Raw genomic sequence first — 56056 nt, 5'->3', positions numbered from 1 at the left:
TGCTGTCGCGTACCGACTTGGATATGCAGATGGCCCGCCCCGAAGGCCTGCCTTCGGGATTAGGTTTGCAAAACGGCGGTTATTACCTAAGCGAATTGCAGGCTGATGCCATTTTGCGCATGAGCTTACGTAACCTGACCGGTCTCGACCAAGACACGATCGTCAATGATTACAAAACCATCATGGCTCAGATTATTGATTTCTTGGATATTTTGGCAAAACCCGAGCGAATCACCCAAATCATTCGCGAAGAATTGGAAGAAATCAAAACCCATTTCGGCGATGAGCGCCGCAGCGAAATCAATCCGTTTGGCGGCGACATTGCCGATGAAGATTTGATTCCGCCGCGTGAAATGGTCGTCACACTGACCCACGGCGGCTACATCAAAACCCAGCCGACTACCGATTATCAAGCGCAACGTCGCGGCGGCCGCGGCAAACAAGCAGCGGCTACCAAAGACGAAGACTTTATCGAAACCTTGTTTGTGGCCAATACGCACGATTATCTGATGTGCTTTACCAGCTTCGGCAAATGCCATTGGATCAAAGTGTACAAACTGCCCGAAGGCGGCCGCAACAGCCGAGGCCGTCCGATCAACAACGTGATTCAGCTTGACGAAGGAGAAAAAGTCAGCGCGATTTTGGCCGTGCGCGACTTCCCGGAAGATGAATACGTTTTCTTCGCCACCGCGCAAGGTATGGTGAAAAAAGTACAGCTTTCCGCCTTTAAAAACGTACGCGCACAAGGCATTAAAGCGATTGCACTCAAAGAAGGCGATTCATTGGTAGGTGTGGCTCGAACCTCCGGCTCCAGCGATATTATGCTGTTCTCCAACTTGGGTAAGGCCATCCGTTTTAATGAATACTACGAACAGCGCCACGGCGATGTCGATGAAGCGGAAAACGAAAACGAAGATTCAGACTGCCTCAACGAAGCGGAAGACAATAGCGAAGAAAACGGCGAAACACCGGCCTTAAAAGGCAACGGCGTGCGCCCGAGCGGTCGCGGAAGCGGCGGCTTGCGCGGTATGCGTCTGCCTTCAGACGGCCGCATTGTCAGCCTGATTACGTTCTCACCCGAATGCGAACAAGACGAAACCCTGCAAGTGCTTACCGCCACGGCCAACGGCTACGGCAAACGCACGCCGATTGGCGATTACAGCCGCAAAGGCAAAGGCGGTCAAGGTAACATCGCCATCAATACCGGCGAGCGTAACGGCGAATTGGTAGCGGCGACTTTAGTGGCAGAAACCGATGACTTGATGCTGATTACCAGCGGCGGCGTGTTGATTCGAACCAAAGTCGATCAAATCCGCGAAACCGGCCGTGCCGCGGCAGGTGTGAAATTGATCAACTTAGACGAAGGCGAAACACTTGTCAGCTTGGAGCGCGTAGCCGAGGAATCCGAGGAAGAAACGGATGCCGCTCAAGAAGCTCAAGATGAGGCAAACAACGGTGAAGCAAATGCTTCTTCAGATGTAGCAGCCGATTCTGAAAACAGCAGCGATGAAGCGGGCGAGTAATTAAACTAAGTATGAATAGAGGCCGTCTGAAAACTTTATTTTTTCAGACGGCCTCTACTGACTGAGGCAGAACAATGACAGAAAACGATACCAATCAATCTCATGAAGAGCTTGCTCCCGAGCAACACAAGCGCAGCATCCGCAGTTTTGTTTTGCGGCAGGGGCATATGACCGCAGCCCAACAGCGCGCCATCGATACCATGTGGCCGCAATTCGGCGTAGATTATCAAACGGCTGCCGTAGATTTGAATCAGGTTTTCGGGCGTGACAATCCGAAGGTACTGGAAATCGGCTTCGGCATGGGAACGGCTACGGTGGAAATCGCCAAAAGGCTGCCTGAAAAAGACTTTTTAGCCATCGACGTACACGGCCCGGGCGTGGGCAATATCCTGAAATTGATTGAAGAAGAGCAGGTGGGCAATATCAGAGTAATGCGCCATGATGCCGTGGAAGTGGTTGAGAATATGCTCGCTGATGATTCGTTGGACGGCATACATATTTTCTTCCCCGACCCGTGGCATAAAAAGCGCCACAATAAACGCCGTTTGGTTCAAACGCCTTTTGTTGCCAAGTTATTGCCTAAATTGAAAAAAGGCGGGTATATCCACATGGCGACCGACTGGGAAGAATACGCTGTACAAATGCTTGAGGTGTTGAGCGGTTTCGACAGTTTAAGCAACACCGCAGAAGATTATGCGCCCACACCGGAATACCGCCCTGAAACAAAATTTGAAGCGCGCGGAAAACGCTTGGGGCACGGGGTATGGGATTTGGTGTTTGTTAAACGCTGATCTTTTCCAAAGATTGAAATCCGGAAACCAAACTTAAATAAGCCTGAAAATTACGGCTAAGTTTGAGATTCAATCCCCATAAACTTAAAGCTGCCTGATTCAGGCAGCTTTATTAGTTTGTCGGCTTTAAAAGATAAGAGGCCGTCTGAAATATTCAACCGACGCGATAAAAGGCCAAGCTGCCTAAAAGGTTGGGCAAAATATTGATGCGTTTACCGGCGGTCATCACGGCGCGCTCCAAAACGCGGATATGGTTTTTCGCGCATAAACGGTCGAAGTCTTGCAGCGTACACCAATGAATATTGGGCGTGTTATACCATTGATAGGGCATGCGTTCGGATACTGGCATATGCCCGCACAATCCGATTTGCAGGCGGTTGCGCCAGTAGCCGAAGTTTGGAAAAGACACAATGGCTTGCTTGGCAACACGGGTAAGGTCTTGCAAAATGGTTTCGGTATTCTGCATCGCCTGTATGGTTTGGCTGAGTACGAGAATATCGAAGCTGTTATCCCCAAAATCTTGCAGCCCTTGCTCCAAATCCGCCTGAATCACGCTCACGCCGCGCTCTATCGAAGCGATAACGCCTTCCGTATCGATTTCTACACCGTAGCCGGTGCACTGTTTGCGTTGAATCAAGGCGGAAAGCAGTTCGCCGTTACCACAGCCCAAATCCAACACGCGGCTGCCTTCGGGAATCCAGTCGTAAATCAATTGCAAATCATCGCGTAATTCAGTCATGGGTGCATTCCTTGGCAACATTGTTCATATAGGCACGCACAGCGCGGATATAGGGTTCGTCGGCCATTAAAAAAGCATCATGACCGTGGTGCGATTCGACTTCGATATATTGGACATGCTTGCCCGCCTTTACCAAATGCTTCACCAATGCACGCGAGCGGGCGGGAGCAAAGCGCCAGTCGGTGCTGAAGCTGGCTACGAAAAACTTGGCTTGGGTGGTTTTCAAGGCGGCAACCAAATCGTTACCGAACTCGGCGGCAGGGGCAAAATAATCCAAAGCTTTGGTCATGCGCAAATAAGTATTGGCATCGAAGCGTTCGGCAAATTTATCGCCCTGATAGCGGAGGTAAGATTCCACTTCAAACTCAACATCATAGCCGTATTGATAGCCGTTGCTGTGCATATTGCGCCCGAATTTTTTTCCCAAACCTTGTTCGGCAAGATAAGTAATATGCCCCATCATGCGGGCGATACGCAGACCGCGGCGGGGGATGGTATTGTGGCGGCGGTAATGGCCGTCGTGAAAATCAGGGTCGGTAATAATTGCTTGTCGGGCAACGTCATTGAAAGCAATATTTTGAGCAGAGAGACGGGTAGAAGAGGCGATAACCAAAGCGTGCCTTACCCGTTCGGGAAAGTCTATTGCCCACTGTAATGCCTGCATACCGCCCAAGCTGCCGCCGATAATGGCAGCCCATTGTGTGATGTCGAAATGGTCGGCTAAGAGCGCTTGGCTTTTTACCCAGTCTTTTACAGTAACGACGGGAAAGTCCGCACCGTATTCTTCTCCGGTTTCGGGGTTGATGCTCAAAGGGCCGGTGCTGCCGTGGCATCCGCCGAGATTGTTTAAACCCACAACGAAAAAGCGGTTGGTATCGACCGGCTTACCCGGGCCGACCATGCTGTCCCACCAGCCGGGATATTTGTCTTCCGGGCTATATCTGCCGGCCACATGGTGGTTTCCGGAAAGTGCATGACAAATTAAGACGGCATTGGATTTATCGGCATTCAAGCTGCCGTAAGTTTCCACCATCAGATCGAAGCGCGGCAGCGTTTGGCCGTTTTGCAGGGCAAGCGGAACGTCAAACGGTATTTTTTGCGGCAGAGCAACCAACGCATCGGTATTGTGTGTCATAGCAGTCAGCAAAACTTGGTAAGGCGGGTATTATAGCCGTTTGATTATGATTTGTGCACAACCGCTGCAAAAGGTGCTTTGCCTCGAAGTTTTTCAGACGGCCTCAACTTTCATGCTGTAAATTTCTGTAAAGCAGGCTGGCTTTTGAGTGGAATTGCCCTATATCTTCGTTATTCATGCTTTGAAACGGTTTGCTTCGAAGCATGATTGGTTTTCTTGCAAGATACTTATAGTTTTTTATGATTAGCTTTATTTGAACTATAAATTATCTATCTTGGGAATATTGGTTAAAATAATCGGCCAATTTCTAGTTTCCCCTTAATCTAAACGTTTTAAACAGGAGTATCAAAATGGCTTTAGTAGATCGTACCGGTCAGCAAGTACCGAGCGTTGTATTCCACACCCGCGTCGGCGATTCTTGGAAAGATGTTTCTACCGATGATTTGTTCAAAGGCAAAAAAGTAGTGGTATTCTCTTTGCCGGGCGCATTTACCCCCACTTGTTCTTCTACCCACCTGCCTCGCTACAACGAGCTGGCCAAAGCGTTTAAAGAAAACGGCGTAGACAACATTTTGTGCGTATCTGTAAACGACACTTTCGTAATGAATGCTTGGGCTGCCGACGAAGAGTCTGACAACATCATCATGGTTCCGGACGGCAACGGTGAATTTACCGAAGGCATGGGCATGCTGGTTGACAAAGACAACTTGGGCTTCGGCAAACGCTCTTGGCGTTACTCTATGCTGGTAAACGACGGTAAAATCGAAAAAATGTTTATTGAGCCGGAAAAAGAAGGCGACCCCTTTGAAGTTTCCGATGCCGACACCATGCTGAAATACGTTGCTCCGAACTGGAAAGCTCAAGAGTCTGTGGCCATCTTCACCAAACCCGGTTGCCAATTCTGCGCCAAAGCTAAAAAAGCTCTGGACGACAAAGGCTTGGCTTACGAAGAGATCGTATTGGGCAAAGATGCCAGCATCGTTTCCGTACGCGCCATTACCGGTAAAGCAACTGCTCCTCAAGTATTTATCGGCGGTAAATACATCGGCGGCAGCGAAGATTTGGAAGCCTACTTGGCTAAAAACTAATTCGATTTAGTTCATTTATACACCGGGCCGTTTTAGCGAAGCTCACTCAAGTTCGCTTTCAGACGGCCCGTCTGAATAGCTTAAGGGTTATTCAGGCAGTCGCGGGCCGATGCGGACGATACTGCCTGAATAACTCTTAGTTTGGTTTTAGCGGCGGCAAACCGCCCATTAAAGGAAAAACAATATGAAACAGATTCAAGCTGACGTTGTGGTCATCGGCGGCGGTACTGCCGGTATGGGCGCATTCCGCAATGCGCGTTTGCATACCGACAATGTTTACCTGATCGAAAGCCATGCCTTCGGTACCACTTGCGCCCGCGTAGGCTGTATGCCGTCCAAACTGCTGATTGCCGCTGCCGAGGCACGCCATCATGCCTTGCATACCGATCCGTTCGGCGTTCATTTGGATAAAGAGAGCGTTACCGTAAACGGCGAAGAAGTGATGAACCGCGTGAAATCCGAGCGCGACCGTTTCGTCGGCTTCGTGGTGAGCGATGTGGAAGAATGGCCTGCCGACAAACGCATCATGGGTGCAGCTAAGTTTGTTGACGAGCATACCATTCAAATTGACGACCACACCCAAATCAAAGCCGACCGTATCGTGATTGCCACCGGTTCGCGTCCTGTCGTATTACCTCAATGGCAGACTTTGGGCGACAAAGTGATCATCAACGACGATGTGTTCTCATGGAACACCTTGCCTAAACGCGTGGCCGTATTCGGCCCCGGCGTAATCGGTTTGGAACTTGGTCAGGCTTTGCACCGCTTGGGTGTTGAAGTGCAAATCTTCGGTGTCAGCGGCTCGCTTGGCGGCATTTCCGATCCGGTTGTCTTGGAAGAAGCGAAAACCGTATTCGGTGAAGAATTGGTATTGCATTTGGACGCACAAACCGAAGCCAAGTTAAACGATCGAGGCGAAGTGGAAATCAGCTGGTCTGAAAACGGCGAAAGCGGCGTGTTTACCGCAGATTACCTGCTGGCTGCCGTCGGCCGCCACCCGAATGTGGATAATATCGGCTTGGAAAACATCAACATTGATTTGGATGATCGCGGTGTGCCGAAAGCCCACCCGCTAACCATGCAAACCAGTATTCCGCATATTTTTATCGCAGGCGATGCTTCCAACCAACTGCCGCTGCTGCATGAAGCCAGCGATCAGGGCAAGATTGCCGGCGACAACGCGGGCATGTATCCGAATATTAAAAACGGTTTGCGCCGCAGCCATATCGGCGTGGTGTTTACCAGCCCACAGATTGCTTCTATCGGCTTGAAATACGCCCAAGTAATGGAGCGTTATAAAAACCCCGAATGCGTGGTTATCGGCGAAGTTTCGTTCCGCAATCAAGGCCGCAGCCGCGTGATGTTGGTCAACAAAGGCCATATGCGCGTGTATGCCGAGCAAGGCACGGGCTTGTTTATCGGTGCGGAAATCGTCGGACCCGCTGCCGAGCATCTGGCACACTTGCTGGCTTGGGCGCATCAGCAAAAGATGACCATTCCGCAAATGCTGGATATGCCTTTCTACCATCCGGTTATCGAAGAAGGCTTGCGCACCGCTTTGCGCGATGTAAACAGCAAATTAAAAACGCATGAAGTGCATACCGAATGCGCCGAATGTCCGGGCGAATAATCCGAACGGTTTCAATATCAAACAAACAATGCCGTCTGAAATTTCAGACGGCATTGTTATTGGTTTTAAAGCTCAATAAATCAAATCGGCAAAGAAAGATTTATTTTTTCGCTTTTTTATTCAGCTTGGCCGTAGTGGCTTTATCAAGCACACAGCCACGGATAACGATTTGGGAAACTTGCTGCTGCTGGCCGTTTACGGTTTCGATGGCTTCTTGGGTCAGCATGTTGCCGTTCACTTTGTCTAAGTTGGCGGGATTGGCTTTATCCGCAACCCAAGTGATACCGTTGCCGGCAAAAACGTTTTTGTCGTCAGCACCGATCACGCGGAATAAATTGGGAGACAGTTTATCTTGATATTTCACTTGAGCCGCCACAACTTCTTTGCCTTTAATGCCATACATTACGGTAAGAGGCTGTTTGGCTTTGGCGGCACCGCATTTGTAGGCCACTTCTTTAGTGCTGTCGAGAGAAGTAACTTCAACGGTTTTCGGAAGTTGAACTTGGGGAACCTGCTGCTGTACTTGTTGCGGTGCGGCCGGTTGTTGGGCGACAGGTGCGGGAGTAGCGGCTTGGGCTTTGGGTTTATCTTTGCCGAACATACCGCAAGCGCTCAAAGTGGCGGTCAGTGCCAATACGGGAACGATGGTTTTCAGGTTGTGTGTCATAAGTTACTCCGTTGTCAAAATGGTTACATAATGTGCATAGGGCACAGACGTTGATTGGTCAACCATAACAGATAAAAAGTTCCTTGTCTTTCCAGCAAGAGCACAAGCCCAAGTATCTGTATCCGACCAAGCGGTGTTAAGGGCTTTTTTAATTTTTATGATTTTGATTTAATGATTTTTTATCCGTTATGAAAAAACAACTCAAATCAAGTAAAGATTGAATAAGGCCGTCTGAAAACTTTAGTTGGTGCTTTTCAGACGGCCTTATTCAATATGGCGGAATACTGATTTTAAGGTTTAAGGGGCATGATGTTGGAAAACCGCGCCGATGTCGTTTAAACGCTTCAGCACTGCCTCCCAAGCTTCTTCAATATGCGAACAGGCTTCGCCGACGGCTTTGATGCCGAATTCGATGTGGGGCGGGATAACTTCGCCGTCTTCCGTCGACCAGCCCACGCTCGGCAGGCTGAACGAACGTATGCCTTCGTAACCGGCTTCAATGTCGCGCATAATCGGAGCGACATGCGATTCCGGCATACGGAATATCCACACGGTGCGCTGCGCGTTATCTACCGTATTAAAACGGTCGGCATAATAGGTTTCAACCACCCATTCGGCCATCGGGTGCGCCATCACGGGGAAACCGGGAAAGAAATAATGTTCACGGATGGAAAAGCCGGCGATTTTATTGTAAGGATTAGGAATCAAATCCGACCCTTCGGGAAAATCCGCCATCAGCAAGCGCTGTTGATGGGAAGCGGAATCCAGCGCATCGCCGCGCTTGAGCGACGTTTCCTCGATAAACGGCACCGCTCCGGCGTGGCGCTCAATCGGCAGGTTCAAAGCCTCCGCCGCTGCTTGGCGGGTGTGGTCGTCGGGAGTGGAACCGATACCGCCGGTTACAAAAGTAGGCAGGCCGTCTGAAAAACTGCGGCGCAGCTGCTTGACCAACAGCGCGTAATCGTCCGGCAGATACTGCACCTGATTCAAGCGCAAACCGCGTGCTTCCAGCAGATGTTTGAAAAAAGCAAAATGTTTGTCGGCGCGGCTGCCGTGCAGAATTTCATCGCCGATAATGATTAAGTTGAAATATATCATTGCGTATGCTTGGAAATATAAATGAAAAGGCCGTCTGAACCTATTTTCAGGCTGGACGAATCAACTGATTCATACAATAATAACCCGTTTTCGGGCCGTCTGAAACGGCACAATCATAATCAACAGGAATTCCCGATGAGCCAGCATAATCATACTATTCTACAAAGCCTGCCGACAGGCCAAAAAGTGGGCATTGCCTTTTCAGGCGGCCTCGACACTTCCGCAGCCCTGCTATGGATGAAACTCAAAGGCGCGCTGCCTTATGCCTACACCGCCAACCTCGGCCAGCCCGACGAAGACGACTATAACGCGATTCCGAAAAAAGCCAAAGAATACGGCGCCATCGAAGCCCGCCTGATCGATTGCCGCAGCCAGCTTGCGCACGAAGGCATTGCCGCCATCCAATGCGGTGCCTTCCATGTAACCACCGGCGGTGTCACTTATTTCAACACCACGCCTTTAGGCCGCGCCGTCACCGGTACCATGCTGGTATCGGCCATGAAAGAAGACGACGTCAACATTTGGGGCGACGGCTCTACCTACAAAGGCAACGACATCGAACGCTTTTACCGTTACGGCCTGCTGACCAACCCGCATCTGCGCATCTACAAACCGTGGCTCGACCAAACCTTTATCGACGAATTGGGCGGCCGTCAGGAAATGAGCGAATTTTTGATTGCCAACGGCTTCGACTACAAAATGTCGGTTGAAAAAGCCTATTCCACCGACTCCAACATGCTCGGCGCCACCCACGAAGCCAAAGATTTGGAATTTTTGAACACCGGCATCAAAATCGTTAAGCCGATTATGGGCGTAGCGTTTTGGGATGAAAACGTTGCCATCAAAGCCGAAGAAGTAACCGTGCGCTTTGAAGAAGGCGTGCCGGTAGCCCTGAACGGCAAAGAGTTTGCCGACCCTGTGGAGCTGTTTCTCGAAGCCAACCGCATCGGCGGCCGCCACGGCTTGGGCATGAGCGACCAAATCGAAAACCGCATCATCGAAGCCAAATCGCGCGGCATTTACGAAGCCCCGGGCATGGCTTTGCTGCACATCGCTTACGAGCGTTTGCTGACCGGTATCCACAACGAAGACACCATCGAACAATACCGCATCAACGGCTTGCGTTTAGGCCGCTTGCTGTATCAAGGCCGCTGGTTTGATTCGCAAGCATTGATGCTGCGCGAAACCGCCCAACGCTGGGTAGCCCATGCGATTACCGGCGAAGTCACTTTGGAGCTGCGCCGCGGTAACGACTATTCGATTCTGAATACCGAATCGCCGAATCTGACCTACCAACCCGAGCGCTTGAGCATGGAAAAAGTGGAAAACGCCGCCTTCACACCTGCCGACCGTATCGGACAGCTGACCATGCGCAATCTCGACATCGTCGATACCCGCGCCAAACTCGGCCTGTATTCGAAAACCGGCCTGCTTTCATTGGGCGAAGGTTCGGTGTTGCCTCAGTTGAGCAACAACGAGAAATAAAGCGGATATACGCTGATAAGCCGTTATCTTAGTAAAAGGCCGTCTGAAGTATTTTCAGACGGCTTTTTACTTTTGCGTAATTCAGATAGATAAGCGCCTTAAAAACTAGAGGCCGTCTGAAACCGATTTTCAGACGGCCTGCTTATGACTTCACAGATTATTTCAGCAAAACAATCTTTCTCACTCACTGCCCGCGCAAAAACAGCGCGTCCAATTCTTTCAAAGTGAGCTTCACCCAAGTGGGGCGGCCGTGGTTGCATTGGTTGCTGCGCGGCGTGTTTTCCATGTTGCGCAAGAGGGCGTTCATTTCCGGCAGGGTCAGCTGGCGGCCGGCGCGCACGGAGCCGTGGCAGGCCATGGTGGAAAGGATTTGGTTTTCACGCGCTTCGATGGTTTGCGAACTGCCGTTTTGGGCGATTTCGCGCAACATGTCGCGGGCGAGCGAGGCTACGTCGCTTTTGCCGAGCATGGCGGGCACGGCACGCACGGCGATGGTGTTGCCGCCCATGTCGGAAAGCTCCAAGCCGAATCCGCGCAAGGCTTCGGCGTGGTCGGCGAGGGCGGCGGTTTCTTCGTGGCTGGCGGCGAAGGTTACCGGAATCAGCAGCCGCTGGCTTTGCAGGCTGCCGAGGGTGTCGCGCTGGGTTTTCATTTTTTCGTAGTTTACCCGTTCGGCGGCGGCGTGCATGTCCACCAACAGCAGGCTGTCTTCGGCTTGGGCAAGGATATAGATGCCTAAAAGCTGGGCAATGGCAAAGCCCAGCGGCGGCAGTTCGGGTGCTTGCGTTTCTTGATGCGGGGCATGGTTTTCAGACGGCCTCTCCGCTCCGAAACGGGCTTGTTCGAACTGGCTAAGTTCGATGTCTTCGTTCGGTTCGGTTTTGCGGTATAGCTCGGCGTAAGTGTTTAAGGCGGCACGGCTTTCGCGCAGGGAGAGGGTGCGCTGCTGCGGTGCGCGGGCGGCGGAATAGGGTGCGGGTGCGGATTTGCCGCCGAAGCCGCCGAAATGCTGTTGCTGCGGCGGTGTAGTCAGGTTGAGGCCGTCTGAAAGGTTTTCCGACGCACTGGGGTTTTCAGACGGCATCGTTACGCCCAGCATTTCGTGCAATACGCTGCCGGCGTTGCTCACGCTTTCGGTTTGGTCGGCGCGGGTGTCGGCCAGGGCTTTGTTGAGGGTGTGGAATACCAGTTGGTGTACGGCTTGGCTGTCGCGGAAACGGATTTCGGTTTTGGTGGGATGCACGTTTACGTCCACCGCTTCGGGCGGCAGGTCGAGAAACAGCACGAAAGCGGGTGTGAGGGCGTTGTGCAACACGTCGCGGTAGGCTTGTTTTACGGCGTGCAGCATCACTTTGTCGCGCACGAAACGGCGGTTGACGAAACAATACTGTTTGTCGGTTTTGCCTTTGGCAAAGGTAGGCTTGGCGATGAAGCCGTGAAGCCGCATGATGCCTTCGCCGCTGTCGATTTCCAAAGAGGCCGTCTGAAAATCGTCGCCTACGATGGCGGCAATGCGTTCCCGCAAACTTTGTGCGGGCAGTTTGAAGATGGTTTTACCGTCGCGTTTGAGCGAAAAGGCGATGTGCGGATGCGCCAGCGCGAGGCGTTCGAGCATGGTGGCGCAGTGGGCGTATTCGGTGTTTTCGGATTTTAAAAACTTGCGCCGCGCGGGGGTGTTGAAGAAAAGCTCGGCCACTTCCACGGTGGTGCCGACGGGGTGTGCCGCCGCGCCGCTTTCGCTGAGTTTGCCGTCTTCCGCTTTTACCTGATTGGCATGCGCGCTGCTTTCGGTGCGGCTGGTGAGCGTGAGGCGGCTTACCGATGCGATGCTGGCCAAACCTTCGCCGCGAAAGCCCATGCTGGCAACATGTTCCAAATCGGTGAGCGATTTGATTTTGCTGGTGGCGTGGCGGTGCAGGGCGAGGGAAATGTCGTCGGCGTGAATGCCGCTGCCGTTGTCGGTAACGCGGATCAGCCTGATGCCGCCGCCGGCAAGTTCCACGTCTATCGCCGTCGCACCCGCGTCGATGCTGTTTTCTACGATTTCTTTCAAGGCGCTGGCGGGGCGTTCCACCACTTCGCCGGCGGCGATTTGGTTAACGAGATGGTCGGGCAGGGCGGCGATGCGGTTCATGGTGCGGCTCTTTCTATCGGGTAGAAGGTTGTTCAGACGGCATTATAGCGGATAGGCCGTCTGAACGCTTTCGGCTGTTGCAATGAAGCGCGCCTGCAATCATCAGGCCGATTCACGCGTGCAGATTCGCTGTTATATAATAAACGCATATTCAATCTGAGAATTTAAGCATAATGAAAGAAACAATCTTGAAGAAAATCAGCAAATGGTTGCTGATTATTTTGCTGTTATTGTTGTTGATTTTATTGGTTTGTTTGGTTTTGGCCTATTTCTTGACCCGCAACGACGGAGAATCTTACTACTTCAATATCGTCGCCATCACGCTGTTTATGATTTTGGCCTCTTTGTTGGCGGCTTATTTGGCTTTGGTGCCGGGCAACCGCGCTTTGGTTGCAGCAAAAGCTGCGGCTGCATCGACACCGTGGGCTGTTTTGGGCAAATTTGTGTGGATAGCCAAATGCTTGCAGATTACGATTGCGGTTATCGGTATTTCGGCGGCAACCGTGATGGCGGTCAATTTGGCTTCCCATTGGTCGGAAACGCATTTTATATGCGATGAAGAACATCCCTGCGAGCGTTCTTCAGGCGGAAACAGTCGCGGCGATGACTAAAAAGCCATAAATAAAACAAGCCGATACCTGTTCGTAAAAGGTATCGGCTTGTTTTGTTTAGACGGGTAAAAGAGTTATTTGCTTTCCGGTGCTTCTTCAAAGCCGACCACTTCCAAACCGAAGCCGGTTAGGCCGTTCATAGATGAAGGTTTGCCCATCACGCGCATTTTTTGCACGTTTAAGCCGGCCAAAATCTGTGCGCCGATGCCGTAGGTTTTTCTGTCCCACTTTTTCACTTGGAAGCTGTTTTTCGGCAAAGTTCGGTCGAGGAGGACGGCGCCGTCTTCGGTGCGGTGCAGCAAAATAATCACGCCCGCGTCGGCTTGCTGGATTCTTTGCAGCGCAAGGGGAATCGGCCAAGAATGGTTGGGGTCGGCTTGGGTAAAGTCCATCACGCTAAACGGCTCGTGTACGCGCACCAAGGTTTCTTTTTCGGGCGACAATTCGCCTTTTACCAAAGCCAAATGGGTTTCGCCGGAAAGTTTATCAACATACACATGCTGCTGAAACTCGCCCCAAGGCGTGTTCACGGTGGTGTCGCCCATTTCTTCGAGCAGGCTTTCGGTGCGGCTGCGGTATTCGATCAAATCGGCGATGGTACCGATTTTCAGATTGTGTTCTTCGGCAAACTTCATCAGCTCGGGCATACGCGCCATGGTACCGTCGTCGTTGAGAATTTCGCAGATGACGCCGGCGGGAATCAGGCCGCTCATTTGTGCTAGATCGACGGCGGCTTCGGTGTGTCCGGCGCGCACCAATACGCCGCCTTTTTGCGAACGCAGCGGGAAAATGTGGCCGGGCTGGACGATGTCTTCGGCTTTAACCGTCGGCGACACGGCCGTCTGAATCGTTAAGGCGCGGTCTGCGGCGGAAATGCCGGTGGAAATGCCGTGGGCAGCCTCGATGGATACGGTGAAGTTGGTGCCGTATTGTGCGCCGTTTTTCTGTGTCATCTGAGGCAGGTTTAAGCGATCGACCAGCTCGTCGTTCATCGGCAGGCACACCAATCCGCGGGCATGTTTGATCATAAAATTAATGGCTTGCGGCGTTACAAATTGGGCAGCCATGATTAAATCGCCTTCGTTTTCGCGGTCTTCGGCGTCGGTAATGATGACCATTTTGCCGGCTTTGATGTCGGCAAGAATGTCGGCAATAGGGGAGATGTCGCTCATTTTCGGATTCTTTTCTTGAGGTGTCGGATGGTGTGCGGAAGAGGTTTCAGGCAGATCGCCGTGGTCGGTATCCAGCCACATGGCGGGCATTCCGGCAGACTGCTCGATTTTGCGGGCTTTTTTTTCGCCGAACGATTTGTTTTTCAACAGCGAAGACAGTTCGCCCTGATTGATGGAGGCTGCCGCGGCGAAGTGCGCTTGCTGGCCGCCATGCTGCCGTATGATCCATTGGCGCAGATTGCGGCGGCGCAGATCGGCAATATCCATGGTTCAAACTTTCAAAATAATGGTGCGGCGTATTGTATGGCTGATTTTACCGAATGGCAAATTTTCACAACGCTTCTGAATTTACCTTTTGGTAAAGTAAATATCATTTCATTTCATTAAATGGCTTGAGGCCGTCTGAAAGTAAGCTTTGCAAACCTCGCTAAACTTTTTCAGACGGCCTCAAGCGGTTTAATCCTACAAACTGATAGCACTATCTTCATAAAGATAAAAAGATTTTGGCATAATCATCGGCTCGAAAACCGGCAGAATGCTGATTGTGATGTTGAAGAATAGGGCGTTTGATCAGGCTTGGATTGGCAATCATCACCGCTATCGCGCCTTGCGTACATTCAGCGGCGGCTTGCTGTTCGCTGCTGAGTTTGCGCCAAGTCGTACCGCGTTTGTTGAGCAAGGTTTCGATGGGGATGTCTTTCAACCAGCTTTCAATCAAGGCGGCATCGGGCGGCGTTTTTTTGAAATCTACGAAGTCGTAAGCGATATTGTTTTCCGCCAGCCACGCACGGGCTTTTTTAACGGTGTCGCAGTTGGGAATGCCGTATAGGGTAGTCATGATGTGGGTATCCGTAATGATTTCAGACGGCCTCTATTGTAAGCACGGGCGCAAGGTTTGTCATGAACGCTAAAAAAGGATATGCTGTTTTAACTGTAAAATCTAAGTCCGCAAGGAGCATGAAATGTACAAAACCGCTTTAACCGTGTGCGCCGCTTTGCTGCTCGGCGCCTGTTCCGGCAACTCTCCCGGCAAATCTACTTTTGAAAAAGCCATCAACCAACACATTTCGCAACAAGGCGTATGCGTTCCTTTAACCGTTAAAATCGAAACCAACGGCATGGCTGTTCAAACCTTGCTGGGTCTGAATCAGATTAAAATACCCGACCGCAACGCAAACGGCGACAAAATCAATCAATCAGCCATCGCGCAAATGAAAATTTTGGACAGCGAAGGGTTTTATAAAAAACAATCATCCGAAACCTTTGAATTTCCGGGCACTAAAAACAAAACTAGTGTTTACGTTTACGAGCTGACCGAAAAAGGCAAAGGCAAAATCCGTGAAGAAGGCTTGGAGCCGCGTTTCTGCATCGGAACGCAAAAAGTCGAAAAAATCAATTGGTTCACAGAGCCGACACCTTCGGACGGCATGACTGTCAGCAAAGTATCGTATGAGGCGCGTTTTGAAACGGAAAAATGGGCTGAAAAATTCTTAAAAGAAGCCGGCAACGGCTGGAAACACCCCGAAGCAACACGCACCAAAACGGCGACTTTAGTCAAAACCAACGACGGCTGGCGCGACATCCGCGAGCTTCGGTAATCCATTAAACCAAGTAATCGGCTTGAAACAAATAGCGGACAGGTATTTCTCAAAACACCCGTCCGCCTTTATAATCAGGCCGTCTGAAAGTGAGCTTTGCGCACTTCGCTAAAACTTTTATAAGCTGTTTGATGAACTTCCTTAACCAATGGTTTCCGCCCGAATGGACAATCGCCGCCCACATTATCTGGGCGGCTTTTCTGCTGCTTACCGCCCGACGCGCTTTCTCGGCTGCGGCAAAGCATCCCGCCGCCATTAGTGTTGCAGTCATCTGCTTGGCCGTTTTATGGACCTTAAACGCCGATTTAAGCAGCGGTCAGTTAGCCGGAATGAACTACCATCTTCTCGGCATCAATTTGGTTGCCTTGATGTTGGGCGCACCGGCCGCTTTGTGGTTGGGCACTTTACTGCTGATACCGTATGCCGCCGTTCACGGCATTGAAAACCTTGGCGTAACCAGCCTTAACGCACTGTTTTTATTATTGCCCGCCTTGAGCATAAACCTGCTGTTACGCAAAATAGCGGTTCGCCTACCGCCTAATTTGTTCGTGTATATTTTTTTCAACGGCTTCATTTCAGCCGCATTGGGCATGCTGTTGACCGGCGTATTCATCGTTTTGCTGCTGCAAACAGCGGGCGTGTTTTCAGCGGAAGCGCTGTGGTCGTCGGCATTTCCCGTTTTCTTCCTGCTTACATGGGGCGAAGCGTTTCTAAACGGCATTTTTACCGCGATATTTGTCGCGCTTCGCCCCCAGTGGCTGGCTACCTTTGACGATGCCCGTTATTTGCATACAGAAAGCAGCATCTGGAAATAAGCGGCACATTTATCCATAGGCCGTCTGAATTTGATAGATCAGTATCAACAGGCTTATTGAATCTGAAAATCCAACACAAAACGGGCAGATTCGTCTTGCCCCAATATTTGCACCAATTCAGGTAAATTCTTTTGCAGCTGTTCGGCAAGCAGATAAGGCGGATTCACAACAAACATCCCGCTGCCGTGCATACCGAAGCCGTCTGAACGGGGAGCATGAACATGGAGTTCTGCGTTTAAATAATTATCGGGAAAAATCTTTTTCAGTTGCTCAGGCAGCTTCCTGCTTTCCTCACGGCTCAAGCACGGATACCAGATCAAATAACATCCTGATTCAAATCGTTTTTTAGCGTCTTTTAAAACATTGGCCACCCGCGCATAGTCTTGTTTTTCCTCATAAGGCGGATCAATGAGCACCACCGCCCGACGGGTTGGCGGAGGAAGCAGGGCGATCAATCCCTGAAAACCGTCGGACTGCATAACCTGCCCGCGTTTACCCAATCCCGCTACCTGCATATTATTCTGTAAATGTTTAAAATCAGTAGGATGCAGTTCAAACAAACGCAACTTATCACTTGCGCGCGTTAAAGCCTGAGCCAACCAAGGCGAACCGCAATAAAGGTTTTCACCCGGCAAAATATCTTTCAGACGGCCTGTAAATGCTTGGAGCAATTCAGGAAGTTTGTCAGAAGAATTTAACCGTTCAATGCCTTGCTTATACTCACCAATCTTTTGAGATTCGTTGCTATACAAATCATAAAGACCGGCACCGCTATGGGTATCTATGTACCAATAAGGTTTGTCCTTACGGTTAAAATAATCCAAAACCAAATACAAAATAAAATGTTTAAGCACATCGGCATGATTGCCGGCATGAAAAGCATGACGATAACTGAGCATAAATAAGTTTCTGAGAAAAGATAAAGTTTGCTTATTTTACGGCAATAGAATGGTTGTAGCGATAATCAAACGGAGACTAAAAACGGTTAACAAAAAGTTTCTTTTTTTAATAAATCCAAATTATAATTTTAGTTACAAAAACTAAAGTAAAAAAATCATGACAATCACAAAACCGCTAATTATCATTGCAAGCCTTTTAATATCATCCTCAGTATCTGCAAAGTATAGATGGGATATAGAAAAAACTGAACGAAGCTGCCAATTGCAAAAAAATTCAATTCTTAAAGACAAAAACGGTACGCCCGCATGTGACAATTTAAGAGAACTGAACCGATTGCAGAGAAATTTTGAAATAGGGCAGCGGGAAAGCAATTATAGGGCTGAGTGGCGAGAAGAACGGGACAGAAGGGCGCGGGAATACGAGAACCGAAACCCCAGAGCCATAAGGAACGGATACGGCGAGGGCTATAGATGGAATCCCCACGAAAGCAAGTACTGCCAACACGACTATGACGGATACCCCACGACATGCTATTAAAATAAAAAGATAACTAGCAAATGTACAATATTGCCCGAAATAGGGCGTACGCATAAAATAACCGCTCATTGTTTTATAAGCGGTTGTTTTTATTATGCAATCACACAGTCAATGGCTGGATATGTACAAAAAAATGGCTAGCATAAGCACCGACTACAAACTTGCACAAAAATGGCAAACCAGCAGCAGCCGCATCAGCCAAATCCGTAAAGGCCGTCTGAAATTGAGCTTTGCCGAATGCCTGATAATCGTGCAGACGCTGGAAATCGACCCGCTGGAAATCCTTGCTGCGCTGGCTTATCCGGCTGCAAAGGCACACGAAAAAGACTTGGTTAAAGATGTTTACTTTGATGCCTTAGTTAAGACGATAGGCGCACGCATGAGCATAGCGGCAACGGCCAACGGATACCGGCACGGCTGGCGGCGCAATAAGTAGCACATGATATTTCTCATAATAATAAGATTACGTTACTTTCTTCCCCAAACGTTACCTGAACTACCCGTTCCGCTGCACTTTTAACATCTTGCGACGCAATCGGACGGGTGTTTTATACGATTTAAAAATAAGCCCTAAATACCTGCAAGGGGGTATTCATAAAGATGCGGAAAAAAGCGATCCGCATCTTTACAAAGCTTCCCCCTTGCAGGTATTTAGGGCTTATTTTTGGACAATCGCAACCCCCGACCGACAGCGACGCAAGACCGATAAAAAAAACAGCTTCACTAGACCAACCCCCTTCCCTCAAGCTCAACAATCCCGATGAGAACGGGCAGAGTGCAGACGGGAAAATGTTAATGATTTTCATGGTCGAGCAAGCGGCCAAACAACTTAAATAACTGAAATAGAAAGGAAACGATATGATTTAATTTTAAACATTTGACAATCTGAAAAAGCAGGGCGGGGAATAGCAAAAAATCCCCGTTGGCGCGGGGATTTTTGGCATTGCCCGTCATCGTTTAACTTTGATGAAAGGCTTTAAAATGCAGTTTAAAATTCTCTGGTCAAAGGGAAAACTGCTTTTGATGGTCAACATTGACACGCGGATTATTTTAGCGGTCATCATGTTAATCAGTCAATAGCGAGACCCGCCAAATAAAGGCCGTCTGAAATTTCAGACGGCCTTTCTGCCTATCTAAATTGTTCGCCCGCTTCGACGTAGCCGTCATACATTAGATTTTGCTGCGATTTCCCGCCCATTACAAGGACTTCAGGCGCGGGGGAAGGGCTACCCCTTTCAACGCTTTCATACGGCCTATTTTGCGAGTTTTGGCGTTCATCTTTATATGGGTTGAACGGCAGACCATCTTTAACGTAGGTTTCACAGGTTTTCTTTTCAATCTCTTTTATGGCCGTTCCTTGATTCGTATAACAAGTACACCCGCTACTCCCACCCGAAATACAGGCGACTGGATATTCAAATGAACGAACCTGCCTTACAGCATCATATAACGGTTTGGATTCTGTTTTTCCTTTAATAGTAGGCTCAAACATCAACTCATTTAAGCTGTTTTTTTTCTGTTCTTCAGAAAGAGAAGAAATAACATTTTTTTTATCCGTCTGCACAGAAGAAAATTCAGATTCAACATAATCAGGCTGCCCAGAAACACCTTTTTTGTAAATATTATAGACAGAATAACCTTTCCATAAAACAACTGCCAAAACAAAAAACAAGGCATAGAAAGCAAGCGGAATATTTTTGGAAAAATCAACATGCTTGCTTGAAGACTTATAGTATTTAAAAGCTTCTTTAGGAGGCCGCCAAGAAGAAGACTGAACACCCGTTACAGAAGCAGGATTTTCAAGATTGGTTACAGCCTTATACCACCAATATTGCTTCATTCCTATGGGTTTACGCTCAAGGTGTATATGCTTTGAAACGAGATTGCGCAGATAAGGATCAATCATCATTGGATGCTGAGTCATTAAAATAAGCGTGAAACCCTCATGGCGAAGTTCCTTAAGCGTTTTGATATAAGGCGGAACTTCACGGCCTGAAGAACGGGTAGGGTAACAATAATCGCATTCGTCAACAATTAGGACAGAGCCAGTAGGAATCAGCTGATTTAAAGGTGCAGACTGTATCTGTTCTTCAGTCAACTCTTTTGCTTTAAATTTCTTTTTATCAAGGCCATCAACATGACAAAAATAAATAGGACGAAAAACTTGAGTGCCATCATCAAGCTTCATTTTAAAAAGGCCGTCCTCATTTTTAAGCATCATAGAAACAACTTTAGAAGTTTTACCCGTTCCCATATTCCCAGTGATTAAATAAATCATATAAATCCCCTATGACTGGCCCGGCAAAAAAGCCAACTTATTTAAAGCTTTCATAGAAACCCAAAACGAGAAAGCACCAAAAAGATAACCGATGCCTTCACCAAAACCGCCAATTAAAAGTAAATTAAGAATATCGGCCGGCATTTGTCTTATGGCATCTTCGACATAAGATTTAAACTTAGAAAGGGCAGCAACATAACCGACAAAAGAAATAATTGTCAGACCGAAAGCAACAATCAGACGGACAATCAGCATTTTTAAAAGAACCGCAAAAAGCGGAACCAACGGAGCTAAAAAAAACGGCATTTTTAATCCCTCAACGTACCAAAAACGATAGAAGCAGACATGACGATAAATCCGAGCAGAACAGCAAAACGAACTTCTTGCATGAATCTACACAACGGCTCATAACTAAACTCAACCGCACGACCAGCGACATGAAAAACTTTTGAAGGCGGACAAATACCACTAGAGGGAAGAAAACCATCAGGCGACCAACCTGAACCATCACCAACTTCTTTTGTAGGTATTGAAATATCATCAAAAAAGCCATCTTCGACGCCCTCCAACTGAGATTTAGAATCGCCGTCTTTGCCGTCTTTTCCCTTTCCCGTATTATGCCCATCAGCCTGCCCATGATCGGCGGAGGCGGCACCGTCATTCGCAGGCTCATTGCCGCTACCGCCCCCGCCTTCTTTATCAGCGGACAAAGCATCAATCCTATCTTTTAATTCATCAATCTTGCTTGATACATTTTCATTCATCTCTTCAATAGCATTGATAACGCCCAAAATCAGCTTTTCGATTCCCGACAAATCCTGATCATCGTCTTGCTCAGGCTTTTTGTCGTTATCATCGCCTTTAGAATCGCCTTTGCCTTTTCCTTGCCCGTTTCCATCTCCCGAACCTTGAGAATCGCCCGAACCGTTGCCAACCACCTGAGCACCGTTACCTTGACCGCTAGATTGACCACTAGATTGACCACTAGATTGGCCGCTAGATTGGCCGCTAGATTGGCCGCTAGATTGGCCGCTAGATTGACCGCTAGATTGGCCGCCAAGATTGCCCGAACCGGACTGCCCGCCTTGAGAGCTTGAGGACGGCTTGCCACCGCCCGAACCGCCAGCACTATCAGAACTGCCCGTAGACGAAACGCTAGGGCCTACCGCAGAAGAAATATCAGATGCTTTTTTTGTACAGATTACGGAAAAAGAACCCTTGCCCGTATCCTGTTTTAAAAATTTTGTGGATTGGCATTGAGCATCATCTGGATCGGTTTTGTCATAAATATCTTTTTCACCGCCAACAACATAAGAACAATAGAGGGTATATCTTGTTTTCTTACCTTTATACGTAGAAGGCAGATTCTCAGGAATACCGAGACTATTTATAAGTTGCTGATTAGCAGAACCATTAAAAAGCTGATTGCAATATTTATCGGTATAGCCACTTTTGTTTAAAAAAGGCACTTCACCATATCCAGTATCACCAGTTAAAGAATATTGAAAAACATGGCCTTTCCTATGACGTTCAGAACCACCCGAGCTTCCACCGCCCGAGCTTCCACCGCCCGAGCTTCCACCGCCCGAGCTTCCACCGCCCGAGCTTCCACCGCCCGAGCTGCCACCGCCTGAACTGCCACCGCCTGAGCTGCCACCGCCTGAGCTTCCACCGCCCGAGCTTCCACCGCCTGAACTGCCACCGCCTGAGCTGCCACCGCCTGAGCTTCCACCGCCCGAGCTTCCACCGCCCGAGCTTCCACCGCCTGAACTGCCACCGCCTGAGCTGCCACCGCCTGAGCTTCCACCGCCCGAGCTTCCACCGCCTGAACCTTGTTCTTCAAGCTTGCGTTTCTTTTCCTGTTCGGCCTTTTTGACCTGAATTTCACGAACCAGCCGCGCAAAATCGTTTTCTTCTTTTTCCAACCTTTCCCATTCTGCCTTACTAATTCCCGATATTGAAACATCATCAAGAACCATTGATTTTTCTGATTTTTCAGGCTTCTTGCCGCCAACATCAACAACTTTAAAACTTCCATCTTCTTTTGTTTTCGTTCTAAGATTTTGCGCTTTTTTGCCGTTTGAATCGGCATATTTCCAAACGCAAATATCGGTAAAAGGAACACACCATGATTGCTTTACGCAGTAGATGTTTCCATTACTGCCACGACCGCAGCCCTCAGTTTTGCCTTCAGAACCGCGAATTTCAGTAAACGTAAAACCACCTGCCGATTTAGCATATACGGCAGGCGAAAAAAAAGCAGTCGTTAAAGCTGCCAATAAAACCGTTCTTTTCATTCAATACCCCATTTAATTTTTAAACAGCAAAAAGCCAATAAAAACCGGAATTGACAGACCTAAAAAATAATAAAAATCCATCATGAAAATACCTTTTTTAAAATGCCCACAAAATAAACGGAAGCCATAACACCAAATAAAATCCAACCGATTTCAAGGCCACTTTTAAGATTGTCAACAGGATTGCACTCAGGCAAAGATGCTTTCAAAATCAGGCCGTTTAATTTCCAAGTATTTCCATCATATTCAGGTTTTAAAATTTCCCCATTCTGATTTATTTGAGGTACTACCAAGCTAAAATAAACATTCTCAGCTTGGCTTTGCTCAAGACACTTATTTCCGACTTGGTAGTACATTTAAAACACCTTATTAACGAATCAGACGCTTGACAATGGCAATAACAAATAAAGCAGCGAAAACGCCAACAACAAGCCAACCAGCTTCAAGGCCATCAGCTTTTGCACCTTCAATGGCTTGTTTAGCACCGTCAGGCAAAGCAGCCCAAGCCTGAGCTGCGAGAGCAAAAGGAGCAGCAAAAACGACAGCGGCTTTAGAACCGTATTTACGACCAATATTCATGATTTTCATGATTATTTCCTTTAAAAAAGTGATTAAGACGCTTTCAAAGGCAAGCGCCAAGCCCTTAAAAATTACATTTCAGTCAGGAAACCAAAGACTATAAAGTTACCGCCTATTTCTTCCAGCGCGGTTTCTATGGCTTCGTTTCTATCGAAGAAATAGCCCGCTTGGTTGATATACGGCGTATGACCCACATCACCCGTATCAGACGGGTATAGGAAATCCCCCGTTTCCCGTGACTGCACTACATAAACGCGGGTTATCGTCATGGTTTAGCCTTTATGTTGGGTTTTGGGCTGAAAGCCGATGATTTTGAGTTTCTGGCTTTTGCCGTTGGTAACGAGCTCGACATTCAAAACGGCATCAAAGGGAAACGACGCGCTTTTAAACTGTTCGAAATTGGCCGAGCCGCCGAAATCGTATTCTGTGGCCGAACTGCCTAAGGCGTTACCTTGGCTGGCATCCAAGGGGGTGGCGACGATAACGCGGCAGTAATCGAATGTTTTGCCGTCTATTTGGCCGTTAAAACGTTTTACGCCCATGATTTGGCCTTGAATTTGCATTTGCATGATGTTTTTCCTTAATTAAATACGCTGCACTTTCAGGCGGTAGCGTTTTGCCTTTTAAAACTGATGTGCATACCGGCTATATGCCCAATTGAGATAATCTTCATTGCGCTTGTCATCAATCATCTTGGTCAGCTTGCGTTTTTTCTCGAGTTCCAATTCAAGCAGCATTTGAGTAGATTCGCCTAAAACGGGTATATCGTTTTCCCGCTCGTGAATGGCGGGGGCAATGTTGAATTTGGCCGAATAGTTTTCCATGCTCAGACGTTTGGGCAGTAGGTCATGGGCGGGTTTGAACATGGCCAATATTTCCGAATCGTTTTTGTTCGGAAACATGGATATGGCTGCATTAATCGCGCGGCCAACTTGGTTTTTAGCTACTTCGATGCACCGTTCAAAAGTCAAATCAAGCACTTTTTTAACGGTTTCAATGCGTTGGGCTTTCTCTTGGAATTGCGAACAGATGGGGTATGCACCGCCGAAGTATTCGCCCGGGGCGGTCAGCACTTCAAACGGGATTACGATGTCTTTGGCTTTGAATTCGATTTCAAAGCGCACCCAGTTACTTTCTTTATCGCCAAGCTGTTTGCCTTTTTCGTAAACGCGGACGTATTTGGACGATTCGCGGGAGCCTACATAGTAGGTTTTGCCTTTGTTTTGGGGTTTGGCCACATCTTCCCAATCTGTGCCGACCGCTTCTCCAGATGGCATCATGTGATGATTGGTAAATTTGCCTGCAAAACGGTCGGCTTTTGCCTGTTCGGGCGTGTATTCCCCGTTGAAAAAGTCTTTGGCTATGTCGATACGGGTAATCTTCGGGCGGACGGCTTTTAAAATGAATTGGTATAAACGGGATTCCCAGCCGTCATCGGCTGCATTACAGCCGGTAGCCGTGAGTTCAACGAGCATAGTGTTATTTTGGCCGCCGAAGTGGACGCGGCCGTATTGGGCGTTATCCGTACCCATCAACCAGCATGAATCATAAAAACGACCGCCCGAATGTTTGGCTTTTTCGGTAATGCCGAAGCCGAAAATCTGATGTAGCTCCATTGATGCACGGATAACGAACTCATCATCTGAAACGAGCGGATAACCGGCCAGTAGTGAAAAGGTGTCTTCGTGAATTGAAAAGCTGATTTGGTCGATAAAAGCCGAATTGGCTTTACCGCGTCTTAGCGGTATTTCCAACAAACGGCCTTTTGAATCGGTCAGAAAGTGAGTGTATTTTTCAAACGCTTCCTGATCCACGCTTACGACCGCTTCCGTTTCTGCTCCCCCCCTGTTAGATAAGGGGGGCGCCATATCGGCAGCACGTTCATCGGTACTCATAGTTTGCGCCCGATTGAGCGGAGCCGAAGAGCTTTGACAATTTTCAACAAGCTGGAAATTTTTCATATTTACTTTTTTACAACACAGAAATAAAAATTAAGTTACATAGATACATGTAACATTTTTTAACCAATATATACATTGATACATGTAACGTCAAGAACAAGTTACTTGTAACAATATCTAATGTTGCGGAAAATCAAAAAACAGAAAGGAAAAATGACGTATGCAAACTTTGAGAATTAAAGAAGCCCAAGGAGAGATGCTTAGAAAACTAGCAATAGATATTAATAAAAAGCTTGTTCAACACGGCAAGCAGCCGCTTAAAGACAGTGAACTCGCTCACACGCTGCTTAATGAAGCACTTGAAAGGGCAATAGTTGATGAAAATGGTAATGTAACTATTAAAAATAAATAAGCTAAAAAATCAGAATCATAAAAAGGGGAAATTAAATGGGGACATTTCTCTCACTTGCAGTTCCAATATGTCAATTCCATTCCAAAACTGAGCCACAGTTGTGGTCTAAAATTGAGCCACCCTATGAGCGGTGTTTCATCCGGTAAGAATCATTGCCCGTCTCAAAAATATCACAGCAATAAGTCAGGCGGTCCAGTAAAGCACCCGTCATCTTTTCATCCATAAACAGTTTCACCCATTCGCTAAAGGCCAAATTGGTTGTCATGACAACACTCGTCCTTTCATGCAGTTGGCTCATCAGATGAAACAGCAGCGCACCGCCTTTCTGACTAAACGGCAGATACCCCAACTCATCAAGAATCAACAAATCGTACCGACATTGCTGCTCGGTCAGTTTCAGACGGCCTTCGTCTTTGTCTGCTTCCAATTTGTTGACCAAGTCCAGTACATTCCAAAAACGTACCCTAAATCCTTGTGTCGCCGCTTCGATACCCAATGCTGTGGCAATATGCGTTTTGCCCGTACCCGGTCCGCCTACCAACACCACATTACGCTTCTGTCTGATATAGTCCCCGCCCAAAAGCAGTTCCAATGCCGGACGGTGTATCAAACTCTGCTCAAAATCGAAGTCGGCCAAACTGCGGTGTTGCGGAAACCTTGCCTGGCTAATCCGGTTTTGGATACTCCTTGCGGTTTTGGCTATATGTTCGGCAGTCAACAACCGCTCCAGAATATCCAGCGTACCCCGTTTGCGACGGATGCCGTCCACTACGATTTCATCCCACTGCTCCGCCATCGCACCGAGTTTCAATTCTTTCAACAGTCCGGCCAGACGTTCATGCTGCATGATGCTTCTCCTTCATCGTATCCGTTTGTTTGCCCGACAGACTCAGTAAGCGGTCATAACGGCTGCAATCAACTGACGGCGGGACGGTAAGCGGGATGTCCCTAATATGGAAACGGGGTGGAGGCGGTTCTTTCAGACGGTTGATGATGTTCAAGACTGCCTCCGGAGTCGGCATACCTTCGTCCAATGCCAATTCCGCTGCCGTCAATGCCAAGTCGGCATCGTATTCGGCCATCAGGTTCAGCAGTTTGACCATTACCCGGTCTCCTTTGGGCTGCTTAAGCAAACAGGCTTTCAGACGCTCTATGACGGGCGGCAGTACCCAGCCGATAAAAGCCCTGCCGTCTCTTAACGCTCCGGGTTTCTTTTGCAGATAGGGCAAAAAATGCCAAGGGTTATAGCTGATGCCGTCTTTCACAAAGCTGCGCGGATGTTCGGCAATGCAGTCGGTATCGCTACAAAAGCGGACAGTCTGTGCGCCGATATAAACCCTAACCGTATTGCCCGCCCATTCGACCGGTACGCTGTAACGGTGGCGTTCGACGGTAACCAAAGATTGGTTGCTGACTTTGAGTATCTCCAAACGTTCTGCCGGATAGGGACGGAAAGCAGCCAACGAATGCTTCTCCCTTTCCCATATGTCGTTAACCGGCTGCCTGTATTCGGGATGTTTGTGCTGCCGCATCAGCCGCAGGCATTGCTGTTGCAGGTAGTCGTTGAGAGAGGTAAAGGAATCAAAAGCCAAAGTCGGCTTGAACAATCTTTCGCGCAGGTGGCGTATCTGCCGCTCGACCTGGCCTTTCTCCCAGCCGGAGGCCGGGGTACAGGCAACCGGTTCAATGAGAAAGTGGGTCATCATCTGTAAAAACTGTGCGTTAAACTCTCTCTCCTTGCCTTTGCCGATGCGGGTAACGGCGGTCTTCATATTGTCGTAGATACCGCGGGCAGGTACGCCGCCGAAGAAAGCGAATGCGCGGTTGTGCGCATCCATCAACATGTCGGCTTTCTGATTGGGATAAGCACAAACGAAAAAAGCCCTGCTGTGGCATAAGCGGAAATGAGCGATATTTACCTTAACGGTCTGTCCGGCCAAACAAACGGTTTCGATACTCCAGTCAAACTGATAAGCATCACCCGGAGCAAAAGCCTGAGCCATAAAGACCGGAACCGGCTTGGGTTGGTGCTGTTGGCGGAATTTGCGGATAAATACGGCAACGGCACTGTACTGTCCGGCATAACCGGCATCTTTGAGGCGTTCGAAATGTCGACGGGCAGAAAGGTGTTGCTGTTTGGGCAGCCGGGCTTCTTGGAGCAACTGTTGGGTCAACACGTCAAGAAAAGGACCGAGCTTGGGGTAATGGGTTTGTTCTCTGCGGTAGACGGGGGGTTCGACTGTGGCGTGCTGCAGATATTTGGCGACTGTATTGCGGGAGAGTTTGAGTTGTTTGGCGATTTCACGTTGTGAGAGTTTCTGTCGGTGAAAAAGCCGGTGCACTTTTGCGATGGTTTCCATGCATAACATCCAGGTTGGGCTCCGCTGTGTGATAGAGCGGAGCAGTTTATAACAAACGGAGAGTGGCTCACTTTTGGAGCACAACTCCCCGTTTCCCTGGCTCAGTTTTGCACGATATTTAACACATAAAAACGACCGCCCGAATGTTTGGCTTTTTCGGTAATGCCGAAGCCGAAAATCTGATGTAGCTCCATTGATGCACGGATAACGAACTCATCATCTGAAACGAGCGGATAACCGGCCAGTAGTGAAAAGGTGTCTTCGTGAATTGAAAAGCTGATTTGGTCGATAAAAGCCGAATTGGCTTTACCGCGTCTTAGCGGTATTTCCAACAAACGGCCTTTTGAATCGGTCAGAAAGTGAGTGTATTTTTCAAACGCTTCCTGATCCACGCTTACGACCGCTTCCGTTTCTGCTCCCCCCCTGTTAGATAAGGGGGGCGCCATATCGGCAGCACGTTCATCGGTACTCATAGTTTGCGCCCGATTGAGCGGAGCCGAAGAGCTTTGACAATTTTCAACAAGCTGGAAATTTTTCATATTTACTTTTTTACAACACAGAAATAAAAATTAAGTTACATAGATACATGTAACATTTTTTAACCAATATATACATTGATACATGTAACGTCAAGAACAAGTTACTTGTAACAATATCTAATGTTGCGGAAAATCAAAAAACAGAAAGGAAAAATGACGTATGCAAACTTTGAGAATTAAAGAAGCCCAAGGAGAGATGCTTAGAAAACTAGCAATAGATATTAATAAAAAGCTTGTTCAACACGGCAAGCAGCCGCTTAAAGACAGTGAACTCGCTCACACGCTGCTTAATGAAGCACTTGAAAGGGCAATAGTTGATGAAAATGGTAATGTAACTATTAAAAATAAATAAGCTAAAAAATCAGAATCATAAAAAGGGGAAATTAAATGGGGACATTTCTCTCACTTGCAGTTCCAATAAGCATTATTGGAACTGGAGTTGCTTTATTTATCATATGGGCAACAAAACCACGTTACACGGAGAATAATGAAAGCTACAAAAATCAATCACAAACTAGCCCTGCAATACTGGTAATAGGAAGCATAATTGCAATTTCATGTGCTTATTTGGCTTATAGCTCATACAGAGATAGGGCAGAAGCAGAGCAAATAGCAAAAGAGTTAGAAGAAACTGCAAAGAAAATAGAACAAGATACTGAAAAAGCATTAAAAAAAGCGCAAAGAAGGGCGCAAAGAGAGGAAGAAGCACGCAGAAATCGATTCACACCATCAAAACTAGAACATGAAATATCCATACCAAATCGATGCGGAATATCCGGAGTTGTAAAAGTTGAGGCAACAATAACGCGATACGGCAGACCTGAAAGCGTAAAACTGGCAAGAACAAGTGGTTATGAATGCTTGGATAGAGAAGCCCTAAAAGCCGTAGGAAGTGCCCAATTCATACCTGCAAAATTAGGATACGATACCGTACCTGAATTAAATTACATAGACATCACATTTACCAATTAAAGTACTTAGCAAATGTACAATATTGCCCGAAATAGGGCGCACGCATAAAATAACCGCTTATTGTTTTATAAGCGGTTGTTTTTATTATGCAATCACAAAATCAATGGCTGGATATGTACAAAAAAATGGCTAGCATAAGCACCGACTACAAACTTGCACAAAAATGGCAAACCAGCAGCAGCCGCATCAGCCAAATCCGTAAAGGCCGTCTGAAATTGAGCTTTGCCGAATGCCTGATAATCGCGCAAACGCTGGAAATCGACCCGATTGAAATCCTTGCTGCGCTAGCTTATCCGGCGGCAAAGGCACACGAAAAAGACTTGGTTAAAGATGTTTACTTTGATGCCTTAGTTAAGACGATAGGCGCACGCATGAGCATAGCGGCAACGGCCAACGGATACCGACACGGCTGGAGAAAAAAGCGATACAGGCGTTAGCATATGCTATTTCCCATAATATGAATTATGTTAAATTATAGATGTCAAAAACAAACAAGATTGCTTTCCGGTAATAAATACGAAACATCAGCAATCTTGCTTATTTATCATTTAACGCTGCTGCTTAGTATTTAATACCCTTATGCAGCGCCACCACTCCTGCAGTCATATTGTGATAATCGACATTATCAAATCCTGCATCCAACATCATTTGTTTAAGCGTTTCTTGATCAGGGTGCATGCGGATGGATTCTGCCAGGTATTGATAGCTGTCTGCGTCTTTTGCAATAACTTTACCCATCAGCGGCAAAAGTTTAAAAGAATACAAATCGTAAGCCGGCTCTAATGGTTTGAATACTTTGGAAAATTCCAATACCAATAAAGTGCCGCCGGGTTTTAATACGCGATACATTTCTTTAAGAGCGGCTTCTTTGTGCGTCATGTTGCGCAGGCCGAAAGCTACGGATACCAAGTTGAAATAATTATCCGGGAAAGGCAGTTTTTCGGCATCTGCCAACGATACGGGAAGAATGATACCTTCATTGAGCAAGCGGTCACGGCCTACTGAAAGCATGGATGAGTTGATGTCGGTGAGCCATACTTCGCCCTCTTGCCCTACTCTTTTTGCCCAACCGCGCGACAAATCACCTGTGCCTCCGGCAATGTCTAAAACTTTATCGCCTTTTTTCAAGCGTGCGGTGTTGATGGTAAAGTGCTTCCAAACGCGGTGTAATCCGCCGGACATGACGTCGTTCATAATGTCGTAATTTTTGGCTACGGAATGGAAAACCTCGGCTACTTTGCCGGCTTTTTCGCTTTCGTTAACGGTTTGGTAGCCGAAATGGGTTTTGTTGTCGCTCATGTTGTGGCTTTCTTTTCAGGAAAATCGGATCGGGAATTCTTAGGTGCGGTAAGTAGTTTAGGCTTGGCGCGAAGCACCCTGCTTCTCGATTTGGTGTAAGTATTCGGCCCACATTGTATCGTATTCGTGTGCCAATTTATATAAATAATCCCAGTCGTAGAGGCCGCTGTCGTGGCCGTCTGAAAAAGTGATTTTCAAAGCATAATGACCGGCGGGATATAAATCGGTAATCAAAACATCTGCTTTGCCGGTTTGCAGTATTGCTTGCCCCGGAGCATGCCCTCTCACTTCGGCACTGGGCGAATATACGCGCAAATATTCGGCAGGAAGTGCTTTTTCGATGCCTTGATAAACTAAGGTCAATACGTCGCGGTGATGATTGAGACGGATTTCTTGCGGGGCTGGATGTTTCATTGAAAGTGAGGATGATGAAAATAGGTTTTCGCTATTTTAGCAGCAAATGTTTCAGACGGCCTTGAATAAATCCTACCCTACCCTATATTATCAATCCGAGCATACTGCTTTCCCCTGTTTCTTTTAAAACGGAAAAAGAATGAAAAAAATCATTATCCTAACTATTACTTCGGCTTTTGCTTTGACCGCCTGTAAAGACGATACGCAAGCGAAATTGGAGCAACAGCAAAAGCAGATCGAGGCTTTACAACAGCAGTTGAGCCAACAAAATGCCCAACAAGACAATACGGTTTATGAGTTGACTGCCAGCGCGGTAAAAGACACGATTCCTGCCGAATTTTTGGCTAACGGCAACAACGGCGAACCGGTTACCGGCACCGACGGCCAACAATACATTTACGACCAAACCAGCGGCAGCTGGCTGCTTCAAAGTTTGGTAGGCGCGGCAGCCGGTGCGTTTATCGGCAATGCTTTGGCGAATAAGTTCCAAAAAGCCCGCGCGGATACCCCTGCCGTGCGCCGTGCTCAAGCGAATTATTACCAGTCGGCACAGGCTCAACAGCGTACCAGCCAGCAGTTGAACACGAAAACGGTTCCTGCACAAAACAAAGCTGCGCAGCCCAACTACCGTCAAACCAACAAAGCGCAACCCAATCACCGTGCGCCCGCGCGCAGAAGCGGTGGGTTCCGTCGCCGCTAACCATATAGAGGCCGTCTGAAAACTTTAAGCATGGTTTTCAGACGGCCTGAGCAATTAGTCCGCCCCTACTCTTTTATTCATGTTTACATGATAAAAATATAGGAAAACAAGCTGTTTCAATACATATTTTCTCAAGGAAACTCCATGAGTAAGCACCATAAACTGATTATTTTAGGCTCCGGCCCCGCTGGATACACGGCTGCGGTGTACGCCGCCCGCGCCAATCTGCAACCTGTAATCATCACCGGCATGGCTCAAGGCGGCCAGCTGATGACGACGACCGAAGTCGATAACTGGCCTGCTGATCCCGACGGCGTGCAAGGTCCTGAATTGATGGCCCGCTTTTTGGCACACGCCGAGCGTTTCGGTACCGAAATTATTTTCGACCACATCCACACCGTCGATTTGAAAAAACGCCCTTTCACGCTTACCGGCGATATGGGCGAATACACTTGCGACGCTTTGATTGTAGCCACAGGCGCATCGGCCAAATATCTCGGTATGCCGTTTGAAGAAAAATTTGCCGGAAAAGGCGTTTCCGCATGCGCAACGTGCGACGGATTCTTTTATAAACAACAAGATGTTGCCGTTGTCGGCGGCGGTAATACAGCCGTAGAAGAAGCCCTATATTTATCCAATATTGCCAACACCGTTACCTTGATTCACCGCCGCGACACTTTCCGCGCTGAAAAAATCATGGTGGATAAATTGATGCAGCGCGTAGAAGAAGGCAAAATCATTCTGAAACTGAACGCGGTTTTGGATGATATTACCGGCGACGATATGGGCGTAAGCGGCGCACGTTTGAAATACAACGACGGCAGCACCGAAGAGATTGAAGTAAAAGGCGTTTTCATTGCCATCGGCCACAAACCCAACACCGACATTTTCAAAGGCCAACTCGATATGGATGAAACCGGTTATCTCATCACCAAAGGCGGCAGCGCCGATAATGTGGGTGCAACCAATATCGAAGGCGTGTGGGCTGCCGGCGACGTGAAAGACCACACTTACCGCCAAGCCATTACCAGCGCGGCCTCCGGTTGCCAAGCGGCTTTGGACGCAGAACGCTGGCTCGACCGCCAACATTAAACACATCTGTAAGGCCGTCTGAACGGTTCAGACGGCCTCTACCGTTATCTATCAGAAAGGATTAACCATGATTAAATTACACACCAATTTCGGCGTTATCGGTATCGAACTCGACCACGAAAAAGCTCCGGTAACTGCGGCTAACTTCGAGCAATATGTTAAAGACGGTTTTTACGACGGCCTGATTTTCCACCGCGTTATCAAAGGCTTCATGATTCAAGGCGGCGGCATGGACGAAAACATGAATGAAAAAGAAGGCCGCGATCCGATTCAAAACGAAGCCCAAAACGGCTTGAAAAACGACAAATACACCATCGCCATGGCCCGCACGCAAGCGCCCCACTCTGCTTCTTCGCAGTTTTTCATCAATACGAAAGACAATACGTTCCTGAACCACACCGAACCAAGCCTGCACGGCTGGGGCTACGCCGTATTCGGCAAAGTGGTAGAAGGTACCGATGTGGTGGACGCTATTGAAAATGTAAAAACCAAGCGCCACGGCTATCACGATGATGTGCCGGTGGATGCGGTTGTGATTACCAAAGCGGAAATCGTGTAACGACTTGAAAGTTGTTAACCAACAGATATGATTCTGTAAAAAAACCAAGAGGCCGTCTGAAATTTCAGACGGCCTCTGTGCAATCATTAATACAGGTTTCAGGTTTTATGTACGAACCTGCCCGTTACCCAACACCACCCATTTCTGACTGGTCAAACCATACAGGCCGACGGGGCCGCGTACGTGGATTTTGTCGGTAGAAATACCGATTTCAGCGCCCAAGCCATATTCGAAGCCGTCTGCGAAACGGGTACTGGCATTGATCATGACGCTGGCGCTGTCCACCATACGCAAGAAGCGTTGGGCATCGGTATAAGACTCGGTTACGATGCTGTCGGTGTGATGGCTGCCGTGCGTATTGATGTGTGCAACTGCTTCGGCCATATCATTAACGATTTTTACCGATAAAATGGGCGCGAGGTATTCGGTGTCCCAATCTTCGTCTGTGGCTGCTTTAATGTTTGGCAACAAGGCCAAAGTGCGCCCGCAACCGCGTAATTCCACACCTTTTTGAGCATATTGTTCTGCCAGCAGCGGCAGAATTTCAGCGGCGCGCGCTTCGTGCACGAGCAAGGTTTCCATCGTATTACATGTGCCGTAGCGGGAAGTTTTGGCATTCACGGCAATGTCCACGGCTTTTTGCGTATCGGCTGCTTGATCAATGTAAACATGGCAAATGCCGTCTAGGTGTTTGATAACCGGCACCCTAGCCTCTGCGCTGATGCGCGCCACCAATGATTTACCGCCTCGGGGAATGATAACGTCAATCAAGCCGGGAATCTGCAACATGGCGCCGACGCTTTCTCTATCGGTATTTTCGATAAAGCGCACCGCTGCTACCGGCAAGTCATTCTCCGACAAGGCCTGAGAAATCAACTTGGCAATCGCCATATTGCTGTTGAAAGCTTCGCTACCTCCGCGCAATACGCAAGCATTGCCTGATTTCAAACACAGCGCCGCGGCATCAACGGTAACATTGGGGCGAGACTCGTAAATAATGCCGATCACACCTAAAGGCACACGCATTTTGCCTATTTGCAAGCCGTTTGGGCGGATGCGGAATTCATCCATTTCTCCCACCGGGTCGGGCAAAGCGGCAATCTGGCGCAAACCTTCGCACATGCTCTCTATTGTTTGAGGGCCAAGCTTCAAACGGTCTAGCAATGCGGAATCCAAGCCTTTTGCCTCGGCTTGTGCCATATCTTGGGCATTGGCGGCAATAATGGCGTCTTGATGGTGCTTCAATAATTCTGCCAAACGCAAAAGCGCTGAATTTTTTTGTGCGGTAGAAGCTTCTGCCAGCTCATAAAAAGCTTGTTTGGCGGAAGATGCGGTTTGTCGAACGTATTCTTGAATAGAGTGCATAATAACCAGCCGTGGTAACGGTTAAAGATAATGACTTACCGAACAACGCGGCGACCCTCGAAAAATTGCCTGCCGTATTGTTTTATTGGGTTCGGGTAATTCTAGCACAAAGTATGCGGTAGCAAGATTCGGCCATCATTTGATGTGACACATTGTTTTTCGCAGTTGCATGGGTTTGTTTTAGCCGAAACTTGCAAAGCTCGTTTTGGCGAAAACCGCTAGCGGGTTTTGGCGAAGCTCTCATTGCTCGCTTTAGCGAAACTCGCCAAGCTCGTTTTCAGACGGCCTCAACAAGAAATCAAAATCCCTCAAGCGCTTTTGCAAGCACTTGAGGGATTTGAACTTTTCAACATGAAATCAGCTTATCAAGCTGTGAGCGTACCTTTGGTAGAAGGCGTTTGACCTGCCATGCGTTCGTCAAACTCTACCGCCATACGCAAAGCGCGGCCGAATGCTTTGAATATGGTTTCCGCCTGATGGTGGGCGTTTTTGCCGCTCAGATTATCAATGTGCAGGGTAATCATGCTGTGGTTGATCAAGCCGGTGAAGAACTCACTGAACAAATCCACATCAAACTTGCCAATCCAAGCGCGGGTAAATTCAACGTTGTAAACCAAGCCCGGGCGGCCTGACAAGTCAATCACAACGCGGCTCAAAGCTTCGTCCAGCGGCACATAGGCATGACCATAACGGCGCACACCTGCTTTATCGCCCAATGCCTTTTTCAATGCCTGCCCTAAAGTAATACCGATATCTTCTACCGAATGGTGGTCGTCGATATGTACGTCGCCTTTGCAGGTAATGTCCATATCAATTATGCCGTGGCGGGCGATTTGCTCAAGCATGTGGTTGAGGAACGGCACACCTGTGTCGAGGCGGCTCTTGCCTGTGCCGTCGAGGTTAATGGCAACTGTAATCTGCGTTTCGTAAGTATTGCGGCTCACAATAGCAACGCGGCCTTCAGCTTGCTCAAAATCCAATACTGGCGCTAAAGCGTGTACATTTGCCGCTGCTTCGGCCTTGCTTTCTTCCAAACGTGCTGCGGCTTCTGCTTTTTTACGTTGTTCCATTTCAGGATCATGCTCGCGGTTCATCCAGCCTTTGCGCTTGCCCATGCCGTTTTCCAGCTTGGCCAGCAACGAGGGGCGGATACCTCTGCCGTTTTCATCATCGCTTTGCTGCTCCAAACGGCGTTTGATTTGCGACAAAGATGCAGAGTTATCATAACCGCAACGTCTTGCCAGCTCGGCCATGGAACCTGCTTCTTTAATTAAAAACTGTAAGTTTTGTAAGTGAAGTTGTGTCTTATTCATAAGTATCTCTCAAATAGATGTGGTTAGCTTTCAATAATAAATTTAGATTTATTTCAATAATGATGCCGTCTGAAAATTAGGCATAAAGTTTATGCATAACCGCCAATACGGCTTCGTTTTGTTCCGGCGCGCCTATGGTAATGCGCACGCATTGGTCTAGCAGCGGATGAACGCCATGCAGTTTTTTAATTAAAATTTTATTTTGCTTTAATGTTTCATAAAGCATTGCCGCATCGGGAACACGAACGGTAATAAAGTTGGCATCGCTGGGAAATGCTTTCAGACGGCCAAACTTTGAAAGCTCTGCAAACATGCGTTCCCGCTCTTGTTTTAATTGGGCCGTGATACGGTTGATTTGTTCCGCATGGCGTAAGGCAAATTTCGCCGTAGCCAAGCTCAGCTGGTTCATGTTGTAAGGCGGTACGATTTTGGCCAACTCGTCCATCACGGCGGCAGACCCCGAAGCATAGCCGATGCGCAAGCCGGCAAAGCCGATTTTGCTGATGGTACGCATCACCACAAGATTTTCTACGCTACCCGCTTGCGGCAGGAAACTGTCGCCGCTGAACGCGCCGTAAGCTTCGTCTACCACGACAATGCCTTGGGCCGCAGCGATAATCTGCTCCACTTCTTCACGTTTAAAGCACACACCCGCAGGGTTATTGGGGTAAGCAATAAAGGTTAAAGCGGGGTTATGCTGCTCGATGGCGTCCAACATAGCGGGAAGATTAAGCGTGAAATCTTCATTCAGCGCAACGCCTACATAATTCATGCCGTAAAGTGCTGCATTGTGCTTATACATCACAAAGCTTGGTTCGGGAGCCAATACCGACGCGCCCTTCTTTGCTACCAGCATGGTCAACAGCTGAATCAACTCGTCAGAACCGTTACCTAAAGCAATTTTGGCTTCGCCGGGAATATGAAAAGCGTTGCGCAAAGCTTCCTGCAAACCGCTGGTGGCGGGATTGGGATAAAGATGGATAGGGGCGTTTTTAATCAGCGACAGCCATTCATTAAGCAACGCATCGGAACCGGCAAAAGGATGATAAGGGCTTTCCATTGCATCCAGCTTGATAAAGCCTTCCGGCAGATCAGCAACTTGATATGCTGTTAACGATTGGATATCCGGCCGGATAAAATCAGACAAGGCTGTCATGTTAAATTTTCTCTTGTAACATTCATTAATTCAAACAGATAGAAGTATATTATCGGTATTTTTCGTTAATGTATTATAAGCTTCTATCAAAAAGTTAATTTTGCATGACATTATATTATCTTATACAAAATAATTCACTATTTTTTATTCAAAGTGTCGGTTTTTATCAATAGGAAAACGATACAACTGCGCACTTAAAACAAACCATGATAAAAATTAATTGCTTAACATCAGAATAGTATAGTTTTTTTAAACAAAACCGGCTTATTTTGATTTAGACTGTTTACTACACATTTATATCTATCGTCAGGAAACTGCCATGACCTACTATGCCGGACTCAAACGCATTCACGACCTTACCGCCCGCCACCGCACCATCGAAGGCCTGCAACGTCTGCGCAAAGCCTTGGCCGAGCAGATTCCCACACGCACCGTCTCCGACACTCTGCTGCTTGCCACATGGAACATCCGCGAGTTCGATTCCGGCAAATACGGCTACCGCAGCGAAGAAGCCTATTACTACATTGCCGAAATCCTCAACCATTTCGACCTTATTGCCATCCAAGAAGTGCGCGACGGCCTCTACCCGCTGCAACACCTGCAACGGCTGCTCGGCGACAACTGGCAGTTTCTCGTTACCGACGTAACCCTAGGCACGTCCGGCAACTCCGAGCGCATGGCCTATCTCTATGACCGCCGCAAAGTCAGCTTCACCGGTTTGGCCGCCGAACTCGTACTACCCAAAGACAAAAACGCTGAACAGGAACCCTTGCAGCTCGCCCGTTCACCCTATGTGGCAGGCTTCAAAGCAGGCTGGGCCTACCTTACCCTCGCCACCGTACACATCTACTACGGCAAAGGCGTGGCCGTCGATCCGCGCCGATTCGACGAAATCAAATCGTTCAGCCGCACCATCGCCAAACACGCCGCCAAACTCTCCGGCGCACCGCAATACCGGCCCGGTGCAGAAGTGAAGCCCGACAACCTCATCATGCTCGGCGACTTCAACATCTTCAACCGCAGCGACGTCACCATGCAGGCGATTACCGAAGCCGGATTCGTCGTTCCCGAAGAACTCAAAACCATCCCCGGCTCCAACGTCGCCAAAGACCGCCACTACGACCAAATCGCCTACTACAAACAGCTTGCCAAACTCAAGCCCACCGGACGCGCAGGCGTATTCGACTTCTTCGAACACGTTTACCGCTTGGAAGACGAGGCCGCCTACGCCCGAGAGCGCGAAATCAGACCCGGCCGCAGTTTTAAAGACTGGCGCACCTACCGTATGAGCGACCACCTGCCGATGTGGATTGAATTGGGAATAGACGACAGCGATACTTATCTAAACGAATTGAAATAAATCGAGAAGAGGCCGTCTGAAACGCTTTCAGACGGCCTCGAATTGTTATCCCCCCTGTTTCCCGCTACAATCCGTATCCGATAAAAACCATTCAGGAACCGCCGTGCTGCCGCTCGAATACTGCCGTCAAAAAGCCGCCGAAAGCAAATCCAGCTTTTTGGCGGGTTTTCGTTTTCTGCCGCAACCGAAACGCGATGCCATGACCGTGCTGTATGCCTTCTGCCGCGAGCTGGACGATGTGGTGGACGATTGCTCTGACCGGCACGTTGCGCAAACCACGCTCAACTGGTGGCGGGTCGATCTGGCCAAAGTGTTCGGTAGCGAAACGCCGGAACACCCCGTCTGCCTTGCCTTGAAAACCGTTGCCGCCGATTTCGGCCTGCCGCAGGAAGAGCTGGAAGACATCATCAACGGCATGCAGATGGATTTGGAGCAGGCGCGCTACGGACGGTTTGAAGACCTGAAACTTTACTGCTACCGCGTGGCGGGCGTGGTCGGGCGGCTGATTGCCCGCATTCTCGGTTTCAGACGGCCTGAAACTTTGCAATACGCCGAAACGCTCGGTTTGGCCTTGCAACTCACCAATATCATCCGCGACGTGGGCGAAGACGCACGCAACGGCCGTATTTACCTGCCCACCGAAGAATTGCAGCGTTTCAACGTGCCCGCGCAAGTGCTGATGCAGCGCACGCCCACTCCCGAATTTGCCGCGCTCATGAATTTCCAAATCAACCGCGCCCGCGATACCTACCGCAAGGCCGTGGTGCTGCTGCCGTCTGAAGACAAAAAAGCCCAAAAAGTCGGCTTGGTAATGGGCAGCATTTACTATGCTTTATTGAACGAAATCGCTGCCGACGGTGCCGAAAACGTATTGAAATACAAAATCGCCATTCCTTCGCCGCGCAAAAAACGCATTGCCCTGAAAACATGGCTGTTCGGATTTAACCCATGAAACCGCAAAACCCACGCCCAAAAATCGCTGTTATCGGCGCAGGCTGGGCAGGCTTGTCTGCCGCCGTACAGCTTGCTCCGCGTGCCGACCTGACGCTGTTTGAAGCAAGCCGCAGTGCCGGCGGCCGTGCGCGCACGCTGAATGCCGACAGCAGCGGTTTCAGCTTTCTCGACAACGGCCAACACATCCTGCTCGGTGCCTATCACGGCGTGCTTGCGCTGATGAAGCAGATCGGTGTCGATGAACACCAAGCCTTCCTGCGCATGCCGCTGCAATGGCATATTTCAGACGGCCTCCGGTTTCAAACGGCCTCTTTGCCTTCGCCGCTGCATATCGTTGTGGGATTGCTTAAAGCCAAGAACATCGGTTTCGGCGAAAAAATCAAACTGCTCAACGACATGCACGCGCTGCAACAGCGGCACCGCTCACCGCTTCCCCTACCCGACATCACCGTTGCCGAATGGCTGCGCAGCCGCAACGTCCAACGTAAAGCCGTCGCGCAATTCTGGCAACCGCTGGTGTGGGGCGCACTGAACACGCCGCTCGAATCCGCCGGTTTGAAAACGCTGTGTAATGTTTTGCAAGACGGCGTGTGGGCAGACAAAGCCGGCAGCGACTACCTGCTGCCCAAACAGGATTTAGGCCGCATCATCGCCGAACCTTCCCTGCAATTCTTAGCCAAACACAAAGCAGACATCCGTATGGAAACGCGCGTAACGCAGCTTTCCAACCTGCCCGACGGCCGCGTGTGCGTGAACGGCGAAGCGTTTGATGCCGCTGTTTTGGCTGTTGCGCCCTACCACGCCGCCGCCTTGATGCCGTCTGAAACCCCCGCCGATATTCAGACGGCCTTTGAAGGCATCACCTACCATGCCATCACCACCGTTTATCTGCGCTACGCCGAAACCGTGTACCTGCCCGCGCCGCTCACCGGCTTGGTCGAAGGCACCGCACAATGGTTCGTCCATCGTGCCGCGCTGGGCTTGCCCGCCAATGAAACCGCCGCCGTGATCAGCGTTTCCGATCATTTAGGCCGTCTGAAAAACGAAGAATGGATTGCGCGCGTAGATGCCGATTTGAAAACGCTTTGCCCTTATCTGGGCGAACCGCTTGCCGCGCAAGTGATTACCGAAAAACGCGCCACCGCCGCAGCAACGGCCGGCCGCACCCCGCCCGATTTGGCATGGCTGCACCACCGCCGCATCTACCCCGCCGGCGACTACCTGCATCCGCGCTACCCCGCCACGCTGGAAGCCGCCGTGCAGTCCGGCGCAACCGCCGCGGAACTGTGTTTGACCGAATACAAACCGTACGGGCCGAAACTTTAGCGTGAACCGCCCGGCCTTACCGCAGTTCGCCATACCCCCCGACACCGCAACATTTTTTCAGACGGCCTGCCGTCGATACCGATTGAAACCTTAAAGGAAAAACCCATGAGCCAGCTTCAAAACAAAACCATCCTCATCACCGGCGCATCGCAAGGTATCGGCGAACAGGTTGCCAAAGCCTACGCCGCTGCGGGTGCCACCGTGGTGCTGGTTGCCCGCCATCAGAAAAAACTCGAAAAAGTGTACGACGACATCGTCGCTGCGGGCGGCCCCGAGCCGTTTGCCATCTGCTTCGACCTCCTAACCGCCGAAGAAGCCGAGTTCGACCGCTTCGCTGCCACCATCAACGAAGCCACCGGCGGCAAGCTCGACGGCATCGTGCATTGCGCCAGCTACTTCTACGCCCTCTCCCCGCTCGATTTCCAAACCGTGGCCGAATGGGTCAACCAATACCGCATCAACACCGTCGCCCCGATGGGCTTAACCCGCGCCTTCCTGCCCTTATTGAAAGAATCGCCCGACGCTTCGGTGATTTTCGTCGGCGAAAGCCACGGCGAAGACCCGCGCGCCTACTGGGGCGGCTTCGGCGCATCCAAAGCCGCGCTCAACTATTTGTGCAAAGTCGCCGCCGACGAGTGGGAACGCTTCCCCAACCTGCGCGCCAACGTGCTCGTGCCCGGTGCCGTCAACTCGCCCCAACGCATGAAAACCCACCCCGGAGAAGCCCGCGCCGAACGCAAAAACTACGAAGACATCATGCCCGAATTTGTTTGGTGGAGCAGCGAAGCCAGCAAAGGGCGCAGCGGCGAGATTGTGTATCTGTAAATCGGCGTCTGCTTATCCTGCTTGGCCGGGCAACCGATATGAGGCCGTCTGAAACTTATCAACTTTTTTCAGACGGCCTGAGATGTAAGAAACTCTAGCGTTGTTTACAGTATTTGAAAGACAATACTGCCATGAACATCCATAAAAACACCCGCCTTACCCCACACCAACGCCAAGCCGTTTGGCGCGCCTATACACAGGATAAAATCACCGTTACCTCACTGGCCCGGCAATACCAAGTCAGCAGAGTTACCATTTACCGCATCCTAAAGGCCGCACGGTTGCAGCTGCTCGCACCACAAAACAGCACCAACAACCGTTTCAAACAGGCCAAATACGGAATGAAGCGTTTGGCAAAAGTGGAAAAAAACATCGAGGAAAAGCTCAAGAAACAGGCCAAACGCTACAACAAATCCTATCCCGGCGAAATGGTGCATTTCGACACCAAACGACTGCCTTTGTTGCAAAACCAAAAAGCAACCGCCTCGAGAGATTACCTGTTTGTCGCCATTGACGACTATTCCCGCGAGCTGTATGCGGCCATTTTGCCCGACCGTACAGCGGCCAGTGCAGCCAAGTTCCTTTTGCGTGATGTGATTGACTGTTGTCCTTATACCATCGAATGCGCCTATTCGGACAACGGCATGGAATACCGTGGCAATGCGTCGCATCCGTTTGCGATTGCCTGTGTGCAGAACAACATCAACCAGAAGTTTACCCGTATTGCCCGACCGCAGACCAACGGTAAGGCAGAACGGGTAATCCGCACCCTGATGGAAATGTGGCATGACAAAGTTCCGTTTAAGGATTCGGAACACAGGCAGAAGGAATTATGCCGTTTTGTGAATTTTTATAATACGGTTAAGCCGCATAAGGGCTTGAAGGGCGATACGCCTTTTGAGGTTTTACAGGCTTATTTTTCTCAATCTGTTGTGTAAACAACGCGAGGATTTCTTACACCTGAGATCTTTGCAAAACCCGCAGATGTGGATGCAGTTCAAGACGTAGCAGCACAGCGAGTGCAGACATATCATATAGATAGGCAAACGAGCGAGCAGCGCACAACGCAGAAATGCGCCGCAGATGGGGGTTTTGCAAAGATCTCGGCCTCATCCAAAGCAAAGCGGGCATTATAGATGCCCGCTTTTTTGCTACCGTTTGCCCGTTCAAATCCTACCGGCAAAATCTTCCGGCCTCAGCGGTTCGCGGCCCAACAGAGAAGCAAACGCCCCGTTATCCGCGAATGAACCCTGCTCCAGCAATGCAATACTGCTCGGGCTAAGCACACCATTACTAACCACATTCGCCAACGGCAACAACGGTTTAATCCACGACAACGGCAGCGCAATCATTTTTTGCGGCGGCTTTTTGTGCAATGTCTGACGCAACGCATTGAAATAATCCGCCAAAGTCAGCGCCCGGCCGCCGGTCATGTTGACCACCGTGCCGTGTTCGGCCGGATTTTCCGCAAGATTAGCCAAACCCTCGGCCACGTCCGCCACATGCACGGGCTGCAAATCGAAACGCCCACCCGCAGGCATCGCCAATAAAGGCAGTTTCGCCAACGTAATAAACAGCTCGCAACTCACCCCGCCGCGCCCATACACCACCGACGGCCGCGCTATCGACACCTGCACGCCCGAAGCATACACCGCGCGGTCGCCCCGCCCTTTACTGCCGACAAAAGCAATACCGCTCTGCGCGTCCGCACCCAAGGCAGAAAGCTGCACCCAGCGCGACACACCCTCCTGCTCCGCCCACTGCGCCAGCTGCTCCGGTGCGCGGTGATGCACCTGCTCCAAAATATCCGCATGACGGCTCATCACGCCCACAGCGTTAACCACCACATCTTTCCCGCGCAGCAAAGATCTCACCGCCGCTTCATCAAGACGAAGATAATCACACTCCTTGCGCCCCGCCGCCGCCACCTCATGACCGCGTTCACGCAAAATCGCCGCTGCGCGCCTGCCGATAAAGCCGTTACCACCTAAAATTAAAACGTTCACGTTTTTCTCCTTTTGCCTATTCGATTTCGTTTTTTCGCCATCATAACCCGAGGCCGTCTGAACATTTTCAGACGGCCTCTTGCTTATGGCTCTTATTGCATCGCATCCATTAACGCTTTTCCTGCTTGCGGATCAAATAAACGCCTAAAACCCCGAAAAGAAGCGTCGGCAAAACCGCCGCGACAAAAGGCGGCACGCCGTAGAGTTCGCCGGTAAAGCCGAACAAGCGGCCGGCAAAGTGGAAGGCCAAGCCCAAACAGATGCCGCCGAACAGTCTCAAACCCATGTTGCCGTGGCGGGTGTTTTGCGGCGTAAAGGCCAGTGCCACCAGTGCCATCACCATGGCGGCAATCGGATACATCAGTTTGCGCCACCAAGCGATTTCATAGGTTTTGGTTTGCTGGTTGTTGTTTTTCAGATGGCCTATATAAGTCGTGAGCGCCGACACCGACATTTGCTCGGGCTTCACCAGCAATACGTCCAGCAAACTGCTGTTCAGATTCACTTTCCATTGCTGCACCGCCAGATTTTCGATGCGTACCTGCTCTTTTTCCAACAGGCTGCGGCGCACGTTTTTAAGCTGCCAATTTTGGTTGTCCACCACGGCGGAATCCGCTTCCACAGCTTCGGCCAACTGAAACTGCTCGTCGTGCCGCCAGATTTTCACGCCGAGCAGCGTGTGGTCGGGCAACATTTCACGCACGTTGATGATGTTGTTTTGCTCTTTCAGCCACAAACCTTGGCTGCCGGTGCTGATTCTGCCGCTCACGGCGGTGGCTTTGAGGTTTTCGGCGCGTTGGCTGAGCGAAGGGGCAATCCATTCGCCCAAAAGCGCGGTCAACACCGCAAAAATCAAACCGAATTGCAGCAGCACGGTAATCAGTTTTTTAGTGCTCATGCCGCTGGTTTTCATCACGGTCAGCTCACTGCCGGAAGCCAATTGGCTGAGCGCCACCAAACCGCCGATTAAAACGGCCAGCGGCATCAGGTCATACGCGTGTGCGGGCATCTGCATCAGCACATACTGCATCATTTTCATGCCGGTATAGCTGCCCTGCCCGATGTCGCCGACTTCGCCGATGATGTCGAAAAAACTGTATAAAGCGAGAAATGCCAGCAGCGCGTAAAGGGAAGTAACGCTGAGGCGGCTGATGAGGTAGCGGGTAAGCAGCATCATTTCGCACCGCCTTTCAAGCTGAGTTTGACGGCCTGCCAAAACGGCTGGGCGGGCATACTGCGCACACGCAGCAGGATAAAGGCGATAAACGCAATCAGTATGTGCATGGGCAACATGCCGAGCCAGAAATTGAGTTTGCCGTCTTCAACCGCGTTGCGCAGGAAGGTAAGGCCGTTTTGATAAACCAAATACAGGCCGATGGCAATCAATATGTTATAAGTATGCCCCGTGCGCGGGTTGAAATAGGAAAGCGGCACGGCCAGTATGCTCAGCAGCAATACGCTGATGGGCAGCGACAAACGCCACATCAATTCGGCCTGATATTGCGGATTATCGCTGCCGAAAAGTTTGGATGTGGGAATGGTGCGGCGGTGGGAAATGGGGTCGATGATTTTCGGTGTGGTGCTGATAATCAGGCTTAAATGTTGGAAAGAAACTTGGTTGTAGTCGGCCTTGCCGGGCGTGCCGCTGTAACGGTAGCCGTTGCTCAATTCCAGCGTGCGTTTGTTGTCTTTCAAGGAAAACGTGCCTTCTTTGGCAAACACGATATTGTCGTTGCCTTTGTCGTCTTGTTCGCGCAGAAACAGGTTTTTCATGATGCCCGAATCCACGTCGAAAGTTTCGACAAAATAAACACGCCCGTTGCGCTTGCCGAGCGTGCGGAACTCACCCGCCTCTACTAAAGAAAGCTCTTGTTTCTGCTTAAGGATTTCGGCAAATTCGCGGCTGCGCAGCTCTGCCCACGGCATCACGAAAAGCTGCATCACCGCAATCAAGATAGCAAACGGCACGGCAAACTGAAGCACCGGCCGCAACCACTGTTTCAAAGCCAATCCGCACGAGAGCCACACCGACATTTCGCTGTCGCGCCAATATCTTGTCAGCACCGTCAGCGTACTGATATAGGCGGTCAACACCAGCAGCAGCGGGGTCATGCCGATTACCCAAAATCCCACCAGCGCGGCCACGGCATCGATGGCCACGCGCCCGTCGGCAGCGCGGCCGAGCAGATTGATGGCCTGCGTCGATACCAAAACCGCCAGCAGCACCACGAAGATGCCGACGGCCGTGAAGGAAAGTTCTTTAATAAAATGGCGTTGGTAAATCATAAAATTGAGGCGCTTTCGGTGCGTGCCGGGTGTTTATGCCGTCTGAAAGGTTTCAGGCAGCCGGATATAGAGTACAATCAGGCCGAAATGTTCAGACGGCCTACCCTGCTTTTGGCTTGTCGAGGCCGTCTGAAAAATGTATGTGAACCACTGTTCAGTTCAGGAGAATCAACATGGAATTTAGCACAAAAGCCGAAAAATTGCAGCCGAGCCAAGCCGGTGCGCTGCTCTACATCTGCGAAGACGCCTGCCCGTGCAGCAAAAACAGCGATAACGAAACCGCCGCCCTGCTCTGCGGCAGTTTGGAAGAAAACCAATCGTTTGCCGAAACCCAAACCGTTGAAAACGGCAGCCTCAAAGCCGTAGCCGTTGTCCGCCTGAACAACCTCAGCCGCGAAACCGTCGCCAAAGCCGCCGCAGAAGCCGCCACATGGGCGCAAAAGCAGGAAGAAATCCACGTCTGCACCGCCCCGTTCAGCAAAAAAAATGCCGCTTTGGTAGCAGAAGTGTTCGCCACCGCTTTCGGCAACGCCGCCTACCGCTTCGAGCGCTATAAAAAAGAACCCAAACCCGCCAAACTCGCCGGCGTGGTTTTCCACTGTCCCGGCCAAGAAGCCGGCATCAAAACCGCATTGGAAACCGCTGAAGCCCAAGTGTACGGCATGACCCTGTGCAGAGACCTCGGCAACGCCGCCCCCAACGAATGCACACCGAAATTCTTGGCTCAAACCGCCAAAAAAGAAGTCGAAAAACTCGGCGTATCCGTCAAAATCCTTGAAAAAGACTACATCAAGAAAAAAATGGGTTCTTTCTGGTCGGTGGCCAAAGGCAGCAAAGAGAAACCCTATTTAATCGAACTTTCCTATTCCGGCGCCAAAAATAAAGACGACGCGCCCATTGTATTAGTGGGTAAAGGCATCACCTTCGACACCGGCGGCATTTCGCTCAAACCCGGCCTCAATATGGACGAAATGAAATACGACATGTGCGGCGCTGCCAGCGTAATCGGCACATTCTGCGCCGCCGTCAAACTGAAACTGCCCATCAACCTGATTGCCATCGTGCCCACCTGCGAAAACATGCCTTCCGGTGAAGCCAACAAACCCGGCGACATCGTTACCAGCATGAAAGGGCTGACCATCGAAGTCTTGAATACCGACGCCGAAGGCCGTCTGATTTTGTGCGACGCGCTTACCTACGCCGAGCAATTCAAACCCAAAGCCGTCATCGACGTCGCCACACTCACCGGCGCCTGCATCATCGCACTGGGCAACGACGTTAGCGGCGTCATGGGCAACGATCAGAAACTCATCGACCAACTGCTCGCCGCCTCACGCGAAACCGACGACAAAGCATGGCAGCTGCCGCTGTTTGATACTTATAAAGAACAGCTCAAGTCCAACTTTGCCGACCTTCCCAATATCGGCACGCCCGGCGCAGGCACCATCACTGCTGCCACGTTCTTATCGCACTTCACCGAAGACTACCCGTGGGCACATCTCGACATTGCCGGCACCGCTTGGAAATCCGGCAAAGACAAAGGCGCTACCGGCCGCCCCGTGCCGCTGCTGCTGAACTATCTGCGCAACGTAAAATAACCCAAGCAGCCGAAGCACAAGCGGAGGCCGTCTGAACAATCAAACTGCACCCGCACCGGCATTTCCGCCGATGTCAGGTGCAGTTTTTTAATGCCGGCCGCCCTTTAAGCCCCCACCTAAATTTGATAAACTGCGCCTACTATAACAACCGCCCAAGAAAACATACGTCATGAAAAAAACCGCGCTCTCCGTTTTAGCTGCCCTGACCTTACTCTCATGCAGCACCACCCACGACCCCGCCAAAGAAAAACCCGTCCCCCCCGTCGGCAAACGCCCGACCTTCAACCAAACCGCCGACTCGGTGGCCATCAGCGGGTTTAACGGCAATGCCAACGTGCAGCGTTTTATCGCGCATGAAGTGGCGGGCGGCAAGTTTACCGAAGGCGAGTTGCAGAGCTTTTTCGACGGCGTGGTGTACAAAGGCAATATTATCAACATCATGAACCGCCCCGGCACATCCCGCCCGTGGTATGAGTTCCGCACCGGCAATTCCGGCGCATCGAAAATCAATAACGGCAAACGTTTCTACGCGCAACACAAAACCACCATCGATGCCGTGGCGCGCAGCTACGGCGTACCGGCCGAGCTGATTGTGGCCATCATCGGCATCGAAACCAACTACGGCAACAATATGGGCAGCTTCCGTTTGGCGGATTCTTTGAGCACGCTGGCGTTCGACTATCCGCGCCGCGCCGAGTTTTTCCAAAAAGAATTAAACGAATTTTTACTGATGGCGAAAGAAGAAAAGCGCGACGTATTCGGTTTTAAAGGCAGCTACGCCGGCGCGATGGGCATGCCGCAGTTTATGCCTTCGAGCTTCCGCAAATATGCGGTCGATTACGACGGCGACGGCTTGCGCGATATTTGGAACAACGTCGGCGACGTGGCGGCTTCGGTGGCGAACTACATGAAAGCGCACGGCTGGCAGACCAACGGCAAAATGGTGGTGCCGGTTACGCTCACCATCACGCAAGAGCTGCAAAACATCATCGACGAAAAAACCGCGCTCACCCGCACAGTGGGCGAACTCAAACGCTTGGGCGTGATGCCGCAGGAAGTGGTGGACGACAATGAAAAAGCCGTACTCTACCGCCTCGAAACCGCACCGGGCGTGTATGAATACTATATCGGCCTGAATAACTTCTACGCCGTATGGCAATACAATCACAGCCGCATGTATGTAACCGCCGTGCGCGATATTGCCAACGGCGTGGGCGGCAACTACCGTTTGTAACGGTTCGATATTGCCGCCGTGCATAAAAAGCCGCTGCCCGTGCGATAACGGCGGCGGTTTTCATGTGTTTGGCGGCAGGTAAAAAATGTTAGAATACCGAATCTTCAAGGCATGGAATCATAGCTCAACCCTGCTTGCCGCAATATCGTCATACTCGGGCTTGACCCGAGTATCTCTCAGCATTACTGAAACCTTAAAGATACTCGGGTCAAGCCCGAGTATGACGTACATTTCACTGGAAGCAGGCTTTTCTATGAACAACACAAACCGGCCAATGGTAAAAAATCCGGCCGCATACCAGCCTTCCTTTACCGAATTCAAACAAAAGAGAATCTATGGCTTATCAAGTTCTCGCCCGTAAGTGGCGGCCTAAAACCTTTGCCGATTTGGTCGGACAGGAGCATGTTGTCAAAGCCCTGCGCAACGCGCTCGACGAAGGCCGCCTGCATCATGCCTATCTGCTTACCGGCACGCGCGGGGTGGGCAAAACCACCATCGCCCGCATTCTGGCGAAAAGCCTTAACTGCGAAAACGCCAACCACGGCGAGCCTTGCGGCGTGTGCCAAAGCTGCACCCAAATCGACGCGGGTCGATATGTTGATCTGCTCGAAATCGACGCGGCTTCCAACACCGGCATCGACAACATCCGCGAAGTGCTCGAAAACGCCCAGTACGCGCCCACCGCCGGCAAGTACAAAGTCTATATCATCGACGAAGTGCACATGCTCTCCAAAAGTGCGTTCAATGCCATGCTGAAAACGCTGGAAGAGCCGCCCGAGCATGTGAAATTCATTCTCGCGACTACCGACCCGCACAAAGTGCCGATCACCGTATTGAGCCGCTGCCTGCAATTCGTACTGCGCAACATGACCACGCAGCAAGTGGCCGACCACTTGGCGCATGTGCTGACGGTGGAGCAGATTCCGTTCGAGCCGCCCGCGCTGCAACTGCTCGGCCGCGCCGCCATGGGTTCGATGCGCGATGCCTTGAGCCTGCTCGACCAAGCGATTGCGATGGGTTCCGGCAGCGTTACCGAGCATGATGTCCGCCAGATGATCGGCGCGGTCGACAAACGCTATCTTTACGAACTGCTGCAAGGCATTGTGAACCAAGACGGCGAAGAACTGCTGCGCAAAGCACAGGAAATGGCCGCCCGCGCCATCGGTTTCGACAACGCCTTGAGCGAGTTGGCCATGCTGCTGCAACGGCTGGCGCTTGCCAAAACCGTTCCCGCCGCCATTGCCGACGACCCCGAACACGAAACCCTGCTGCGCTTATCGCAATATTTAAGCGGCGAACAAATCCAGCTCTACTACCAATGCGCCATCCACGGCAAACAAGACCTGAGCCTCGCGCCCGACGAATACGCCGGTTTCGTGATGACGCTGTTGCGTATGCTCGCGTTCGCCCCGATTGCCGCCAAAGCGCACGACCCCGACGGCGTGATAGAAGGCACGCAACTGCACAACCCCGAAGCGGCAGAGCCTGCCGCAAAAAAGCCGCTGATTCTGTCTGAGCCGCCGGCCGAACCGAAACCTGTTCAGACGGCCTCCGAAACCGTGGCAAGGCCGTCTGAACAGGCCGTGGCACAGGCAGAAGATACACCGCCGTGGGAAGATGTGCCGGAAACGCCCGCTGCGGCAGCGGACGGTTTTCAGACGGCCTCCGAACCCATAAGGCCGTCTGAAAAAGTTGAGACGCAAACAGCGGTTCAGGCGGCAGAAGCATCTTTGCAGAATCACACGCAGGAAATGCCCGCCGTGGCAGCAGAGCATTTTCAGACGGCCTTAACACCGATAGCAAGGCCGTCTGAAACCGCAGGTGAGCAAGTTGCCGTGCAAGAACAAGCCGCACCTGAAACGCTTCAAACCGGCCAACCCGAAGTCGCTAACATGCCGTCTGAAAGCATGGAAAACCTTCAAAACGCAGAGGCAGCCCCACCGGCAAGCACGGCAGACATTCAGACGGCCTCTCCGTTGAGCGAAGTTCAAAGCCCGCAAACCATGCCGTCTGAAACCGCCGAAACCGCTTTTCAGACGGCCTCGGATTATCCGCCCGAATATGCCGAAGCCCCGTTTGATGCGGACGCACCGCCGTATTTCCCCGAAGAATACGACTACCCCGAATATCAAACCTACGAGCCGCCGATGCCGTCTGAAAACGCAGCCGATAGCGAAGACGAAGAGCAGGCCGAGGCCGAAGAGCAGGCAGGTTTCGCCCCGCTGCCCGAGTTCGCCCCCGAAAACTGGGCGGCCATCGTCAAACGCCTCGCCCCCAAACTCGGCGCGGCGCAAATGCTGGCGCAACACGCCGTTTGGACAAGCTACCAGCCCGAAACCGGCCTGATGATGCTCGCCCTCACCGACGAAGCCCGCGCCACCACCACCAAAGAGCGTTTGGATAAAATCCAAAACACCCTCGCCGACGCATACGGCCTGACCTTAAAGCTGCAAACCGAAGCTTGGCGCGGCGATGCAGGCTGGGAAACGCCCGCCATGCGCAGCAAACGCCTGCAACTCGAAGGCCGCCAAAAAGCGCAGCAACTGCTCGAAGCCGACCCCGCCGCCCGGCAGATTCTCGAGCTTTTCGAAGCCCGATGGCTGCCCGACACGCTGGAGCTGTTTGAACAGTCGGACTCTTAATGCGTAGAAAAGCCGTCTGAAAAAAAGCAAGCCTGTTTTTCAGACGGCCTTATCGGAAAATCAATCGTTTATATTGCCGATTTACTATTCAATAGGTATTATCGAACCCTTTTTAAAACAGGAGTAAAACCATGTTCGGAAAAGCCGGATTAGGCGGCCTGATGAAGCAGGCTCAACAAATGCAGGAAAACATGAAAAAAGCGCAAGCCAAGCTGGCTGAAACCGAAGTGAACGGCGAAGCAGGCAACGGCTTGGTTAAAGTTACCATGACCTGCAACCATGTTGTCCGCAAAATCGACATCAGCGAAGATTTGATCAAAGAAGCGGCCGACGACAAAGAAATGCTCGAAGATTTGGTATTGGCCGCCATCAACGACGCGGGCAACAAAGCGGAAGAAACCACCAACAAAACCATGGGCGCGTTCACCCAAGGCCTGCCCGCCGGAATGGGCGACTTTTTCCGTTAATTCAAACGCCCTGATACGAAGCAGCTGTCTGAACATTCAGACGGCTGTTTTAACAAACACCATTAAAAAAACACAATCTGCCGGAATAACCAAACTCAATCCACATTCCACCCATCCGGCCCACACCAAAATCCACCCCTGTGGCACACAACAAACCATTCCCAAACAAGCTGCCGACTACAAACTTACGCTTTGCAAAACGGCACAAACACAGCGCATTCAGACGGCCTGTATTATCACGCAGCCATCCGCTTGCCGTGTTATATGCACTTGGTTAACAATACGACGTTTGTCATACCCGAATTTGACAGCCTTTATTGAATAAACAGTTTCACCATAAACCTATGAAACCTTTTCCCCTTATTCTCTCCCTCATGATTACCGCCGCCCTCGTCTGGTTTTGCGCCGGCATCGGGTTCGGCGAATGGCAGCCCCCGCATCAGATGGATGAAACCATACAGGCCATCCGCCTGCCGCGCGTCGCCAGCTCCTTGCTGGTCGGCGCCGCTTTAGCCGCAGCAGGCGCAGCATTGCAGGCTTTGTTTGAAAACCCCTTGGCCGACCCGAGCCTAATCGGCACGTCGGGCGGCGCGGCATTGGGCGTGATTATCGTGCTGGCGTTCGGCATAGGCGCCATCGGCGTGCCCTTTGCCGCGTTTATCGGCGCATTGGCGGTTTGCCTGCTGATACTCGGCATCCACCGCTTTATCGGCGGCGGCACGCTGGGGCTGCTGGTGTTGGGCTTTGTATTGAGCGCGTTTTCCGCCGCAATCGTCAGCCTGATTCTGTTTTTATCCGACGACATGGTGCTGCGCAGCGCAACCATTTGGCTGTCGGGCAGCTTGGCCGAAGCAGGATTTACTTCACCGTTGTATGCTGCTACTGCAATGCTGGCCGGATTGCTGATTCTCGTGTTGGTCGGCAAAAAGCTCGACATCCTCATGCTCGGCGAAGACACCGCCGTCAGCATGGGCATTTCGGTGCAGGCCGTACGCATACAAACCGTCGTCGGCGCCGCTTTGCTCACCGGAGCCGCCGTATCGCTTTCAGGCATCATCGGTTTTCTCGGCATGATGGTGCCAAACGTTGTAGCGCGGGCAGTAGGCGGCAGGCGCAGCAAACTCATCCTGCTCTCGGCGTGGCTGGGTGCAGTATTCCTGCTGGTGGTCGATAGCGCCGCACGTTGGTTCACCTATCCTGTGGACGTACCGGTAGGCATCGTCATCGCCCTGCTCGGCGGGCCGTTTTTCATGTGGCTGTTTTTAAAACCGTTGCGTAAATAAAACGGTCGCGCTTCCTTCCCAAGATGCCCGCCCCGCAAACATTTATCCTTAAATTCAAAATGATGAACTACTCTTTCACCATCAACCGCCTGAAAGTACAAACCAAAAACAGGGTTTTGCTGGAAATCGACGAACTCAAGCTTCCCCACGGCTGCCACACCGCCATCATCGGCCCCAACGGCGCAGGCAAGTCCACGCTGCTCAAAGCCCTGATACGCCGAACAGGGCAAGGCTCGGTCAAGCTGTTCGACCAAGCCGTACCGCCGCAACTCAAACAAGGCAAAGTCGCTTGGGTGGCGCAGCACGGCCAATACCAAATGCCGCTGACCGTGCGCGAATACATCGAACTCGGGCGCGGAAGCGACAGCGCCTGGCCTTTTCAGACGGCCTCCAAGCCGTCTGAACAAGCCGAAGCCCTGCTGGCTCATTTCGATTTGCAAGAACTCGCCGAAAAACGCATCCAAACCCTTTCCGGCGGCGAGCAGCAACGCGCCAACATCATCCGCGCCCTACTCCAAAACGCCCCCGTGCTACTGCTCGACGAACCCTGCAACCACCTCGACATCCGCCACCAACACAGCCTCATGAGCCACATCAACCGAAACCGGCAAAACTTCAGCGCCATCATGGTGCTGCACGATTTAAACCTCGCCGCCCAATACGCACAGCACATCGTGCTCATGAACCACGGCCGCATCGTTGCCGCCGGAACACCGGAGCAAGTGATGCAGCCCCCTCTGCTGGCTGAAGTCTATCAATGGCCGATTGAGCGGGTGTGCGATGAAAAAGGCGTTTATTTTAGGATTTAGAATAAGGCAAGAGGCTTGAGTAGCTCAAATAAGAAGAAAAGGCCGTCTGAAAAATTTTCAGACGGCCTTTATTACTTAAGTATAAATAAACACGATATTTTTCAGACGGCCTTATTTCTTCAATTCCGCCAGAATCTCATCCACAGTCGCTTTCGCATCGCCGAAGCACATCACGCTGTTTTCATTGAAGAACAGCGGGTTTTGCACACCGGCATAGCCTGTGTTCATCGAGCGTTTGAACACCACCACTTCTTTGGCCTTCCACACTTCCAATACCGGCATGCCGGCAATCGGGCTGTTCGGGTCGGTTTGGGCGGCGGGGTTCACGGTGTCGTTCGCGCCGATGACCAGCACTACGTCGGTTTCAGGGAAATCGTCATTGATTTCATCCATTTCCAACACGATGTCGTAAGGTACTTTGGCTTCGGCCAACAATACGTTCATGTGTCCGGGCAGACGGCCTGCTACGGGGTGGATACCGAAGCGCACTTCCACGCCTTGTTTGCGCAGCAAGTCGGTGATTTCGGCAACGGGGTATTGCGCTTGAGCAACGGCCATACCGTATCCGGGCGTGATGATGACTGAGTTTGCACCTTTGAGCATTTCGGCCACTTCAGCGGGTTTCACTTCGCGATATTCGCCCATTTCTTCACCGCCTGCGGCAGCGGAAGAACCGTCGGTGCCAAAGCCGCCTGCAATCACGGAAATGAACGAGCGGTTCATAGCCTTACACATGATGTAAGACAGAATCGCACCGCTTGAGCCGACCAACGCACCGGTAACAATCAGCAAGTCGTTGGAAAGCATAAAGCCCGCTGCGGCTGCCGCCCAGCCTGAATACGAGTTCAGCATGGAAACCACCACCGGCATGTCTGCACCGCCGATGGAGGCCACCAAATGCCAGCCGAACGCAAGTGCGATGGCGGTCATCAGAATCAGAGCCAACCAGCTACCGTCGTCAGCCGATACAAACACCAACATCAGGATAAACGATACCGCCAAAGCAGCCAGATTCAGCTTGTGTTTGTGCGGCAATTGCAAGGGCGCGCTGCTGAGTTTGCCGTTGAGTTTGCCGAACGCCACAATCGAGCCGGTAAAGGTTACAGCACCGATGAAAATGCCGAGGAACACTTCCACCAAGTGAATGGTGTGCATATCGGAAGATACATTGTCCGCTTCGATAAAGCTGTTGAAGCCCACCAACACGGCAGCCAAACCCACGAAGCTGTGCAGCAAGGCAATCAGCTCGGGCATTTCGGTCATTTCCACTTTTTGGGCTTTGTAAACACCGATGGCCGCACCGATAGCCATTGCAATGATGATCCAGCCCAAGCCTGCGGTTTGCTCGCTGAACACGGTGGCAATCAGGGCAATAATCATGCCGGCGATGCCGTAATAGCAACCGTTTTTGGCGGTTTCCTGTTTCGACAGGCCGGCCAATGAAAAAATAAATAAGATTGCGGCGACGATATATGCCGCGGTAACTAATCCAGATGACATCATTAGTCTCCAATTCTTTGGATTTCTATTATAGAAATAATATCCATCACAATTTACGAACAGCTTAGTGTGGCACTTTGTTTAGTTTTAATTTCAAGAAAACGATCTAGCTCATTTTCTGACTCAACTAGCCAACCCTGCTTTTCCTCGCTATATCTACATATTGATAATGTAGGTTTTTCAAGTGCATTGGTAACAACAGCCAAACGATAATCATTTTTTTGCTCTTCAAAAGCTTTGTATTCATTTGGTGTTAACTCCACAACGAATACAGAACCTGATAACCCTTTAACCTCAATTCTCAAAAATGATTTATCTGTTCTTGCTACTAAATCCCAACCCACATTATCTTTTTCAACACTTTCAATTTGATAGCCAAGCTTTTCGAAATAAGTACGACAAGTCTGAATAGCTGCTTTTTCAACCAAAACCTTTTTCTCCGGATTTGGCTTATCACTACGGATTGAAACAGGAGATTCGTAATTTTTAATAAATGACAAAGTTTCATTAACATAAAGCTGATTCTCTTCTTTATCAGCATACCAAATATTGCTTTGCCCAATCCCACCTTGGACTCTATTAGCTCGTGGAATATCCAGAGTTCTAG

Annotated in this window: 57 protein-coding genes (2 of these 57 only partly in view); 27 read left to right on the top strand and 30 right to left on the bottom strand. The window is 50.3% G+C overall.

The features are described 5' to 3' along the window. Together gyrA and trmB are read left to right on the top strand one after the other, a co-directional pair. Window positions 1-1523 carry the 3' portion of a DNA gyrase subunit A gene (gene gyrA / locus LVJ85_RS06605; RefSeq protein ID WP_244742805.1) on the top strand. 1294 nt of this gene lie to the left of the window's left edge, so the window shows 1523 of its 2817 coding nt (coding positions 1295-2817); its start codon lies beyond the left edge, outside the window; it ends in the stop codon at window positions 1521-1523. Between the two features lie 74 nt (window positions 1524-1597). Further along, window positions 1598-2314: a tRNA (guanosine(46)-N7)-methyltransferase TrmB gene (gene trmB / locus LVJ85_RS06600; protein WP_244742801.1), complete on the top strand. Its 717-nt coding sequence runs from the start codon at window positions 1598-1600 to the stop codon at window positions 2312-2314. A 154-nt stretch (window positions 2315-2468) separates the two neighbouring features. Here trmB and metW read toward each other — a convergent pair whose 3' ends face one another. Then, window positions 2469-3053 (bottom strand): methionine biosynthesis protein MetW, encoded by a 585-nt coding sequence (gene metW, locus LVJ85_RS06595; RefSeq protein WP_244742798.1) that lies wholly within the window; start codon window positions 3051-3053, stop codon window positions 2469-2471. Then, complete coding sequence (locus LVJ85_RS06590) at window positions 3046-4188, bottom strand: homoserine O-acetyltransferase (RefSeq protein ID WP_244742795.1); 1143 nt, start codon at window positions 4186-4188, stop codon at window positions 3046-3048. The genes metW and LVJ85_RS06590 overlap by 8 nt, the downstream gene beginning before the upstream one ends. A gap of 350 nt (window positions 4189-4538) precedes the next feature. On the opposite strand from LVJ85_RS06590, the gene LVJ85_RS06585 reads away from it, so the two are divergent. Then, window positions 4539-5276 (top strand): glutathione peroxidase, encoded by a 738-nt coding sequence (locus LVJ85_RS06585; protein ID WP_085362631.1) that lies wholly within the window; start codon window positions 4539-4541, stop codon window positions 5274-5276. Window positions 5277-5460: 184 nt separating this feature from the next. Beyond that, window positions 5461-6906, top strand: a complete 1446-nt coding sequence (locus LVJ85_RS06580) for a dihydrolipoyl dehydrogenase (RefSeq protein WP_244742792.1) — start codon at window positions 5461-5463, stop codon at window positions 6904-6906. 100 nt (window positions 6907-7006) lie between these two features. On the opposite strand, the gene LVJ85_RS06575 is transcribed toward LVJ85_RS06580, so the two are convergent. Both LVJ85_RS06575 and LVJ85_RS06570 read right to left on the bottom strand, forming a co-directional pair. Further along, complete coding sequence (locus tag LVJ85_RS06575; RefSeq protein ID WP_244742789.1) at window positions 7007-7573, bottom strand: hypothetical protein; 567 nt, start codon at window positions 7571-7573, stop codon at window positions 7007-7009. 297 nt (window positions 7574-7870) lie between these two features. Further along, entirely contained in the window at window positions 7871-8671 is an 801-nt protein-coding gene (locus tag LVJ85_RS06570) for a molybdopterin-binding protein (RefSeq protein ID WP_244742786.1), read from the bottom strand. 135 nt (window positions 8672-8806) lie between these two features. On the opposite strand from LVJ85_RS06570, the gene argG reads away from it, so the two are divergent. Beyond that, the gene (gene argG, locus LVJ85_RS06565; RefSeq protein WP_244742783.1) at window positions 8807-10156 is read left to right on the top strand and encodes an argininosuccinate synthase; all 1350 of its coding nucleotides are present in this window, start codon (window positions 8807-8809) and stop codon (window positions 10154-10156) included. Between the two features lie 184 nt (window positions 10157-10340). Here the strand turns inward: argG and mutL are convergent, their stop codons facing one another. Then, the gene (gene mutL, locus LVJ85_RS06560) at window positions 10341-12290 is read right to left on the bottom strand and encodes a DNA mismatch repair endonuclease MutL (RefSeq protein WP_244742780.1); all 1950 of its coding nucleotides are present in this window, start codon (window positions 12288-12290) and stop codon (window positions 10341-10343) included. A 173-nt stretch (window positions 12291-12463) separates the two neighbouring features. Between mutL and LVJ85_RS06555 the strand changes: the two genes are divergently transcribed. Next, a complete protein-coding gene (locus tag LVJ85_RS06555; RefSeq protein WP_244742777.1) occupies window positions 12464-12901 on the top strand; it encodes a hypothetical protein in 438 nt (145 codons plus the stop codon). A 74-nt stretch (window positions 12902-12975) separates the two neighbouring features. Here the strand turns inward: LVJ85_RS06555 and ribBA are convergent, their stop codons facing one another. Beyond that, a complete protein-coding gene (gene ribBA, locus LVJ85_RS06550; protein ID WP_244742774.1) occupies window positions 12976-14340 on the bottom strand; it encodes a bifunctional 3,4-dihydroxy-2-butanone-4-phosphate synthase/GTP cyclohydrolase II in 1365 nt (454 codons plus the stop codon). A gap of 217 nt (window positions 14341-14557) precedes the next feature. Then, window positions 14558-14911, bottom strand: coding sequence for an arsenate reductase (locus tag LVJ85_RS06545; RefSeq protein WP_244742772.1), 354 nt, complete (start codon window positions 14909-14911; stop codon window positions 14558-14560). A gap of 124 nt (window positions 14912-15035) precedes the next feature. Here LVJ85_RS06545 and LVJ85_RS06540 point away from each other — a divergent pair, with 124 nt between their 5' ends. Continuing rightward, the gene (locus LVJ85_RS06540) at window positions 15036-15671 is read left to right on the top strand and encodes a hypothetical protein (RefSeq protein ID WP_244742769.1); all 636 of its coding nucleotides are present in this window, start codon (window positions 15036-15038) and stop codon (window positions 15669-15671) included. A 131-nt stretch (window positions 15672-15802) separates the two neighbouring features. Beyond that, the gene (locus LVJ85_RS06535; protein ID WP_244742765.1) at window positions 15803-16486 is read left to right on the top strand and encodes an energy-coupling factor ABC transporter permease; all 684 of its coding nucleotides are present in this window, start codon (window positions 15803-15805) and stop codon (window positions 16484-16486) included. 53 nt (window positions 16487-16539) lie between these two features. Here the strand turns inward: LVJ85_RS06535 and LVJ85_RS06530 are convergent, their stop codons facing one another. Further along, a complete protein-coding gene (locus tag LVJ85_RS06530) occupies window positions 16540-17385 on the bottom strand; it encodes a 23S rRNA (adenine(2030)-N(6))-methyltransferase RlmJ (protein WP_244742762.1) in 846 nt (281 codons plus the stop codon). Window positions 17386-18056: 671 nt separating this feature from the next. Here LVJ85_RS06530 and LVJ85_RS06525 point away from each other — a divergent pair. Next, window positions 18057-18359, top strand: coding sequence for a hypothetical protein (locus LVJ85_RS06525; protein WP_244742759.1), 303 nt, complete (start codon window positions 18057-18059; stop codon window positions 18357-18359). A 693-nt stretch (window positions 18360-19052) separates the two neighbouring features. On the opposite strand, the gene LVJ85_RS06520 is transcribed toward LVJ85_RS06525, so the two are convergent. The 8 genes from LVJ85_RS06520 to LVJ85_RS06485 all read right to left on the bottom strand — a co-directional run bounded on the left by LVJ85_RS06520 (window position 19053) and on the right by LVJ85_RS06485 (window position 24972). Beyond that, window positions 19053-20201, bottom strand: coding sequence for a zonular occludens toxin domain-containing protein (locus tag LVJ85_RS06520; protein ID WP_244742756.1), 1149 nt, complete (start codon window positions 20199-20201; stop codon window positions 19053-19055). A gap of 9 nt (window positions 20202-20210) precedes the next feature. After that, entirely contained in the window at window positions 20211-20507 is a 297-nt protein-coding gene (locus LVJ85_RS06515; protein ID WP_244742752.1) for a DUF2523 domain-containing protein, read from the bottom strand. Between the two features lie 2 nt (window positions 20508-20509). After that, window positions 20510-22498, bottom strand: coding sequence for an IgG-binding virulence factor TspB family protein (locus LVJ85_RS06510; RefSeq protein WP_244742749.1), 1989 nt, complete (start codon window positions 22496-22498; stop codon window positions 20510-20512). An 80-nt stretch (window positions 22499-22578) separates the two neighbouring features. Further along, window positions 22579-22854: a hypothetical protein gene (locus tag LVJ85_RS06505; protein WP_244742745.1), complete on the bottom strand. Its 276-nt coding sequence runs from the start codon at window positions 22852-22854 to the stop codon at window positions 22579-22581. A gap of 13 nt (window positions 22855-22867) precedes the next feature. Further along, window positions 22868-23086: a major capsid protein gene (locus LVJ85_RS06500; RefSeq protein WP_244742742.1), complete on the bottom strand. Its 219-nt coding sequence runs from the start codon at window positions 23084-23086 to the stop codon at window positions 22868-22870. Window positions 23087-23148: 62 nt separating this feature from the next. Beyond that, the gene (locus LVJ85_RS06495) at window positions 23149-23346 is read right to left on the bottom strand and encodes a hypothetical protein (RefSeq protein ID WP_370686939.1); all 198 of its coding nucleotides are present in this window, start codon (window positions 23344-23346) and stop codon (window positions 23149-23151) included. A 3-nt stretch (window positions 23347-23349) separates the two neighbouring features. Next, a complete protein-coding gene (locus tag LVJ85_RS06490) occupies window positions 23350-23646 on the bottom strand; it encodes a hypothetical protein (protein WP_244742738.1) in 297 nt (98 codons plus the stop codon). A 54-nt stretch (window positions 23647-23700) separates the two neighbouring features. After that, window positions 23701-24972, bottom strand: coding sequence for a replication initiation factor domain-containing protein (locus LVJ85_RS06485; protein ID WP_244742735.1), 1272 nt, complete (start codon window positions 24970-24972; stop codon window positions 23701-23703). Window positions 24973-25198: 226 nt separating this feature from the next. Here LVJ85_RS06485 and LVJ85_RS06480 point away from each other — a divergent pair, with 226 nt between their 5' ends. Continuing rightward, window positions 25199-25390, top strand: coding sequence for a hypothetical protein (locus LVJ85_RS06480; protein ID WP_244742730.1), 192 nt, complete (start codon window positions 25199-25201; stop codon window positions 25388-25390). A 121-nt stretch (window positions 25391-25511) separates the two neighbouring features. Here LVJ85_RS06480 and istB read toward each other — a convergent pair whose 3' ends face one another. The 3 genes from istB to LVJ85_RS06465 all read right to left on the bottom strand — a co-directional run bounded on the left by istB (window position 25512) and on the right by LVJ85_RS06465 (window position 28223). Then, the gene (gene istB / locus LVJ85_RS06475; RefSeq protein WP_370686940.1) at window positions 25512-26240 is read right to left on the bottom strand and encodes an IS21-like element helper ATPase IstB; all 729 of its coding nucleotides are present in this window, start codon (window positions 26238-26240) and stop codon (window positions 25512-25514) included. After that, window positions 26227-27759, bottom strand: a complete 1533-nt coding sequence (gene istA / locus LVJ85_RS06470) for an IS21 family transposase (protein WP_182073206.1) — start codon at window positions 27757-27759, stop codon at window positions 26227-26229. The genes istB and istA overlap by 14 nt, the downstream gene beginning before the upstream one ends. 92 nt (window positions 27760-27851) lie before the next feature. Then, on the bottom strand, window positions 27852-28223 hold the full coding sequence (locus tag LVJ85_RS06465; protein WP_244742733.1) for a hypothetical protein: 372 nt from the start codon (window positions 28221-28223) through the stop codon (window positions 27852-27854). A gap of 226 nt (window positions 28224-28449) precedes the next feature. On the opposite strand from LVJ85_RS06465, the gene LVJ85_RS06460 reads away from it, so the two are divergent. From LVJ85_RS06460 to LVJ85_RS06450, 3 genes are all read left to right on the top strand, one after another. Continuing rightward, window positions 28450-28641 (top strand): hypothetical protein, encoded by a 192-nt coding sequence (locus LVJ85_RS06460; RefSeq protein ID WP_244742730.1) that lies wholly within the window; start codon window positions 28450-28452, stop codon window positions 28639-28641. Between the two features lie 35 nt (window positions 28642-28676). Next, on the top strand, window positions 28677-29261 hold the full coding sequence (locus tag LVJ85_RS06455) for a TonB family protein (RefSeq protein WP_244742727.1): 585 nt from the start codon (window positions 28677-28679) through the stop codon (window positions 29259-29261). Between the two features lie 125 nt (window positions 29262-29386). After that, entirely contained in the window at window positions 29387-29698 is a 312-nt protein-coding gene (locus LVJ85_RS06450; protein ID WP_244742724.1) for a hypothetical protein, read from the top strand. 124 nt (window positions 29699-29822) lie between these two features. Here the strand turns inward: LVJ85_RS06450 and ubiE are convergent, their stop codons facing one another. Together ubiE and LVJ85_RS06440 are read right to left on the bottom strand one after the other, a co-directional pair. After that, window positions 29823-30560 carry a bifunctional demethylmenaquinone methyltransferase/2-methoxy-6-polyprenyl-1,4-benzoquinol methylase UbiE gene (gene ubiE / locus LVJ85_RS06445; RefSeq protein ID WP_085362643.1) on the bottom strand — a complete coding sequence of 246 codons (738 nt, stop codon included), beginning with the start codon at window positions 30558-30560 and terminating at the stop codon, window positions 29823-29825. A 57-nt stretch (window positions 30561-30617) separates the two neighbouring features. Beyond that, window positions 30618-30974 (bottom strand): gamma-butyrobetaine hydroxylase-like domain-containing protein, encoded by a 357-nt coding sequence (locus LVJ85_RS06440; protein WP_244742720.1) that lies wholly within the window; start codon window positions 30972-30974, stop codon window positions 30618-30620. A gap of 139 nt (window positions 30975-31113) precedes the next feature. Here LVJ85_RS06440 and LVJ85_RS06435 point away from each other — a divergent pair, with 139 nt between their 5' ends. The 3 genes from LVJ85_RS06435 (at window position 31114) to LVJ85_RS06425 (ending at window position 33325) form a co-directional block, all read left to right on the top strand. Next, a complete protein-coding gene (locus LVJ85_RS06435; RefSeq protein ID WP_244742716.1) occupies window positions 31114-31674 on the top strand; it encodes a hypothetical protein in 561 nt (186 codons plus the stop codon). Between the two features lie 144 nt (window positions 31675-31818). Further along, window positions 31819-32766 (top strand): thioredoxin-disulfide reductase, encoded by a 948-nt coding sequence (gene trxB, locus LVJ85_RS06430; RefSeq protein ID WP_244742713.1) that lies wholly within the window; start codon window positions 31819-31821, stop codon window positions 32764-32766. Window positions 32767-32833: 67 nt separating this feature from the next. Further along, window positions 32834-33325 (top strand): peptidylprolyl isomerase, encoded by a 492-nt coding sequence (locus tag LVJ85_RS06425; RefSeq protein ID WP_115133423.1) that lies wholly within the window; start codon window positions 32834-32836, stop codon window positions 33323-33325. Between the two features lie 105 nt (window positions 33326-33430). Here LVJ85_RS06425 and LVJ85_RS06420 read toward each other — a convergent pair whose 3' ends face one another. The 3 genes from LVJ85_RS06420 to hisC form a co-directional block, all read right to left on the bottom strand. Continuing rightward, window positions 33431-34690 (bottom strand): glutamate-5-semialdehyde dehydrogenase, encoded by a 1260-nt coding sequence (locus tag LVJ85_RS06420; RefSeq protein WP_244742709.1) that lies wholly within the window; start codon window positions 34688-34690, stop codon window positions 33431-33433. Between the two features lie 365 nt (window positions 34691-35055). Further along, window positions 35056-36003 carry an imidazoleglycerol-phosphate dehydratase HisB gene (gene hisB / locus LVJ85_RS06415; RefSeq protein ID WP_244742706.1) on the bottom strand — a complete coding sequence of 316 codons (948 nt, stop codon included), beginning with the start codon at window positions 36001-36003 and terminating at the stop codon, window positions 35056-35058. A gap of 76 nt (window positions 36004-36079) precedes the next feature. Continuing rightward, window positions 36080-37159: a histidinol-phosphate transaminase gene (hisC, locus tag LVJ85_RS06410; RefSeq protein WP_244742703.1), complete on the bottom strand. Its 1080-nt coding sequence runs from the start codon at window positions 37157-37159 to the stop codon at window positions 36080-36082. Window positions 37160-37478: 319 nt separating this feature from the next. Here hisC and LVJ85_RS06405 point away from each other — a divergent pair, with 319 nt between their 5' ends. From LVJ85_RS06405 to LVJ85_RS06385, 5 genes are all read left to right on the top strand, one after another. Then, window positions 37479-38519, top strand: a complete 1041-nt coding sequence (locus LVJ85_RS06405; RefSeq protein WP_244742700.1) for an endonuclease/exonuclease/phosphatase family protein — start codon at window positions 37479-37481, stop codon at window positions 38517-38519. Between the two features lie 103 nt (window positions 38520-38622). Beyond that, window positions 38623-39471, top strand: coding sequence for a presqualene diphosphate synthase HpnD (hpnD, locus tag LVJ85_RS06400; RefSeq protein ID WP_244742697.1), 849 nt, complete (start codon window positions 38623-38625; stop codon window positions 39469-39471). Continuing rightward, entirely contained in the window at window positions 39468-40799 is a 1332-nt protein-coding gene (gene hpnE / locus LVJ85_RS06395) for a hydroxysqualene dehydroxylase HpnE (RefSeq protein WP_244742693.1), read from the top strand. The genes hpnD and hpnE overlap by 4 nt, the downstream gene beginning before the upstream one ends. 105 nt (window positions 40800-40904) lie before the next feature. Then, complete coding sequence (locus tag LVJ85_RS06390) at window positions 40905-41624, top strand: SDR family oxidoreductase (protein WP_244742690.1); 720 nt, start codon at window positions 40905-40907, stop codon at window positions 41622-41624. A gap of 131 nt (window positions 41625-41755) precedes the next feature. After that, window positions 41756-42562, top strand: coding sequence for an integrase core domain-containing protein (locus tag LVJ85_RS06385; protein ID WP_244739797.1), 807 nt, complete (start codon window positions 41756-41758; stop codon window positions 42560-42562). A gap of 16 nt (window positions 42563-42578) precedes the next feature. Here LVJ85_RS06385 and LVJ85_RS06380 read toward each other — a convergent pair whose 3' ends face one another. From LVJ85_RS06380 to lptF, 4 genes are all read right to left on the bottom strand, one after another. Then, window positions 42579-42722 (bottom strand): lipoprotein signal peptidase, encoded by a 144-nt coding sequence (locus tag LVJ85_RS06380; protein WP_244742687.1) that lies wholly within the window; start codon window positions 42720-42722, stop codon window positions 42579-42581. Window positions 42723-42790: 68 nt separating this feature from the next. Beyond that, on the bottom strand, window positions 42791-43630 hold the full coding sequence (locus tag LVJ85_RS06375; protein WP_244742684.1) for a sugar nucleotide-binding protein: 840 nt from the start codon (window positions 43628-43630) through the stop codon (window positions 42791-42793). Window positions 43631-43739: 109 nt separating this feature from the next. After that, window positions 43740-44807 (bottom strand): LPS export ABC transporter permease LptG, encoded by a 1068-nt coding sequence (gene lptG, locus LVJ85_RS06370; RefSeq protein WP_244742681.1) that lies wholly within the window; start codon window positions 44805-44807, stop codon window positions 43740-43742. Then, window positions 44804-45916 (bottom strand): LPS export ABC transporter permease LptF, encoded by a 1113-nt coding sequence (gene lptF / locus LVJ85_RS06365; protein ID WP_244742678.1) that lies wholly within the window; start codon window positions 45914-45916, stop codon window positions 44804-44806. Before lptF ends, lptG begins: the two co-directional genes overlap by 4 nt. A 173-nt stretch (window positions 45917-46089) precedes the next feature. On the opposite strand from lptF, the gene LVJ85_RS06360 reads away from it, so the two are divergent. The 6 genes from LVJ85_RS06360 (at window position 46090) to LVJ85_RS06335 (ending at window position 53949) form a co-directional block, all read left to right on the top strand. Then, a complete protein-coding gene (locus LVJ85_RS06360) occupies window positions 46090-47514 on the top strand; it encodes a leucyl aminopeptidase (protein WP_244742674.1) in 1425 nt (474 codons plus the stop codon). 169 nt (window positions 47515-47683) lie between these two features. After that, window positions 47684-48748, top strand: a complete 1065-nt coding sequence (gene mltB / locus LVJ85_RS06355) for a lytic murein transglycosylase B (RefSeq protein ID WP_244742671.1) — start codon at window positions 47684-47686, stop codon at window positions 48746-48748. 335 nt (window positions 48749-49083) lie between these two features. Further along, the gene (gene dnaX, locus LVJ85_RS06350; protein ID WP_244742669.1) at window positions 49084-51390 is read left to right on the top strand and encodes a DNA polymerase III subunit gamma/tau; all 2307 of its coding nucleotides are present in this window, start codon (window positions 49084-49086) and stop codon (window positions 51388-51390) included. 131 nt (window positions 51391-51521) lie between these two features. Next, window positions 51522-51857 (top strand): YbaB/EbfC family nucleoid-associated protein, encoded by a 336-nt coding sequence (locus LVJ85_RS06345; protein ID WP_004284292.1) that lies wholly within the window; start codon window positions 51522-51524, stop codon window positions 51855-51857. A gap of 344 nt (window positions 51858-52201) precedes the next feature. Then, the gene (locus LVJ85_RS06340; protein WP_244742666.1) at window positions 52202-53140 is read left to right on the top strand and encodes an iron ABC transporter permease; all 939 of its coding nucleotides are present in this window, start codon (window positions 52202-52204) and stop codon (window positions 53138-53140) included. Window positions 53141-53202: 62 nt separating this feature from the next. Next, on the top strand, window positions 53203-53949 hold the full coding sequence (locus tag LVJ85_RS06335) for an ABC transporter ATP-binding protein (RefSeq protein ID WP_244743097.1): 747 nt from the start codon (window positions 53203-53205) through the stop codon (window positions 53947-53949). 111 nt (window positions 53950-54060) lie between these two features. On the opposite strand, the gene pntB is transcribed toward LVJ85_RS06335, so the two are convergent. Beyond that, window positions 54061-55449, bottom strand: coding sequence for a Re/Si-specific NAD(P)(+) transhydrogenase subunit beta (gene pntB, locus LVJ85_RS06330; RefSeq protein ID WP_244743094.1), 1389 nt, complete (start codon window positions 55447-55449; stop codon window positions 54061-54063). A gap of 53 nt (window positions 55450-55502) precedes the next feature. Beyond that, window positions 55503-56056, bottom strand: partial view of a DUF3883 domain-containing protein gene (locus LVJ85_RS06325; RefSeq protein ID WP_244742662.1) — the 3' portion only. 427 nt of this gene lie beyond the right edge of the window; 554 of the gene's 981 nt are visible here — the last part of the coding sequence; the start codon falls outside the window, past its right edge; its stop codon occupies window positions 55503-55505.

Source organism: Neisseria sp. Dent CA1/247 (assembly GCF_022870825.1).
Lineage (GTDB): Bacteria > Pseudomonadota > Gammaproteobacteria > Burkholderiales > Neisseriaceae > Neisseria > Neisseria zoodegmatis.
The sequence above is the reverse complement of the archived record's forward strand: the minus strand, read 5'-3'. Positions and strand labels throughout refer to the sequence as shown.

What these genes read in the sequence shown, in the direction of transcription:
- trmB (WP_244742801.1), top strand. Translation starts at nt 1,598, where the DNA reads ATGACAGAAAACGATACCAATCAATCTCATGAAGAGCTTGCTCCCGAG.
- metW (WP_244742798.1), bottom strand. Translation starts at nt 3,053, where the DNA reads ATGACTGAATTACGCGATGATTTGCAATTGATTTACGACTGGATTCCC.
- LVJ85_RS06590 (WP_244742795.1), bottom strand. Translation starts at nt 4,188, where the DNA reads ATGACACACAATACCGATGCGTTGGTTGCTCTGCCGCAAAAAATACCG.
- LVJ85_RS06585 (WP_085362631.1), top strand. Translation starts at nt 4,539, where the DNA reads ATGGCTTTAGTAGATCGTACCGGTCAGCAAGTACCGAGCGTTGTATTC.
- LVJ85_RS06580 (WP_244742792.1), top strand. Translation starts at nt 5,461, where the DNA reads ATGAAACAGATTCAAGCTGACGTTGTGGTCATCGGCGGCGGTACTGCC.
- LVJ85_RS06575 (WP_244742789.1), bottom strand. Translation starts at nt 7,573, where the DNA reads ATGACACACAACCTGAAAACCATCGTTCCCGTATTGGCACTGACCGCC.
- LVJ85_RS06570 (WP_244742786.1), bottom strand. Translation starts at nt 8,671, where the DNA reads ATGATATATTTCAACTTAATCATTATCGGCGATGAAATTCTGCACGGC.
- argG (WP_244742783.1), top strand. Translation starts at nt 8,807, where the DNA reads ATGAGCCAGCATAATCATACTATTCTACAAAGCCTGCCGACAGGCCAA.
- mutL (WP_244742780.1), bottom strand. Translation starts at nt 12,290, where the DNA reads ATGAACCGCATCGCCGCCCTGCCCGACCATCTCGTTAACCAAATCGCC.
- LVJ85_RS06555 (WP_244742777.1), top strand. Translation starts at nt 12,464, where the DNA reads ATGAAAGAAACAATCTTGAAGAAAATCAGCAAATGGTTGCTGATTATT.
- ribBA (WP_244742774.1), bottom strand. Translation starts at nt 14,340, where the DNA reads ATGGATATTGCCGATCTGCGCCGCCGCAATCTGCGCCAATGGATCATA.
- LVJ85_RS06545 (WP_244742772.1), bottom strand. Translation starts at nt 14,911, where the DNA reads ATGACTACCCTATACGGCATTCCCAACTGCGACACCGTTAAAAAAGCC.
- LVJ85_RS06540 (WP_244742769.1), top strand. Translation starts at nt 15,036, where the DNA reads ATGTACAAAACCGCTTTAACCGTGTGCGCCGCTTTGCTGCTCGGCGCC.
- LVJ85_RS06535 (WP_244742765.1), top strand. Translation starts at nt 15,803, where the DNA reads ATGAACTTCCTTAACCAATGGTTTCCGCCCGAATGGACAATCGCCGCC.
- LVJ85_RS06530 (WP_244742762.1), bottom strand. Translation starts at nt 17,385, where the DNA reads ATGCTCAGTTATCGTCATGCTTTTCATGCCGGCAATCATGCCGATGTG.
- LVJ85_RS06525 (WP_244742759.1), top strand. Translation starts at nt 18,057, where the DNA reads ATGGCTAGCATAAGCACCGACTACAAACTTGCACAAAAATGGCAAACC.
- LVJ85_RS06520 (WP_244742756.1), bottom strand. Translation starts at nt 20,201, where the DNA reads ATGATTTATTTAATCACTGGGAATATGGGAACGGGTAAAACTTCTAAA.
- LVJ85_RS06515 (WP_244742752.1), bottom strand. Translation starts at nt 20,507, where the DNA reads ATGCCGTTTTTTTTAGCTCCGTTGGTTCCGCTTTTTGCGGTTCTTTTA.
- LVJ85_RS06510 (WP_244742749.1), bottom strand. Translation starts at nt 22,498, where the DNA reads ATGAAAAGAACGGTTTTATTGGCAGCTTTAACGACTGCTTTTTTTTCG.
- LVJ85_RS06505 (WP_244742745.1), bottom strand. Translation starts at nt 22,854, where the DNA reads ATGTACTACCAAGTCGGAAATAAGTGTCTTGAGCAAAGCCAAGCTGAG.
- LVJ85_RS06500 (WP_244742742.1), bottom strand. Translation starts at nt 23,086, where the DNA reads ATGAAAATCATGAATATTGGTCGTAAATACGGTTCTAAAGCCGCTGTC.
- LVJ85_RS06495 (WP_370686939.1), bottom strand. Translation starts at nt 23,346, where the DNA reads ATGACGATAACCCGCGTTTATGTAGTGCAGTCACGGGAAACGGGGGAT.
- LVJ85_RS06490 (WP_244742738.1), bottom strand. Translation starts at nt 23,646, where the DNA reads ATGCAAATGCAAATTCAAGGCCAAATCATGGGCGTAAAACGTTTTAAC.
- LVJ85_RS06485 (WP_244742735.1), bottom strand. Translation starts at nt 24,972, where the DNA reads ATGAGTACCGATGAACGTGCTGCCGATATGGCGCCCCCCTTATCTAAC.
- LVJ85_RS06480 (WP_244742730.1), top strand. Translation starts at nt 25,199, where the DNA reads ATGCAAACTTTGAGAATTAAAGAAGCCCAAGGAGAGATGCTTAGAAAA.
- istA (WP_182073206.1), bottom strand. Translation starts at nt 27,759, where the DNA reads ATGTTATGCATGGAAACCATCGCAAAAGTGCACCGGCTTTTTCACCGA.
- LVJ85_RS06465 (WP_244742733.1), bottom strand. Translation starts at nt 28,223, where the DNA reads ATGAGTACCGATGAACGTGCTGCCGATATGGCGCCCCCCTTATCTAAC.
- LVJ85_RS06460 (WP_244742730.1), top strand. Translation starts at nt 28,450, where the DNA reads ATGCAAACTTTGAGAATTAAAGAAGCCCAAGGAGAGATGCTTAGAAAA.
- LVJ85_RS06455 (WP_244742727.1), top strand. Translation starts at nt 28,677, where the DNA reads ATGGGGACATTTCTCTCACTTGCAGTTCCAATAAGCATTATTGGAACT.
- LVJ85_RS06450 (WP_244742724.1), top strand. Translation starts at nt 29,387, where the DNA reads ATGGCTAGCATAAGCACCGACTACAAACTTGCACAAAAATGGCAAACC.
- ubiE (WP_085362643.1), bottom strand. Translation starts at nt 30,560, where the DNA reads ATGAGCGACAACAAAACCCATTTCGGCTACCAAACCGTTAACGAAAGC.
- LVJ85_RS06440 (WP_244742720.1), bottom strand. Translation starts at nt 30,974, where the DNA reads ATGAAACATCCAGCCCCGCAAGAAATCCGTCTCAATCATCACCGCGAC.
- LVJ85_RS06435 (WP_244742716.1), top strand. Translation starts at nt 31,114, where the DNA reads ATGAAAAAAATCATTATCCTAACTATTACTTCGGCTTTTGCTTTGACC.
- trxB (WP_244742713.1), top strand. Translation starts at nt 31,819, where the DNA reads ATGAGTAAGCACCATAAACTGATTATTTTAGGCTCCGGCCCCGCTGGA.
- LVJ85_RS06425 (WP_115133423.1), top strand. Translation starts at nt 32,834, where the DNA reads ATGATTAAATTACACACCAATTTCGGCGTTATCGGTATCGAACTCGAC.
- LVJ85_RS06420 (WP_244742709.1), bottom strand. Translation starts at nt 34,690, where the DNA reads ATGCACTCTATTCAAGAATACGTTCGACAAACCGCATCTTCCGCCAAA.
- hisB (WP_244742706.1), bottom strand. Translation starts at nt 36,003, where the DNA reads ATGAATAAGACACAACTTCACTTACAAAACTTACAGTTTTTAATTAAA.
- hisC (WP_244742703.1), bottom strand. Translation starts at nt 37,159, where the DNA reads ATGACAGCCTTGTCTGATTTTATCCGGCCGGATATCCAATCGTTAACA.
- LVJ85_RS06405 (WP_244742700.1), top strand. Translation starts at nt 37,479, where the DNA reads ATGACCTACTATGCCGGACTCAAACGCATTCACGACCTTACCGCCCGC.
- hpnE (WP_244742693.1), top strand. Translation starts at nt 39,468, where the DNA reads ATGAAACCGCAAAACCCACGCCCAAAAATCGCTGTTATCGGCGCAGGC.
- LVJ85_RS06390 (WP_244742690.1), top strand. Translation starts at nt 40,905, where the DNA reads ATGAGCCAGCTTCAAAACAAAACCATCCTCATCACCGGCGCATCGCAA.
- LVJ85_RS06385 (WP_244739797.1), top strand. Translation starts at nt 41,756, where the DNA reads ATGAACATCCATAAAAACACCCGCCTTACCCCACACCAACGCCAAGCC.
- lptG (WP_244742681.1), bottom strand. Translation starts at nt 44,807, where the DNA reads ATGATGCTGCTTACCCGCTACCTCATCAGCCGCCTCAGCGTTACTTCC.
- lptF (WP_244742678.1), bottom strand. Translation starts at nt 45,916, where the DNA reads ATGATTTACCAACGCCATTTTATTAAAGAACTTTCCTTCACGGCCGTC.
- LVJ85_RS06360 (WP_244742674.1), top strand. Translation starts at nt 46,090, where the DNA reads ATGGAATTTAGCACAAAAGCCGAAAAATTGCAGCCGAGCCAAGCCGGT.
- mltB (WP_244742671.1), top strand. Translation starts at nt 47,684, where the DNA reads ATGAAAAAAACCGCGCTCTCCGTTTTAGCTGCCCTGACCTTACTCTCA.
- dnaX (WP_244742669.1), top strand. Translation starts at nt 49,084, where the DNA reads ATGGCTTATCAAGTTCTCGCCCGTAAGTGGCGGCCTAAAACCTTTGCC.
- LVJ85_RS06345 (WP_004284292.1), top strand. Translation starts at nt 51,522, where the DNA reads ATGTTCGGAAAAGCCGGATTAGGCGGCCTGATGAAGCAGGCTCAACAA.
- LVJ85_RS06340 (WP_244742666.1), top strand. Translation starts at nt 52,202, where the DNA reads ATGAAACCTTTTCCCCTTATTCTCTCCCTCATGATTACCGCCGCCCTC.
- LVJ85_RS06335 (WP_244743097.1), top strand. Translation starts at nt 53,203, where the DNA reads ATGAACTACTCTTTCACCATCAACCGCCTGAAAGTACAAACCAAAAAC.
- pntB (WP_244743094.1), bottom strand. Translation starts at nt 55,449, where the DNA reads ATGTCATCTGGATTAGTTACCGCGGCATATATCGTCGCCGCAATCTTA.